Annotated in this window: 48 protein-coding genes and 1 pseudogene (1 of these 49 running past the window's edge); 39 read left to right on the forward strand and 10 right to left on the reverse strand. The window is 72.0% G+C overall.

The window, feature by feature from the left end; translation table 11 throughout:
- The 12 genes and pseudogenes from ACZ51I_RS17435 to ACZ51I_RS17490 form a co-directional block, all read left to right on the forward strand.
- Window positions 1-880 carry the end of a putative bifunctional diguanylate cyclase/phosphodiesterase gene (locus ACZ51I_RS17435; protein ID WP_468876856.1) on the forward strand. Its footprint begins 1,412 nt before the window's first position, so 880 of the gene's 2,292 nt are visible here — the last part of the coding sequence; the start codon falls outside the window, past its left edge; its stop codon occupies window positions 878-880.
- A 93-nt stretch (window positions 881-973) separates the two neighbouring features.
- Window positions 974-1,270, forward strand: coding sequence for an Asp-tRNA(Asn)/Glu-tRNA(Gln) amidotransferase subunit GatC (gene gatC, locus ACZ51I_RS17440; protein WP_015036350.1), 297 nt, complete (start codon window positions 974-976; stop codon window positions 1,268-1,270).
- A 6-nt stretch (window positions 1,271-1,276) separates the two neighbouring features.
- Entirely contained in the window at window positions 1,277-2,776 is a 1,500-nt protein-coding gene (gene gatA / locus ACZ51I_RS17445) for an Asp-tRNA(Asn)/Glu-tRNA(Gln) amidotransferase subunit GatA (protein ID WP_030693797.1), read from the forward strand.
- 5 nt (window positions 2,777-2,781) lie between these two features.
- The gene (locus ACZ51I_RS17450) at window positions 2,782-3,015 is read left to right on the forward strand and encodes a hypothetical protein (RefSeq protein WP_356696183.1); all 234 of its coding nucleotides are present in this window, start codon (window positions 2,782-2,784) and stop codon (window positions 3,013-3,015) included.
- A gap of 16 nt (window positions 3,016-3,031) precedes the next feature.
- The gene (gene gatB, locus ACZ51I_RS17455) at window positions 3,032-4,543 is read left to right on the forward strand and encodes an Asp-tRNA(Asn)/Glu-tRNA(Gln) amidotransferase subunit GatB (protein WP_468876491.1); all 1,512 of its coding nucleotides are present in this window, start codon (window positions 3,032-3,034) and stop codon (window positions 4,541-4,543) included.
- A 368-nt stretch (window positions 4,544-4,911) separates the two neighbouring features.
- Complete coding sequence (locus ACZ51I_RS17460) at window positions 4,912-5,073, forward strand: hypothetical protein (protein ID WP_468876493.1); 162 nt, start codon at window positions 4,912-4,914, stop codon at window positions 5,071-5,073.
- Window positions 5,074-5,094: 21 nt separating this feature from the next.
- Window positions 5,095-5,274, forward strand: a pseudogene (locus tag ACZ51I_RS17465) (phospholipase domain-containing protein); the annotation flags it as partial.
- Between the two features lie 134 nt (window positions 5,275-5,408).
- Complete coding sequence (locus tag ACZ51I_RS17470; protein ID WP_468876494.1) at window positions 5,409-7,646, forward strand: MMPL family transporter; 2,238 nt, start codon at window positions 5,409-5,411, stop codon at window positions 7,644-7,646.
- Window positions 7,624-8,181 (forward strand): GNAT family N-acetyltransferase, encoded by a 558-nt coding sequence (locus ACZ51I_RS17475; RefSeq protein WP_468876496.1) that lies wholly within the window; start codon window positions 7,624-7,626, stop codon window positions 8,179-8,181. Before ACZ51I_RS17470 ends, ACZ51I_RS17475 begins: the two co-directional genes overlap by 23 nt.
- A gap of 35 nt (window positions 8,182-8,216) precedes the next feature.
- On the forward strand, window positions 8,217-8,783 hold the full coding sequence (locus tag ACZ51I_RS17480) for a hypothetical protein (RefSeq protein ID WP_468876498.1): 567 nt from the start codon (window positions 8,217-8,219) through the stop codon (window positions 8,781-8,783).
- 159 nt (window positions 8,784-8,942) lie between these two features.
- Entirely contained in the window at window positions 8,943-9,140 is a 198-nt protein-coding gene (locus ACZ51I_RS17485) for a hypothetical protein (RefSeq protein ID WP_468876500.1), read from the forward strand.
- A 7-nt stretch (window positions 9,141-9,147) separates the two neighbouring features.
- Window positions 9,148-12,204, forward strand: a complete 3,057-nt coding sequence (locus ACZ51I_RS17490; RefSeq protein ID WP_468876502.1) for a helix-turn-helix transcriptional regulator — start codon at window positions 9,148-9,150, stop codon at window positions 12,202-12,204.
- Here the strand turns inward: ACZ51I_RS17490 and ACZ51I_RS17495 are convergent.
- From ACZ51I_RS17495 to ACZ51I_RS17505, 3 genes are all read right to left on the reverse strand, one after another.
- Window positions 12,088-12,465, reverse strand: a complete 378-nt coding sequence (locus tag ACZ51I_RS17495; protein WP_468876503.1) for a DUF6191 domain-containing protein — start codon at window positions 12,463-12,465, stop codon at window positions 12,088-12,090. The two genes, ACZ51I_RS17490 and ACZ51I_RS17495, sit on opposite strands and share 117 nt — an antisense overlap.
- The gene (locus ACZ51I_RS17500) at window positions 12,462-13,583 is read right to left on the reverse strand and encodes a PQQ-dependent sugar dehydrogenase (RefSeq protein WP_468876505.1); all 1,122 of its coding nucleotides are present in this window, start codon (window positions 13,581-13,583) and stop codon (window positions 12,462-12,464) included. Before ACZ51I_RS17500 ends, ACZ51I_RS17495 begins: the two co-directional genes overlap by 4 nt.
- Window positions 13,584-13,680: 97 nt before the next feature.
- Window positions 13,681-14,676, reverse strand: coding sequence for an aldo/keto reductase (locus tag ACZ51I_RS17505; protein ID WP_468876507.1), 996 nt, complete (start codon window positions 14,674-14,676; stop codon window positions 13,681-13,683).
- 74 nt (window positions 14,677-14,750) lie between these two features.
- On the opposite strand from ACZ51I_RS17505, the gene ACZ51I_RS17510 reads away from it, so the two are divergent.
- The 7 genes from ACZ51I_RS17510 (at window position 14,751) to ACZ51I_RS17540 (ending at window position 25,245) form a co-directional block, all read left to right on the forward strand.
- A complete protein-coding gene (locus tag ACZ51I_RS17510; RefSeq protein WP_468876509.1) occupies window positions 14,751-15,716 on the forward strand; it encodes a 2-hydroxyacid dehydrogenase in 966 nt (321 codons plus the stop codon).
- A gap of 466 nt (window positions 15,717-16,182) precedes the next feature.
- Complete coding sequence (locus ACZ51I_RS17515; protein ID WP_468876857.1) at window positions 16,183-19,017, forward strand: putative bifunctional diguanylate cyclase/phosphodiesterase; 2,835 nt, start codon at window positions 16,183-16,185, stop codon at window positions 19,015-19,017.
- A 227-nt stretch (window positions 19,018-19,244) separates the two neighbouring features.
- A complete protein-coding gene (locus tag ACZ51I_RS17520; protein WP_468876511.1) occupies window positions 19,245-21,095 on the forward strand; it encodes an acetolactate synthase large subunit in 1,851 nt (616 codons plus the stop codon).
- Between the two features lie 31 nt (window positions 21,096-21,126).
- Entirely contained in the window at window positions 21,127-21,654 is a 528-nt protein-coding gene (ilvN, locus tag ACZ51I_RS17525) for an acetolactate synthase small subunit (protein WP_030222540.1), read from the forward strand.
- Between the two features lie 119 nt (window positions 21,655-21,773).
- Complete coding sequence (gene ilvC / locus ACZ51I_RS17530) at window positions 21,774-22,775, forward strand: ketol-acid reductoisomerase (protein ID WP_468876513.1); 1,002 nt, start codon at window positions 21,774-21,776, stop codon at window positions 22,773-22,775.
- A gap of 237 nt (window positions 22,776-23,012) precedes the next feature.
- The gene (gene serA / locus ACZ51I_RS17535) at window positions 23,013-24,602 is read left to right on the forward strand and encodes a phosphoglycerate dehydrogenase (RefSeq protein ID WP_468876515.1); all 1,590 of its coding nucleotides are present in this window, start codon (window positions 23,013-23,015) and stop codon (window positions 24,600-24,602) included.
- Window positions 24,603-24,678: 76 nt separating this feature from the next.
- On the forward strand, window positions 24,679-25,245 hold the full coding sequence (locus tag ACZ51I_RS17540) for a TetR/AcrR family transcriptional regulator (RefSeq protein ID WP_468876517.1): 567 nt from the start codon (window positions 24,679-24,681) through the stop codon (window positions 25,243-25,245).
- Between the two features lie 19 nt (window positions 25,246-25,264).
- Here the strand turns inward: ACZ51I_RS17540 and ACZ51I_RS17545 are convergent, their stop codons facing one another.
- The gene (locus ACZ51I_RS17545; RefSeq protein ID WP_468876519.1) at window positions 25,265-26,377 is read right to left on the reverse strand and encodes a PucR family transcriptional regulator; all 1,113 of its coding nucleotides are present in this window, start codon (window positions 26,375-26,377) and stop codon (window positions 25,265-25,267) included.
- Between the two features lie 182 nt (window positions 26,378-26,559).
- Here ACZ51I_RS17545 and ACZ51I_RS17550 point away from each other — a divergent pair, with 182 nt between their 5' ends.
- From ACZ51I_RS17550 to ACZ51I_RS17560, 3 genes are all read left to right on the forward strand, one after another.
- Window positions 26,560-27,486 (forward strand): proline dehydrogenase family protein, encoded by a 927-nt coding sequence (locus tag ACZ51I_RS17550; RefSeq protein WP_468876521.1) that lies wholly within the window; start codon window positions 26,560-26,562, stop codon window positions 27,484-27,486.
- Window positions 27,487-27,516: 30 nt separating this feature from the next.
- Window positions 27,517-29,148: an L-glutamate gamma-semialdehyde dehydrogenase gene (gene pruA / locus ACZ51I_RS17555; RefSeq protein ID WP_468876523.1), complete on the forward strand. Its 1,632-nt coding sequence runs from the start codon at window positions 27,517-27,519 to the stop codon at window positions 29,146-29,148.
- 179 nt (window positions 29,149-29,327) lie between these two features.
- A complete protein-coding gene (locus ACZ51I_RS17560; protein WP_468876525.1) occupies window positions 29,328-29,864 on the forward strand; it encodes a GNAT family N-acetyltransferase in 537 nt (178 codons plus the stop codon).
- Window positions 29,865-29,898: 34 nt separating this feature from the next.
- Here the strand turns inward: ACZ51I_RS17560 and ACZ51I_RS17565 are convergent, their stop codons facing one another.
- Window positions 29,899-30,618, reverse strand: a complete 720-nt coding sequence (locus ACZ51I_RS17565) for a hypothetical protein (RefSeq protein ID WP_468876527.1) — start codon at window positions 30,616-30,618, stop codon at window positions 29,899-29,901.
- Window positions 30,615-30,956, reverse strand: coding sequence for a PadR family transcriptional regulator (locus tag ACZ51I_RS17570; RefSeq protein ID WP_468876529.1), 342 nt, complete (start codon window positions 30,954-30,956; stop codon window positions 30,615-30,617). Before ACZ51I_RS17570 ends, ACZ51I_RS17565 begins: the two co-directional genes overlap by 4 nt.
- Before the next feature lie 300 nt (window positions 30,957-31,256).
- On the opposite strand from ACZ51I_RS17570, the gene ACZ51I_RS17575 reads away from it, so the two are divergent.
- The 3 genes from ACZ51I_RS17575 (at window position 31,257) to ACZ51I_RS17585 (ending at window position 33,859) form a co-directional block, all read left to right on the forward strand.
- The gene (locus ACZ51I_RS17575) at window positions 31,257-31,388 is read left to right on the forward strand and encodes a hypothetical protein (RefSeq protein WP_260461862.1); all 132 of its coding nucleotides are present in this window, start codon (window positions 31,257-31,259) and stop codon (window positions 31,386-31,388) included.
- A gap of 80 nt (window positions 31,389-31,468) precedes the next feature.
- A complete protein-coding gene (locus tag ACZ51I_RS17580; RefSeq protein WP_468876531.1) occupies window positions 31,469-32,509 on the forward strand; it encodes a 3-isopropylmalate dehydrogenase in 1,041 nt (346 codons plus the stop codon).
- A 255-nt stretch (window positions 32,510-32,764) separates the two neighbouring features.
- On the forward strand, window positions 32,765-33,859 hold the full coding sequence (locus tag ACZ51I_RS17585; RefSeq protein ID WP_468876533.1) for a branched-chain amino acid aminotransferase: 1,095 nt from the start codon (window positions 32,765-32,767) through the stop codon (window positions 33,857-33,859).
- Here the strand turns inward: ACZ51I_RS17585 and ACZ51I_RS17590 are convergent, their stop codons facing one another.
- The gene (locus ACZ51I_RS17590; protein WP_468876535.1) at window positions 33,860-35,281 is read right to left on the reverse strand and encodes a cytosine permease; all 1,422 of its coding nucleotides are present in this window, start codon (window positions 35,279-35,281) and stop codon (window positions 33,860-33,862) included.
- A 148-nt stretch (window positions 35,282-35,429) separates the two neighbouring features.
- On the opposite strand from ACZ51I_RS17590, the gene ureA reads away from it, so the two are divergent.
- The 7 genes from ureA to ACZ51I_RS17625 all read left to right on the forward strand — a co-directional run bounded on the left by ureA (window position 35,430) and on the right by ACZ51I_RS17625 (window position 44,263).
- Window positions 35,430-36,113 (forward strand): urease subunit gamma, encoded by a 684-nt coding sequence (gene ureA / locus ACZ51I_RS17595; RefSeq protein ID WP_468876537.1) that lies wholly within the window; start codon window positions 35,430-35,432, stop codon window positions 36,111-36,113.
- A complete protein-coding gene (locus ACZ51I_RS17600) occupies window positions 36,113-37,795 on the forward strand; it encodes an urease subunit alpha (RefSeq protein WP_468876539.1) in 1,683 nt (560 codons plus the stop codon). Before ureA ends, ACZ51I_RS17600 begins: the two co-directional genes overlap by 1 nt.
- 11 nt (window positions 37,796-37,806) lie before the next feature.
- Window positions 37,807-38,823 carry an agmatine deiminase family protein gene (locus tag ACZ51I_RS17605; protein WP_468876541.1) on the forward strand — a complete coding sequence of 339 codons (1,017 nt, stop codon included), beginning with the start codon at window positions 37,807-37,809 and terminating at the stop codon, window positions 38,821-38,823.
- Between the two features lie 198 nt (window positions 38,824-39,021).
- Window positions 39,022-39,567, forward strand: a complete 546-nt coding sequence (locus tag ACZ51I_RS17610) for a TetR/AcrR family transcriptional regulator (RefSeq protein ID WP_468876858.1) — start codon at window positions 39,022-39,024, stop codon at window positions 39,565-39,567.
- A 75-nt stretch (window positions 39,568-39,642) separates the two neighbouring features.
- A complete protein-coding gene (locus ACZ51I_RS17615) occupies window positions 39,643-40,962 on the forward strand; it encodes an MFS transporter (RefSeq protein WP_468876543.1) in 1,320 nt (439 codons plus the stop codon).
- A 282-nt stretch (window positions 40,963-41,244) separates the two neighbouring features.
- On the forward strand, window positions 41,245-42,861 hold the full coding sequence (gene cimA / locus ACZ51I_RS17620) for a citramalate synthase (RefSeq protein ID WP_468876544.1): 1,617 nt from the start codon (window positions 41,245-41,247) through the stop codon (window positions 42,859-42,861).
- 43 nt (window positions 42,862-42,904) lie between these two features.
- Complete coding sequence (locus ACZ51I_RS17625; RefSeq protein WP_468876546.1) at window positions 42,905-44,263, forward strand: hypothetical protein; 1,359 nt, start codon at window positions 42,905-42,907, stop codon at window positions 44,261-44,263.
- Between the two features lie 10 nt (window positions 44,264-44,273).
- Here ACZ51I_RS17625 and dnaN read toward each other — a convergent pair whose 3' ends face one another.
- The gene (gene dnaN, locus ACZ51I_RS17630; RefSeq protein WP_468876548.1) at window positions 44,274-45,374 is read right to left on the reverse strand and encodes a DNA polymerase III subunit beta; all 1,101 of its coding nucleotides are present in this window, start codon (window positions 45,372-45,374) and stop codon (window positions 44,274-44,276) included.
- A gap of 10 nt (window positions 45,375-45,384) precedes the next feature.
- Window positions 45,385-45,966: a TetR/AcrR family transcriptional regulator gene (locus ACZ51I_RS17635; RefSeq protein WP_468876550.1), complete on the reverse strand. Its 582-nt coding sequence runs from the start codon at window positions 45,964-45,966 to the stop codon at window positions 45,385-45,387.
- 93 nt (window positions 45,967-46,059) lie between these two features.
- Between ACZ51I_RS17635 and ACZ51I_RS17640 the strand changes: the two genes are divergently transcribed.
- The gene (locus tag ACZ51I_RS17640; RefSeq protein WP_468876552.1) at window positions 46,060-46,509 is read left to right on the forward strand and encodes a DUF4267 domain-containing protein; all 450 of its coding nucleotides are present in this window, start codon (window positions 46,060-46,062) and stop codon (window positions 46,507-46,509) included.
- Between the two features lie 60 nt (window positions 46,510-46,569).
- Window positions 46,570-47,718 (forward strand): serine hydrolase domain-containing protein, encoded by a 1,149-nt coding sequence (locus ACZ51I_RS17645; RefSeq protein WP_468876554.1) that lies wholly within the window; start codon window positions 46,570-46,572, stop codon window positions 47,716-47,718.
- A gap of 76 nt (window positions 47,719-47,794) precedes the next feature.
- On the opposite strand, the gene ACZ51I_RS17650 is transcribed toward ACZ51I_RS17645, so the two are convergent.
- A complete protein-coding gene (locus ACZ51I_RS17650; RefSeq protein ID WP_468876556.1) occupies window positions 47,795-48,406 on the reverse strand; it encodes a YceI family protein in 612 nt (203 codons plus the stop codon).
- Window positions 48,407-48,696: 290 nt separating this feature from the next.
- Here ACZ51I_RS17650 and ACZ51I_RS17655 point away from each other — a divergent pair, with 290 nt between their 5' ends.
- The 5 genes from ACZ51I_RS17655 to ACZ51I_RS17675 all read left to right on the forward strand — a co-directional run bounded on the left by ACZ51I_RS17655 (window position 48,697) and on the right by ACZ51I_RS17675 (window position 57,569).
- Entirely contained in the window at window positions 48,697-49,206 is a 510-nt protein-coding gene (locus ACZ51I_RS17655) for a hypothetical protein (protein WP_468876558.1), read from the forward strand.
- A gap of 128 nt (window positions 49,207-49,334) precedes the next feature.
- On the forward strand, window positions 49,335-53,195 hold the full coding sequence (locus ACZ51I_RS17660) for an endo-alpha-N-acetylgalactosaminidase family protein (protein WP_468876560.1): 3,861 nt from the start codon (window positions 49,335-49,337) through the stop codon (window positions 53,193-53,195).
- 107 nt (window positions 53,196-53,302) lie between these two features.
- A complete protein-coding gene (locus ACZ51I_RS17665; protein WP_468876860.1) occupies window positions 53,303-55,624 on the forward strand; it encodes a polysaccharide lyase 8 family protein in 2,322 nt (773 codons plus the stop codon).
- Between the two features lie 153 nt (window positions 55,625-55,777).
- Window positions 55,778-57,361 carry an acyl-CoA carboxylase subunit beta gene (locus ACZ51I_RS17670; RefSeq protein WP_468876562.1) on the forward strand — a complete coding sequence of 528 codons (1,584 nt, stop codon included), beginning with the start codon at window positions 55,778-55,780 and terminating at the stop codon, window positions 57,359-57,361.
- Between the two features lie 13 nt (window positions 57,362-57,374).
- Window positions 57,375-57,569, forward strand: a complete 195-nt coding sequence (locus ACZ51I_RS17675; protein ID WP_190154636.1) for an acyl-CoA carboxylase subunit epsilon — start codon at window positions 57,375-57,377, stop codon at window positions 57,567-57,569.
- Window positions 57,570-57,671: the final 102 nt, after the last annotated feature.

The raw sequence follows: 57,671 nt of genomic DNA on the forward strand, positions 1-57,671 counted from the left end.
CGTGGAGGTCTACGAGTCCAAGCGCGACTCCAACACCCCCGACCGGCTCGGCCTCCTCGGCGACCTCCGCCGCGCCCTCGACGCCGGCGAGGTCGAACTCCACTACCAGCCCAAGGTCCGCTTCGACGGCCAGGTCGCCGGCCTGGAGGCGCTCGTCCGCTGGGTCCACCCCGAGCGCGGCAAGGTCCCGCCGGACGAGTTCATCGCCATCGCCGAGTCCTCCGGCCTGATGCCCCACCTCACCGAGTACGTCCTCGAGACCGCGCTCGCCCAGGTCGCCCGCTGGCGTGCCCAGGGCCTCAACGTCCCGGTCGCCGTCAACGTCTCGCCGCGCGACGTCCACACCCCCGGCTTCGCAGGCGCCGTCGCCGCCCGCCTCGCCCGCCACGGCGTCCCGGCCGGCTCCCTCCAGCTGGAGATAACCGAACACGTGCTCCTGGAGGACCCCCAGCGGGCCGCCGACACGCTGAACGGCCTCACCGGACACGGCGTCAAGATGTCCCTCGACGACTTCGGCACCGGCTACTCCTCCCTCGTCCACCTGCGGCGGCTGCCCGTCAGCGAGCTGAAGATCGACCGCTCGTTCGTGGCCCGGCTCGCCGTCGACACCGAGGACGCCGAGATCGTCCGCTGCACCGTCGACCTCGCCCACTCCCTCGGCCTCCTCGTCGTCGCCGAGGGCGTCGAGGACGACGAGACCTGGGAGCGCCTGCGCGACCTGGGCTGCGACGCCGTCCAGGGCTGGCTGGTCGCCGCCGCGATGCCGCCCGCCGAGGCCACCGCCTGGCTCCTGGCCCGCGGCGAGCACGGCTGGCGCCGCCCCGCCGACCTCGCCGCCGAGGTCGAACTGGACCACCCCTCGGGCCAGGTCGTGCAGTGACCCGCCCTCTCCCGGGGCAAACCGTTTAACGGGCAGCGGCACCGGCGCCATAGGATGGTCCGACACCATCAAGCTCACCCCGTGAGGATCCGCATGCCTGGCATCACGCGCGAGGAGGTCGCCCACCTCGCACGGCTGGCGCGTCTGGAGCTGAAGGGCGAAGAACTCGATCACTTCGCCGGCCAGCTCGACGACATCATCGGCGCGGTCGCCCGCGTCTCCGAGGTCGCCGACCAAGACGTCCCGCCGACCTCCCACCCGCTGCCGCTGACCAATGTCATGCGCGCGGACGAGGTCCGTCCGTCGCTCACCCCCGAGCAGGCGCTCTCCGGCGCCCCGGCCCAGGAGCAGCAGCGTTTCAAGGTGCCGCAGATCCTGGGGGAGGACTAACACGTCATGACGGACAACACCATCATCAAGCTCACCGCGGCCGAGATCGCCGGGAAGATCGCCGCCGGCGAGCTCACCGCCGTCGAGGTCACCGAGGCCCACCTCGCCCGCATCGAGGCCGTCGACGAGAAGGTCCACGCCTTCCTGCACGTCGACCGCGAGGGCGCGCTCGCCCAGGCCCGTGCCGTCGACGAGAAGCGCGCCCGGGGCGAGAAGCTCGGCCCGCTCGCCGGTGTGCCGCTCGCGCTCAAGGACATCTTCACCACCGTCGGCATGCCGACCACCGTGGGCTCGAAGATCCTGGAGGGCTGGATCCCCCCGTACGACGCGACCCTGGTCAAGAACCTCAAGGCCGCCGACGTCGTCATCCTCGGCAAGACCAACATGGACGAGTTCGCGATGGGCTCCTCCACGGAGAACAGCGCGTACGGCCCGACCGGCAACCCCTGGGACCTCACCCGGATCCCCGGCGGCTCCGGCGGCGGCTCCTCGGCCGCCCTCGCCGCGTACGAGGCCCCGCTCGCCATCGGCACGGACACCGGCGGCTCCATCCGCCAGCCCGCGGCCGTCACCGGCACCGTCGGCGTCAAGCCGACCTACGGCGGCGTCTCCCGCTTCGGCATGGTCGCCTTCTCCTCCTCGCTCGACCAGGGCGGCCCCTGCGCCCGTACGGTCCTGGACGCGGCCCTCCTCCACGAGGCGATCGCCGGCCACGACCCGCTCGACTCGACCTCCATCGACGCCCCGGTCCCCCCGGTCGTCGAGGCCGCGCGCAACGGCTCGGTCGCCGGCATGCGCGTCGGTGTCGTCAAGCAGTTCCGCGGCGAGGGCTACCAGGCCGGCGTCGTGCAGCGCTTCGACGAGTCCGTCGAGCTGCTCAAGTCGCTGGGCGCCGAGATCGTCGAGCTGGACTGCCCGACCTTCGACCTCGCCCTTTCGGCGTACTACCTGATCGCGCCGTCCGAGTGCTCCTCGAACCTGGCGCGCTTCGACGCCATGCGCTACGGCCTGCGCGTCGGCGACGACGGCACCCGCTCCGCCGAGGACGTCACCGCCCTCACCCGTGAGGCCGGCTTCGGCGACGAGGTCAAGCGCCGCATCATCCTCGGCACGTACGCGCTGAGCTCCGGCTACTACGACGCCTACTACGGCTCGGCGCAGAAGGTCCGCACCCTCATCACCCGCGAGTTCGAGAAGGCCTTCGAGGAGGTGGACGTCATCGTCTCCCCGACGACCCCCACCACCGCCTTCCCGATCGGCGAGCGCGCCGACGACCCGATGGCGATGTACCTCGCGGACCTGTGCACCATCCCGACCAACCTGGCCGGCAACGCCGCCATGTCGCTGCCCTGCGGCCTGGCGCCGGAGGACGGTCTCCCGGTCGGCCTGCAGATCATCGCCCCCGCCATGAAGGACGACCGGCTCTACAAGGTCGGCGCCGCCGTCGAGGCCGCCTTCGTGGAAAAGTGGGGCCACCCGCTGCTTGAGGAGGCTCCGTCGCTGTGAGTGCCATGGCAAAGAAGGCCAAGAACTTCAAGAAGTCCAAGACCGGCGTCTACGTCTCGCTGGCGACGACCGCGTTCGGCGCGGTCAGCGTCGCCAAGCAGGCGAAGCTGGCCCGCAGCGACGGCGACATGCTGCGGCTCGTCGACGCCGCGGTCTCCGCCGCCGCCATCGTTACCGGCCTGGCGATCCTCTACCGGGAGCTGAAGCGCCTGGGCGACGACGACGTCCTGCTGGGCTGAGAGGGAAAGTCTCACCGTGACCGTCACTGAACTGCTGTCGTACGAAGCGGCGCTTGCCGAGTACGACCCCGTCATGGGCCTTGAGGTCCATGTCGAGCTCGGCACCAAGACGAAGATGTTCTGCGGCTGCTCGACCGAGCTGGGCGCGGAGCCGAACTCGCAGACCTGCCCGACCTGCCTCGGCCTCCCCGGCTCCCTGCCGGTGGTCAACGCGATCGGCGTCGAGTCCGCGATCAAGATCGGCCTCGCGCTGAACTGCGAGATCGCCGAATGGTGCCGCTTCGCCCGGAAGAACTACTTCTATCCGGACATGCCGAAGAACTTCCAGACCTCCCAGTACGACGAGCCGATCGCCTTCAACGGCTACCTGGACGTCCAGCTGGAGGACGGCGAGGTCTTCCGCGTGGAGATCGAGCGCGCCCACATGGAGGAGGACACCGGCAAGTCCACCCACATCGGTGGCGCGACCGGCCGCATCCACGGCGCCTCGCACTCGCTGCTCGACTACAACCGGGCCGGCATCCCGCTCATCGAGATCGTCACCAAGCCGATCGAGGGCGCGGGCGAGCGGGCCCCCGAGGTCGCCAAGGCGTACGTCGCAGAGCTGCGCGAGCTGATCCGTGCCCTGGGCGTCTCCGAGGCGCGCATGGACAAGGGCCAGATGCGCTGCGACGTGAACCTGTCGCTGCGCCGGAACGGCACCAAGACCTTCGGCACCCGCTCGGAGACGAAGAACGTCAACTCGCTCCGTTCGGTGGAACGCGCTGCGCGCTTCGAGATCCAGCGGCACGCGGCCGTGCTCACCGCCGGTGGCACGATCGTGCAGGAGACCCGTCACTTCCACGAGGACGACGGCACCACCACCTCCGGCCGCATCAAGGACAACGCCGAGGACTACCGGTACTTCCCGGAGCCCGACCTCGTCCCCGTCGCCCCGGCCCGCGAGTGGGTCGAGGAGCTGCGGAAGGGCCTGCCCGAGCTGCCGCGCGTGCGCCGCAACCGGCTCCGCGAGGAGTGGGGCGTCTCCGAGGTGGAGATGCAGGCCATCCTCAACGCGGGCGCGGTCGACGCGATCGTCGCCACCACCGAGGCGGGCGCGGACGCGGCCTCGGCCCGCAAGTGGTGGATGGGCGAGCTGGCCCGCAACGCCAACGAGAAGGGCGTCTCCCTGGAGGAGCTGCCCATCACCCCGTCCGACGTGGCCCGGGTCTCGGCCCTGGTCGCCGGCGGCGATCTGAACGACAAGCTGGCCCGTCAGGTCATCGAGGGCGTCCTCGCCGGCGAGGGCACCCCGGACGAGGTCGTCGAGAAGCGCGGTCTGAAGGTCGTCTCCGACGACGGCGCGCTCGGCACGGCGGTCGACGAGGCCATCGCGGGCAACGCCGCCATCGCGGACAAGATCCGCGGCGGCAAGGTCGCGGCGGTCGGCGCCCTGGTCGGCGCGGTCATGAAGGCCACCCGTGGCCAGGCCGACGCGGCGAAGGTCAAGGACCTGATCCTGGAGAAGCTGGGCGTCACCGAGGGCTGACCTCCGTGTCGTACGGATGACGACAGCGGCCCCGCACCGGAACTCCGGTGCGGGGCCACTGTCGTGCGTCAGGGCCCCACCGGGCGCCCCAGCATCCGCAGGCAGCCGTCCTGGCTCGCGCCTGAGCGTCGACGGACACCAGCGCGCCCGCGGGGAGGGCGAGCGTCAGCCCGTACGGGGACGGGGGCTCGGGCGCGGCCGCACTCCGTACCGTACGGCGAAGGCGTCACGGGCGGCCCCCTACATCTCGGCACCGTCAGGGAGCTCCCCGAGGGCCATGCCGCTCGTACCGGCCCGGGGGTTGGCGACCGAGCCGCGGACGGCGGCCCACGCGTCGGCGGTATGGGCGAGCGGCGGGGGAGCTGGTGGTGCGGGTCGACTCCACCTTCGTCCATCCGCTGGTGCGGGCAGACCTGCGCCACGAGGTGGTCCCCGGCGCCCCCGAGGAGGCGGCGCAGGTCGACCCGTACGACGAGAAGCGGGTCCTGCGGAGCGGCCCCGGCCACTGTGTCACCCCGACCCGGACCTGACCCACCGCCGCACGAGGCGGCGACGAGCGCGACCTCGCCGGCTGGACCCGCACCGTCATCGTGAAGCCCGGGAAGGCCCGTACCGTCGTCCGCTCGGCCGCCGACGCGCACGGCTGGTACGACCTCGAGGTCGCCCCCGGTGACTTCCGCCGCCGGCTCATGGGCCACACCGAGAATGGTCGCCCGAGCGTCTGCGGCTGAGGCACCAGGGGCCGGGACCCCCCAGGTCTCCGGCCCTTCGCCGCATCCTGTGAGGATCGCCACGAAACGGGCAAACGATCACGTTTGGCTGCGACAGTGGGGCGCGAGTACAGATCCAGTCAGGAGCACGTCCTTTGGCCGCAATCGCACGGTGGTGCATCCGGCACCGTCTCGTCGTCGTTCTCCTCTGGCTCCTCGCCCTCGGCGGGACCGCCGCGGGCGCGACCCTGGCCGGCAGCGCGTACTCCAACGACTACGAGGTCGCCGGCACGGAGTCCGGCCGGGCCACGGCCCTCCTGGAGCGGGGCTTCCACGGCCTCGGCGGCGACAGTGACACCATCGTCTGGCACACCGACCGGGGCAGCGTCCGCGCCGACGCCGTCGAGCGGCGCGTGACCGGGATGCTCGACAAGGTCGCCGCCCTCCCCGGCATCGCCACGGTCACCTCCCCGTACGGCGACACCAAGGGCCAGGTCAGCGAGGACGGGCACACCGCCTACGCCACGGTCACCTTCGACGCGCAGGCCGACGACGTCCCCGAGGCCCAGGCCCGCGCCCTCGTCGACACCGCGAGAGCAGCCGCCACCGACGACCTCCAGGTCGAGCTCGGCGGCAGCGCCGTCGCCCTCACCGAGGCCGGCGGCGGGCACATCGCCGAGGTCGTCGGCGTCGCCGTCGCGGCCGTCGTCCTCTTCCTCGCCTTCGGCTCCCTCGCCGCCTCCGCGCTCCCGATAGCGACCGCGCTCGTCAGTGTCGGCGTCGCGTACTCCGGGATCGTTCTGCTCGGCCATCTGATGACCGTCGCCGACTTCGCCCCCATGCTCGGCATGCTCGTCGGCCTCGGCGTCGGCATCGACTACGCCCTCTTCATCGTCACCCGGCACCGCAGAGGCCTCAAACGCGGCCTCTCCGTCGCGGAGGCCGCCGAAACCGCCGTCGCCACCACCGGCCGCGCCGTCGTCTTCGCCGGCGCCACCGTCTGCATCGCCCTCCTCGGCATGCTGATCCTCCGGCTCAGCTTCCTCAACGGCGTCGCCATCGCCGCCTCCCTCACCGTGATCCTCACGGTCGCCGCCTCCGTCACGCTGCTGCCCGCGCTGCTCTCCCTCATCGGCACGCGGGCGCTGTCCCGGCGCGAACGCCGGGTGCTCGCCGAACGCGGTCCGGCGCCCGAGCTGCCCACCGGCTTCGCCGCCCGCTGGTCCGCCTTCGTGGAGCGCCACCCCAAGCTCCTCGGCACGGTCGCCGTCCTCGTCATGGGCGTCCTGGCGCTGCCGACCTTCTCGCTCCACCTCGGCACCTCCGACCAGGGCAACGGCCCGGCCACCGCGACCACCCGCAAGGCGTACGACCTGCTCTCCGACGGCTTCGGGCCGGGCGTCAACGGGCCCCTGACCCTCGTCGCCGGCCTCGACGGCGCCGACGACCGGGTCGCCCTCGACCAGCTGCCGGCCGCGCTCTCCGCCACCAAGGGCGTCGCGTCCGTCTCCCCGGTCACGTACAACAGCGCGGGCGACACCGCCCTCCTCACGGTCGTGCCCGACTCCTCGCCGCAGTCCAGGACGACCAGCGAGCTCGTCGACCGGCTCCGCTCGGACGTCCTGCCGAAGGCCGGGGCGGGCACCTCCCTCGACGTGCACGTGGGCGGCGTCACCGCCTCGTACGACGACTTCGCCGAGATCATCGTCGGCAAGCTGCCGCTCTTCGTCGGCGTCGTCATCGCGCTCGGCTGTCTGCTGCTCCTGCTCGCCTTCCGCTCCCTCGGCATCCCGCTCAAGGCCGCCGCCATGAACGTCGCCGCCGTCGCCGGCGCCTTCGGCATCGTCGTCGCGATCTTCCAGTGGGGCTGGGGGAGCGAACCGCTCGGTCTCGGCAGCGCCGGACCGATCGAACCCTTCCTCCCCGTGATCATGGTCTCCGTGCTCTTCGGGCTCTCCATGGACTACCAGGTCTTCCTCGTCAGCCGGATGTACGAGGAGTGGCTGGAGACCGGCGACAACCGGCGGGCGGTCCGGGTCGGCCTCGCCGAGACCAGCCGTGTGATCAACTCAGCGGCGGTCATCATGATCTCCGTCTTCCTGGCCTTCGTCCTCAGCGGGGACCGGGTCATCGCGATGTTCGGCATCGCGCTCGCCGCGGCCGTCGCCCTCGACGCCTTCGTCCTGCGCACCCTCCTCGTCCCCGCGCTGATGCACCTGCTCGGCGGCGCCAACTGGTGGCTGCCGAAGTGGCTCGACCGCCTCCTGCCCCGGATCAGCATCGAACCGCCCGAGTGCCGGGAGGCCGCGGACGCCCGTGCGAAGATCCCCACACAGCGTGTGACGGTTCCGACCTCGGAGGAGAACGACGATGTTCGCGATATCGCTGGGTGACGACGGCGCCGAACTCAGGCCCCTGGAGCCCTGGCAGGCCGAGGAGTTCCTCGCCCACATGGACCGGGGCCGCGAGTTCATCGGCCGGCACATCGCCCTTCCGGACTTCGTCGCCGACCTGGACTCCGCCCGCTCCTTCCTCCGCTCGTACGCCGAGAAGGCGGCCGACGACGCCGGCCGCATCTACGGCATCTGGACCGGGGGCACCCTCGTCGGCGGTGTCCTCTTCCGCACCATGGACGTCGCGAACGGGACCGCCGAGGCGGGCTGCTGGCTCGAGCCCTCCGCCGCCGGGAAGGGCCTGATCACCCGGGCCTGCCGGGTCATCGTCGACTGGGCGATCGAGGAACGCGGCATCCACCGCGTCGAGTGGCACGCCTCCACGAAGAACCTGGCCAGCGTCGCCGTCGCCCGCCGCCTCGGGATGACGAAGGAGGGCGTCGTACGGGAGAACTACCTGCACCGCGGCACGCGCGCCGACACCGAGATCTGGGCGGTCCTCGCCCCCGAGTGGCGTGCGGCGAAGGCGTCTTAAGGCCCCTCTCATGTGGGCCACCTAGCGTGCGCCGCATGGACACCAAGACGACCGAGAAGACCGCGCCGGCAGAGCCGGACACGGCCGGGACCGACCAGGCGGAGACCGGCGAGACCGGGACCGGCGAGACCGGCGCTGCCTCCGCGGAGGCCGGGGACGAGGCCGAAGGCCTGCTCGACGAGACGCACGACGAGGAGACGGCCGCCCGGGAGACTCCTCGGGAGGCCACCGGCATCGGCGCCGGCGCCGCCGCCGTCGTCTCCGCCGCTCTCTCCGCCGTCGCCCTCACCGGCACCTGGGCCGGTAAGGTCGTCGCCGAACGCGAGACGCTCATCGGGCAGATCAAGACCTCCGGCAGTGGCACCCCGGTCCAGCAGATCCACGAGATCTACGGCGACGCCTGGCACAGCACCGCCCTGGTGAACGGCGTCTTCGCCCTCCTCGCCCTGATCGTCGCCGTCGTGGTGCTCACCCTGCCCCGCCGCCCCGCCTGGGTCCGGGCGGTCGCCGTCGCCGGTGCCGTCCTCGGCGGTCTGGGGCTGCTCCTGTCGGTCGGTACCTACTTCGACCTGTTCCTGAGCCTCCCGACCACCGGATCCTGAGGCCTCGGAGGGGGCGCCTAAGGCCCCCCTAGGACCCTTCTAAGGCCCCCCCGCCCCCGAACATGCGGCACCCGCCCGATGTGACGGCACCCCCTGGGAAACGAAAGTAGAGGCATCGCAGAGAGCGAGACCGAAACCGAGAAACCCAGGGAGCACCCGATGTTCGAGTACGAACTCCAGCGCATGAACCACGCCGAGCTCATCCGCGAGGCCGCCGCCCAGCGCCTCGGCCACGAGGCCGCCGTGGCCGCCGGCGCCGGCCGGGGCCTGCGGCTCTTCGGCCGCCGGATCGGGGGCCACGACACGGAGGGGCGGGTGAACGACGGCGGTCGTGGCCGCTTCGTCCGGGCCGCGTGACCCCCTTATGAGCGACGGCATGAATGTCTGTGCGATGCTCGGCGCCGTGGAGACCAGGTCAGTCAGCCCCGTCTTCGTCGGCCGCGCCGGCGAACTCACCGCCCTCACCGAGGCGCTCTCCCGCGCGACCGCGGGAGAGCCCCAGGCCCTCCTCATCGGGGGCGAGGCGGGCGTCGGCAAGACCCGGCTCATCGAGGAGTTCCTCGACACGGCCTGCGAGCAGGGCGCCGTCGTGGCGCTCGGCGGCTGCGTCGAACTCGGCGCCGACGGACTGCCCTTCGCGCCCTTCGCCGCCGCTCTGCGCGCGCTCCGCCGCCGCCTCCCCGACGAACTCGACGCCGCCGCCGACGGCTACGAGGGCGAACTCGCCCGCCTGCTGCCCGAACTCGGCGACCCCGGCGGCCACGAGCCCTCCGACGAGGACTCCACCGCCCGCCTCTTCGAGCTGACCGTACGGCTCCTGGAACGGCTCGCCGCCGACCGTACGATCGTGCTCGTCCTGGAGGACCTGCACTGGTCCGACGCCTCCACCCGGCACCTGCTCACCTACCTCCTGCGCACCCTGCGGCGCGGCCGGCTCGTGGTCGTCGCCAGCTACCGCGCCGACGACATCCACCGCCGCCACCCGCTGCGCCCCCTCCTCGCCGAACTCGACCGGCTCCGCACCATCCGCCGCATCGAACTCGTCCGCTTCACCCGCACCGAGGTGCACCGCCAGCTCACCGGCATCCTCGCCGCCGAACCCGACCCCGGACTCGTCGAAGAGGTCTTCGAACGCTCCGACGGCAACGCCTTCTTCGTCGAGGAGCTCGTCGTCTCCCACGAGGCGGGCTGCGCCGCCGGCCAGCTCAGCGACTCCCTGCGCGACCTCCTGCTCGTGCGGGTCGAGACGCTCCCGGAGGCCGCCCAGGGCGTCGCCAGGATCGTCGCCGAGGGCGGCTCCACCGTCGAGTACGGGCTGCTCGCCGCCGTCGCCCGGCTCTCCGAGGACGAACTCATCGAGGCGCTGCGGGCCGCCGTCGGCGCCAACATCCTCCTCGCCGTCCCCGACGGCGACGGCTACCGCTTCCGCCACTCCCTCGTCCGCGAGGCCGTCAGCGACGACCTCCTGCCCGGCGAGCGCTCCCGCCTCAACCGGCGGTACGCCGAGGCCCTGGAAGCCGACCCCGGACTCGTCCGCCCCCACGAGCGGGCCACCCGGCTCGCCACGTACTGGTACCACGCCCACGCCCCAGAGAAGGCCCTCCCCGCCGTCCTCCAGGCCGCCGTCGAGACCCGCAAGCGCCACGCCTACGCCGAGCAGCTCAGCCTCCTCGAACGGGCCATGGAGCTGTGGGACAAGGTCCCCGCCGAGACCCGCGACTCGCTGCGCCCCATGGACGACGCCGACGCCTACCCCGCCTGCGGCTGCGACCCCGAGACCACCTCGCTGCGCTACCTCGACCTGCTCGCCGAGGCCACCGTCGCCGCCCGGCTCAGCGGGGAACGGGAGCGGGCCACGAAGATCTGCCGCACCGCGCTCCGGCTCCTCGACAGCGACGAGAACGACCCGCTGCGCGCCGCCTGGTTCTGGACGGAGATGGCCCGCCTCCAGTCCAACCTCGGCCGGGGCGACGGCTGGCCGGAGATCGCCCGCGCCCAGGAACTGGTCAAGGGCCTCCCGCCGTCCGCCGTCCACGCCACCGTCCTGGTCGGCGCGGCCGGCTGGGGGATGCTCCGCAACCCCGGACCCGAGGCGCTCGCCGCCGCCGAACGCGCCGTCGAGTACGCCCGGTTCGTCAAGGCCGAACCCATCGAGCTGAACGCCCGCATCACCCTCGGCACCATCATGGTGTCGGCCGGAGACACCGAAGCCGGCCTCGCCGTGATGCACGAGGCACGCGAACGGACCATCGCCCTCGGCCAGTTCCACGAAGCCGCGCGCGCCCATGTCAACCTCTCCTCCTCCATGGAGGCGCTCGGCCGCTCCCGCGAGGCCGTGGAGATCGCCACCGCCGGCATCGAACTGGCCCGCTCCCGCGGCCTCGTCGACAGCGCGGGCTGGATCCGCGCCAACCTCGCGGAGTCCCTCGTCTCGCTCGGCGAGTGGGACCGCGGCAAGGAGGAGGCCGAACTGCTGCTCCGCTCCGGCGCGAGCAGCACCAAGCCGGGCGGCACGGCCCTGCTCCAGCTCGCCCACCTCGCCGTCGGCCGCGGCGAGCCGGCCAGGGCCGCCGAGCACCTCGCCGAGGCCCGTACGCGGTACGGCGCCCGCGACCCGATCCCGCAGTACACCCTGCCCATGGCTCAGGTCGAGATCGCCATCGCCGCCGCCGAGGGCCGCCTCGCGGACGTCCGGGAGCAGCTGGCCACCCTCGCGGAGACCGGCTTCCCGCCCGGCACCCACCGCTACGGCTGGCCGCTCGTCCTCACCGCCGTCACCGCCGAGGCGGACAGCCGGGGCCTGCCCGCCGCCGCCGAGGGCCGCGCCGGGGCGCTCGCCCTCATCCGCCGCTGCGTCCGCGAACTGGCCACCCCGGCCCCGGTCTGGGAGGCCTGCTCCCAGCAGGTGTCGGAGGAGCTCGCCCGCGCCGAGGGCCGCGAGACCGCCGCCCGCTGGGCCGAGGTCGTCGCCGCCTACGAGCCGCTCGAACGCCCGTACCTCCTGGCCCGCGCCCGCCACCGCCTCGCCGACGCCCTGCTCGTCGAGGGCGGCCACCGCGAGGAGGCCACGGCCCTGCTCCGCGAGGCCCACGCCACCGCCGTCCGCCTGGGCGCCCGCCCGCTCCGCGAGGACGTGGAACTCCTCGCCGCCCGCGCCCGCCTCTCCCTCACCCCAGAGAAGCAGGCCCCGGCCCCGGCGGAACCCGGCGAGGACGGCTTCGGCCTGACGCCCAGGGAGCAGGACGTGCTGCGCCGGGTCGCGGCCGGCCGCACCAACCGTCAGATCGCCGAGGAGCTGTTCATCTCACCGAAGACGGCCAGCGTCCACGTCTCCAACATCCTCGCCAAGCTCGGCGTCGCCGGCCGGGGCGAGGCCGCCGCCCTGGCCCACCGCCTGCACCTCCTCGACACCCCGCTCTGACCCGGCCCCGGAAGCCGATTCCGAGCCCCCCGCCCCACCGAGGCCCTCCACTGTGGACTCCTCCACGGTGGAGGCCTCCGCCGGGCGGGGGACCCGTATCGTCACCCGGCCCGAGGACAGGTCCACCGGCCCGCGCGCCGGGTCTGCGTCCCCCGGATCCTCCCTGGTCAGCGCCTCCCTGCGCCGCTCCTCCTCGATGTGCCTGCGCCCCGGCGCGAAGAACTCGTCCAGTCCACCGAACACGGTCACCGCCTCTCTCACCTCACCTCCAGACGGAGGATCCGGTCGTCCCGAGGCCCGGGCGTGCCCCGGGTGTCGGTCTCGCTGGTCACCAGCCAGAGCCGGTCGCCGCCCGCCGCGAGAACCGTGCGAAGGCGTCCGTACCCACCTTCCAGGAACGCCTCGGGGTCCCCGGATCGTTCCGGTCCGGAGAGCGGAACGCGCCACAGCCGCTCACCTCTGAGCCCGGCCATCCAGATCGCGCCCCGCGCGTACGCGATGCCGCTCGGGGAGGCCTCCGAGGTCGGCCACTGGGCCACCGGGTCGACGAATCCGGCCCGCCCGGCCCGCCCCTCGGCCACCGGCCAGCCGTAGTTCCGCCCCGGCCGCACCAGGTTCAGCTCGTCCCAGGTGTTCTGCCCGAACTCGGCCGCCCACAGCCGGCCCTGCGGGTCCCAGGCGAGCCCCTGCACATTGCGGTGACCGTACGAATAGACCACCGAGCCCGGGAACGGATTGCCCGGTGCCGGTCCGCCCTCCGGGGTCATCCGCAGGATCTTCCCGCCCAGCGACGCCCGGTCCTGGGCCAGCCCCGTCCGGCCCGTCTCGCCCGTCCCCGCGTACAGCATGCCGTCCGGCCCGAACGCGATCCGTCCGCCGTTGTGCACGAGCCCCTTCGGGATGCCGGTGAGCACCGGGTCCGGCGGGCCGAGCCGGTCGCCCGCCCCGCCGCCGTACCGCATGCGCACGATGCGGTTGTCCGAGGAAGCCGTCAGATAGGCGTACACCCAGCCGTCCCGGACGGCGAGCCCCAGGAGGCCGCCCTCACCGCCCGGCACCACCCCCGGCACCTCGCCGAGCGGGGTCTTCGCCCCCGTCCGCCCGTCGACCCGGGTGATCGTCCGCTCGTCCCGCGAGGAGACGAGCAGATCCCCGCCGGGCAGCGCCGCGAGCCCCCACGGCGACTTCAGGCCCTCTGCGAGCGTGCCCACCACCGACACCCGCACCCCATGGGATGCGGACGGCGGTGCGGACGCGGAGGAGGCGACCGACGCCGGCGGAGCCGTACCCGGGCGCTCCTCGGTACCTCCCGAGGAGCAGCCGGAGACGAGCATCAGCACGGCGGCGCCCCCCAGGGCCTTCATGACAGGACGGCTCATGGTCCGGTCCCCTTCGACGAGTCGAGCGGCCTGCATCCTTGATACACCGCTCGCCCCGATCAGGTTCCCGCCCGCCGCTCCCGCTTTCGCGAGCCCTTCAGTCCCAGGAACCGCGGGGTGCCGGAAGCGCCGCGATCTCCGCCAGGTCCTCCGCCGTGAGCCGCAGCGCGGCCGCCCCGGCGTTCTCGACCACCCACCGCTCCCGCTTCGCCCCCGGCACGGGCACGACGTGCCGCCCGAGCCCGAGCACCCAGGCGAGCGCCACCTGCGCCGGGGTGACGTCCTCCCCGTGCCGCGCGGCGACCCGGCGCAGCCCCGCCACGATCGGCTGGTTCGCCGCCATCATCTCGGCCGTGAACCGGGGGTGCCGGGCGCGCGGGTCGTCCGGTTCGAAGCCGCCGCCGGGGGTGAGCGTCCCCGTCAGGAAGCCGTTCCCCAGGGGCATCGCCGCCAGGACGCCGACCCCTCGCGCCGCGCACCAGGGCAGCAGGCGCACCAGCGCCTCCCGTGACCAGACCGACAGCTCCGCCTCCACCGCCGCCACCGGGAAGACCTGCTGGACCCGCTCCAGTTGGCGGATCGTCCCCTCATGCAGATCGGCTCCGCGCCGGACCGCCCGCGCGCCCACGGCGCAGAGGCCGAGCGCCCGCACCTTGCCCGCCGAGACCAGTTCGGCCATGGCGCCCCAGGTCTCCTCGACCGGCACCTCCGGGTCCGCGCGGTGCAGCTGGTAGAGGTCGATCACGTCGGTCTGGAGCCGCCGCAGCGAGGCGTCGCAGGCCCGGCGCACGTACCCCGGCCGGCCGTTGGCGACCACGTGCTGGTCGCCGACGAGCAGTCCGCATTTCGTCGAGACGAAGGCCTCGGACCGCCGTTCCTTCAACACCCGGCCCACCAGGAGCTCGTTGGTGAACGGTCCGTACATGTCGGCGGTGTCGAGGAGGCTCACCCCGGCGTCGAGCGCCGCGTGCACGGTCCGCAGCGAGCGGTCCCCCCGCTGTTCCGAACGGCTGTACGCCCAGTTCATCGGCATGCACCCCAGGCCGACGGCACCCACGTCGAGCGCCGTCGCCCCGATAGTCCTGCGCTCCACCTGCCGGTACCCCTCCCTGTGCCGCCCCCAAAGTAACCAATGGCGGCCGGGATTCTTCGCATAGCCTCCTGGTCATGAGATTCGACGACACGACCGCTGACGTGTGGCTTCCGATTCCGGCGGAGGAGATCGACGGGCTCCCCGCGCCGGGCGGGTCGGGCCTGAACTACCGCTTGTGGGACGGCGGTCCGGAGTTCCCCGCCGACCCGGCGCGCTGCGCCTTCTACGTCGTCCCGTACATGAAGGGCTCGGAGATCGCGGTACGGCCACTGGCCGGGATGACCTCCCTGCGGGTGGTGCAGACCCTGTCCGCCGGCATCGACCACGTCACGCCGGGCATCGGTTCGCTGCGGCCGGGGGTCGCCCTCTGCAACGCCAAGGGCGTCCACGAGGCCAGCACCGCCGAGCTCGCCCTCGCCCTGATCCTCGCCTCGCTGCGCGGCATCCCCGGATTCGTGCGCGGCCAGGACGCCGAGGAGTGGCGGGCCGGTTTCTACCCGGCCCTCGCCGACAAGTCCGTCCTGTTCGTCGGCTACGGCTCGATCGGCTCCGCCATCGAGGACCGGCTCGCGCCCTTCGAGTGCGCGCGGGTGGCGCGCGTCGCACGCTCCGCGCGCACCACAGAGCGCGGCCCGGTGCACGCCCTGACGGACCTGCCCGCGCTGCTGCCGGAGGCGGACGTGGTCGTGCTCTCCACTCCGCTCACGCCCGCGACCACGCGTCTCGCCGACGCCGGGTTCCTGGCACGGATGAAGGACGGGGCGCTGCTCGTGAACGTCGCCCGCGGCCCGGTCGTCGACACGACCGCGCTGCTCAAGGAGGTCGAGAGCGGCAGGATCACGGCGGCGCTCGACGTCACCGACCCGGAACCGCTTCCGGCCGGGCACCCGTTGTGGCACGCTCCCGGTGTCCTGATCAGTCCCCATGTGGGAGGTTCCACTTCGGCCTTCATGCCGAGGGCGAAGCGGCTGATCGCGGGACAGCTGCGGCGGTTCGCGGCGGGCGAGGAACTGGCCAACGTCCTGCTCACGACCGGCTGACCGGGGGCATGTCGGGCCGGGCGGGCGGCGCGCGCCCCGACACGCGCCGCGTACAAGCCCCCTGTCCGTCACGGAGAGTACTGCGACCCTGTCCCTGTGTGACGGTCCTGGTGTATCGTCCGGTGGCGGGGGCTGCGTCGAGTACGAGCTGACGCCGGGGAGTGAAGTGACGGGTCATCAGGTTCCGAGGGGGGCGACGGGTGAAACACGGCCGGAGGACCGACGATCCGACGCGGCGACGCCGCCGTCGGCAGGCCTTCCATGCCTCACCGCCGGCCTGGCGCGCTCGGTGCCGGATCAGGCGGCGCCCCACCTGGCGCCACGCGCCGCCACGGCGCCGGACACCGGACCCCACGCGCACGAACGCGACGCCCACGACCGCGACGGGCACCCCGGGGGTGCCGACGAGCCGGCGGCGCGGCCGCACGACGCGGCCGGGTGCGGCGGCGCGGCACCGGAGGATCCGGTGAGCGCGCCCGGGGCGGTCATGACGCGCCGCCCCGTCGGCGGCGGCGGCTCCGGCCACCCGGGCCCGCGGCGCACCTGCCTCGGCGGGGCCCGCGCCCAGATCGCCCTCGGGCTCGTCTGCGCGGGGTACACCACCGGCGCCTCCCTCGGCTGGGGCTCCCCCCGACTGGCACTCTTCATGGGCGACTTCGGGCTCAGTGCCGCCGCGTTCACCGCCGCCGTCTCCTGCTTCCTCTACGGCCGCGGCCGCCGTGGCAGCGCCCGCCCGGCCTGGCTGCTCTTCGCCTTCTCCTCCTTCATGGCCGCCGCGGGGAACGCCGTGTGGGGCTGGTACGAGGTCGTGCTCCGCACCGAGGTGCCCGACTCCTCCGTCGCCGATCTCTTCTTCCTGCTCTTCGCGCCGCCCGCCATCGTGGGTCTCCTCGTCCTCGCGAAGAAGCCCGCCAACCGGGCCGGCTGGGTCTGCCTGGGGCTCGACGCCTGGCTCATCGGGGGCTCCCTGCTCACGCTCTCCTGGAGCCTCGCCCTCGCCCGCACCGCGCACTTCGAGGGCGAGTCCGTCGCCCAGGCCGCGCTGGCGCTCGCGTACCCACTGCTCGACATCGTGCTCGTCAGCATGGTCCTCGTCCTGCACTTCCGGCGCTCACAGGCGAACCGCTCGGCGACGAACACCGCGATCGCCGCACTCGCCCTGACCGTGCTGTGTGACGCCCTCTTCACCTCGCCGCTGCTCCGCGAGAACTACGCCTCCGGCCAGCTGCTCGACGCCGGCTGGTTCGCCGGCTCGCTGCTGCTCGCCTACGCGCCCTGGGGCGTGCGCCGGCAACCGGACGGCGCGGCCGCCCCGCGCGGCCCGTGGCTCCACAGCCGCCCGGTCGCCGGCTCGCTCGCCGCCCTCACCCCGTACCTCGCCGCGGCGGTCTGCACCCTCGGCATCCTGTACAACGTCGTCGAGGGGCGCCGGGTCGACCGCGTCGTCGTCCTCACCGGCTGCACGGTGGTGCTCGCCCTCGTCGTACGGCAGGGCATCATGCTCCTCGACAACATGGCCCTCACCCACGAGCTGGCCCAGAAGGAGAACCACTTCCGGTCACTGGTGCAGGGCTCCAGCGACGTCATCATGATCGCCGCGCCCACCGGGATACTCCGCTACGTCAGCCCGGCCGCCTCCGGCGTGTACGGACGGGACGCCGACGACCTCATCGGCTCCGAGCTCGCCTCCCTCATCCACCCCGAGGACCTCGGCGCCGTCGTCCACGAGGTACGTCGCTTCCTGGCCGCCTCGCCCGCCGAGGAGCCCACCACCCGGATCGAGTGCCGCTTCCGCTCCGGCCGCGGCGACTGGCTCAACGTCGAGTCGACCGTCAACCGGCACCAGGGCGGCCTGATCTTCAACAGCCGGGACGTCACCGAGCGCGTCCGCCTCCAGGCCCAGCTGCAGCACAACGCCGAGCACGACCCGCTCACCGACCTGCCCAACCGGTCCCTCTTCACCCGGCGGGTCCGGCAGGCGCTCAGCGGCCGCCGCGCCTCCGACGCCGGCACCGCCGTGCTCTTCATCGACCTCGACGGCTTCAAGGGGGTCAACGACCGCCTCGGCCACCAGGCGGGCGACGACCTCCTCGTCCAGGCCGCCCGCCGCCTCCACGACTCCGTACGGGCCGGGGACACCGCCGCCCGGCTCGGCGGCGACGAGTTCGCCGCCCTCATCCTCGGCGACGGCCTCCGGGACCAGACCGCCCGCCGGAACCAGGTCCAGGAGATCGCCGACCGGCTCCGGCTCACGCTCTCCCAGCCCTACCGCGTGGACGGCGGCAACGAGGTGCGGGTCGCCGCCTCCATCGGCGTCGCCTTCGCCGAGCCCGGCATCGAGGCCGGCGACCTGCTGCGCAACGCCGACCTGGCCATGTACCGGGCCAAGGCCGCCGGCAAGGACCGCGTCGAGCTCTACGCCCCGCAGATGCAGGCCGAGGTGGTCCGCCGGAGCGAGCTGGCCGCCCGGCTGCGCACCGCCCTGCACGACGGCGAGTTCGCCCTGCTCCACCAGCCGGTCGTCGACCTCGCCACCGGCCGGATCTCCGCCGTCAGCGCCCAGGCGCGCTGGCGCTCCAGCCAGGGCATCCTCTTCACCCCCGCCGAGTACCTCCGCGTCACCGACGACGGCGAGCGCACCGCCGAGCTCGGCCGCTGGCTCCTCGAGGAGGCCGTCGAGCAGGCCGCCGAGCGGGCGGGAATCGGCCACCGTACGCCCGTGTCCATCCGGCTCTCCTCCCGGCGCCTCCTGGACCGCTCCCTGCCGCTCGGCTCGGTCGAGTCGCTCCTCACCCGGCACGGGCTGCCGTCCGGCTCGCTGATCGTCGAGCTCGCCGACAGCGACCCCCGGATCTCGCTCGACGAGCTCGAACAGCGCCTGGTCAGCCTGCGGCGGCTCGGGGTGCGGATCGCGCTCGACGGGTTCGGCAGCGGACACGTCGCGCTCAACGCCCTGCGCAGGCTCCCCGTGGACATACTGAAGCTGGACCGGGGGCTGGTCGAAGGTGTGGTCGAGTCCGCGCGGCTCCGCAAGATCACCCGGGGGGTGCTGCGCATCGCCGGCGAGCTCGGCATGGAGACCGTCGCCGAGGGCGTCGACGTCCCGGAGCAGGTCGTCGCCCTGCGCGCGATGGGCTGCACCCACGCCCAGGGCATGGCCTTCTCGGGCCCGCTCGACGAGTACCGCCTGCGCAGGGCGCTCGTACGGGACGAGTACCCGCTGCCCGGGGCGGTCCCCGTCCATGTCGGAAACCGTCCCCCGATTCGCCCAAATGCTGAGACGCCTGTCCCACCCACTTGACAGTGATGAGGCCGGAGAGGGAGGGTCAGTGCCATGCGCACCCGAATTCTCGTACTTGGAAAGCGCGTCGGCTGAAGCAGGACCCGGTAGGTCCCGCTGAGAACGCACCCGACGCGCTCCCCTCGCTTGCCTCACGGCACGAGGGGTTTTTTGTTGCACCGGCTCACCCCGAAAACGCAGCAAACCCCCGCAAAACACCTCGCAAAAACCCTCTGCCTCGAGAAGAGATGCTGATGACCGAGCAGGCCACCGGGCACCATCCGCAGCCGCGGCCCCGTAACGGCGCGCAGCCCGCCACCACCGTCGAGCACGTCACGGGTGCCCAGTCCCTCATCCGTTCTCTCGAGGAAGTGGGCGCCGACACCGTCTTCGGCATCCCCGGCGGCGCGATCCTGCCGGCCTACGACCCGATGATGGACTCGCAGCGGGTGCGTCACATCCTCGTCCGGCACGAGCAGGGGGCGGGCCACGCCGCCACCGGTTACGCCCAGGCCACGGGCAAGGTCGGCGTCTGCATGGCCACCTCGGGCCCGGGCGCGACCAACCTGGTCACCCCGATCGCCGACGCGCACATGGACTCGGTGCCGCTCGTCGCGATCACCGGCCAGGTCGCCTCGAAGGCGATCGGCACGGACGCCTTCCAGGAGGCGGACATCTGCGGCATCACGATGCCGATCACCAAGCACAACTTCCTCGTCACCAAGGCCGAGGACATCCCGCGGACGATCGCCGAGGCCTTCCACATCGCCTCCACCGGCCGCCCGGGCCCGGTCCTTGTCGACATCGCCAAGGACGCCCTCCAGGCGAAGACCACCTTCAGCTGGCCGCCGCAGACCGACCTGCCCGGCTACCGCCCGGTGACCAAGCCGCACGCCAAGCAGATCCGCGAGGCCGCCAAGCTGATCAGCGCCGCCAAGCGGCCCGTGCTCTACGTCGGCGGCGGCGTCATCAAGGCCGGCGCCACCGCCGAGCTGAAGATCCTCGCCGAGCTCACCGGCGCCCCGGTCACCACCACCCTGATGGCGCTCGGCGCCTTCCCCGACAGCCACCCGCTGCACGTCGGCATGCCGGGCATGCACGGCGCGGTCACCGCCGTCACCGCGCTGCAGAAGGCCGACCTGATCGTCGCCCTCGGCGCCCGCTTCGACGACCGCGTCACCGGCAAGCTCGACAGCTTCGCCCCGTACGCCAAGATCGTCCACGCGGACATCGACCCGGCCGAGATCGGCAAGAACCGCGCCGCCGACGTCCCGATCGTCGGTGACGCCCGCGAGGTCATCGCCGACCTGGTCCAGGCCGTCCAGGCCGAGCACAGCGAGGGCAACAAGGGCGACTACACCGCCTGGTGGAGCGACCTGAGCCGCTGGCGCGAGACCTACCCGCTCGGCTACGACCTGCCGGAGGACGGCAGCCTCTCGCCGCAGCAGGTCATCCAGCGCATCGGCCGGCTCGCCCCCGAGGGCACGATCTTCGCCGCGGGCGTCGGCCAGCACCAGATGTGGGCCGCCCACTTCATCGACTACGAGCAGCCGGCCACCTGGCTGAACTCCGGCGGCGCCGGGACGATGGGCTACGCGGTCCCCGCCGCGATGGGCGCCAAGGCCGGCATGCCGGACCGCCCGGTCTGGGCGATCGACGGCGACGGCTGCTTCCAGATGACCAATCAGGAGCTCACCACCTGCGCCCTCAACAACATCCCGATCAAGGTCGCCATCATCAACAACGGCGCCCTCGGCATGGTCCGTCAGTGGCAGACGCTCTTCTACAACCAGCGCTACTCGAACACCGTCCTGCACTCCGGCCCGGACGACGTCCAGGCGAACAAGGGCACCCGCGTCCCCGACTTCGTCAAGCTCTCCGAGGCCATGGGCTGTGTCGCCCTGCGCTGTGAGGACCCGGCCGACCTGGACAAGGTCATCGCCGAGGCCAACGCCATCAACGACCGCCCGGTCGTGATCGACTTCATCGTCCACGAGGACGCCCAGGTCTGGCCGATGGTCGCCGCGGGAACCTCCAACGACGAGGTCATGGCCGCGCGGGGCGTCCGCCCCGACTTCGGCGACGGCGAAGACGACTGAGCGCGCAGAGCGAAAAGGAAGAGACCCAGACATGTCCACCAAGCACACGCTCTCCGTTCTCGTCGAGAACACGCCCGGCATCCTCGCCCGGATCGCCGCGCTCTTCTCGCGCCGCGGCTTCAACATCGACTCGCTCGCCGTGGGCGTCACCGAGCACCCCGACATCTCCCGCATCACCATCGTGGTCAATGTCGAGGACCTGCCCCTGGAGCAGGTGACCAAGCAGCTCAACAAGCTGGTCAACGTCCTGAAGATCGTCGAACTCGAGCCCAGCGCTGCGATCCAGCGCGAGCTCGTCCTGGTGAAGGTCCGCGCCGACAACGAGACCCGCTCCCAGATCGTCGAGATCGTGCAGCTGTTCCGCGCCAAGACCGTGGACGTCTCGCCCGAGGCGGTCACCATCGAGGCCACCGGTTCGAGTGACAAGCTGGACGCCATGCTCAAGATGCTGGAGCAGTTCGGCGTCAAGGAGCTCGTTCAGTCCGGCACGATCGCCATAGGGCGTGGCGCCCGGTCCATCACGGACCGGTCCCTGCGGGCCCTCGACCGCAGCGCCTGAGAGTCATCGGAGGCCGACCGCCGGTCCACCCGGCGGTCCGACTGACGAGACCCGAAAACCTTCCTCCCGCTCCCCGCCGTACGGTGGGACGCAACACCAGCACCTCAAGGAGATACCCAGTGGCCGAGCTGTTCTACGACGACGACGCCGACCTGTCCATCATCCAGGGCCGCAAGGTCGCGGTGATCGGTTACGGCAGCCAGGGCCACGCCCACGCGCTGTCGCTCCGTGACTCCGGTGTCGACGTCCGCGTCGGTCTGCAGGAGGGCTCGAAGTCCAAGGCCAAGGCCGAGGAGCAGGGCCTGCGGGTCGTCTCCGTCGCCCAGGCGGCGGAAGAGGCCGACCTCATCATGATCCTGACGCCGGACCCGATCCAGGCCCAGGTCTACGAGGAGTCCATCAAGGACAACCTGAAGGAGGGCGACGCGCTCTTCTTCGGTCACGGCCTGAACGTCCGTTACGGCTTCATCAAGGTGCCCGAGGGCATCGACGTCGCCCTGGTCGCCCCGAAGGGCCCGGGCCACCTGGTCCGCCGTCAGTACGAGGAGGGCCGCGGCGTTCCGTGCATCGCGGCCGTCGAGCAGGACGCGACGGGCAACGCCTTCGCGCTGGCGCTCTCGTACGCCAAGGGCATCGGCGGCACCCGCGCCGGCGTCATCAAGACGACCTTCACCGAGGAGACCGAGACCGACCTGTTCGGCGAGCAGGCCGTCCTCTGCGGTGGCACCGCGGCTCTGGTCAAGGCGGGCTTCGAGACCCTGACCGAGGCCGGCTACCAGCCGGAGATCGCGTACTTCGAGTGCCTGCACGAGCTGAAGCTCATCGTCGACCTCATGTACGAGGGCGGCCTGGAGAAGATGCGCTGGTCGGTCTCCGAGACCGCCGAGTGGGGCGACTACGTCACCGGCCCGCGGATCATCACCGAGGCCACCAAGGCCGAGATGAAGAAGGTCCTCGCGGAGATCCAGGACGGCACCTTCGCCAAGGAGTGGATGGCCGAGTACCACGGCGGCCTGAAGAAGTACAACGAGTACAAGACCCAGGACGCCAACCACCTCCTGGAGACCACCGGCAAGGAGCTGCGCAAGCTCATGAGCTGGGTGAACGACGAAGAGGCGTAAGCCTCCAGGGCGGGGGCCGGACAGCGCGTCCGGCCCCTCGCCGCATCGTTGGACACGCCGTCCAACCACGGACGGGTGATCCTTCCAACGAGGCGCATGAACGGCGCCGGTGCACCACTACACTTCTCAACAACATACGCGTCAGGCCCACAGCGTCGTGCGCTTTCACGCGGCAAGCCCCCTCCACCGCCTGCGGCCGTCGGGACGGCCGTCCGCACTGGACCTGTGAGGACTCACGTGAGCTCGAAACCTGTCGTACTCATCGCTGAAGAGCTGTCGCCCGCCACCGTCGACGCCCTGGGCCCGGACTTCGAGATCCGGCACTGCAACGGTGCCGACCGGGCCGAGCTGATCCCCGCCATCGCCGATGTGGACGCGATCCTGGTCCGCTCCGCGACCAAGGTCGACGCCGAGGCCATCGCCGCCGCCGGGAAGCTGCGGGTCGTCGCCCGTGCCGGTGTCGGCCTGGACAACGTCGACGTCTCCGCCGCCACCAAGGCCGGCGTGATGGTCGTGAACGCCCCGACGTCGAACATCGTGACGGCGGCCGAGCTCGCGTGCGGTCTGCTCGTCGCCACGGCGCGCAACATCCCCCAGGCCAACACCGCGCTGAAGAACGGCGAGTGGAAGCGCTCGAAGTACACGGGCGTCGAGCTGAGCGAGAAGACCCTCGGCGTCGTCGGCCTCGGCCGCATCGGCGTCCTGGTCGCCCAGCGCATGTCCGCCTTCGGCATGAAGATCGTCGCGTACGACCCCTACGTGCAGCCCGCCCGCGCCGCCCAGATGGGCGTGAAGCTGCTCGCCCTGGACGAGCTGCTCGAGGTCGCCGACTTCATCACCGTCCACCTGCCGAAGACCCCGGAGACCCTCGGTCTCATCGGCGACGAGGCGCTGCACAAGGTCAAGCCCTCCGTCCGCATCGTCAACGCCGCGCGCGGCGGGATCGTGGACGAGGCGGCGCTCTACTCGGCGCTCAAGGAGGGCCGGGTCGCCGGCGCGGGCCTCGACGTGTACGCCAAGGAGCCCTGCACGGACTCCCCGCTCTTCGAGCTCGACCAGGTCGTCTGCACCCCGCACCTCGGCGCCTCCACGGACGAGGCCCAGGAGAAGGCCGGCATCGCCGTCGCCCGCTCGGTGCGCCTGGCGCTCGCCGGTGAGCTCGTGCCGGACGCGGTCAACGTCCAGGGCGGTGTCATCGCCGAGGACGTCAAGCCGGGTCTGCCGCTCGCCGAGAAGCTCGGCCGGATCTTCACCGCCCTCGCGGGCGAGGTCGCGGCCCGTCTCGACGTCGAGGTGTACGGCGAGATCACCCAGCACGACGTGAAGGTGCTCGAACTCTCCGCGCTCAAGGGCGTGTTCGAGGACGTGGTCGACGAGACCGTGTCGTACGTCAACGCGCCGCTGTTCGCGCAGGAGCGCGGTGTCGAGGTGCGCCTGACGACGAGCTCCGAGTCGCCCGACCACCGCAACGTGGTGACCGTGCGCGGCACGCTGGCGAACGGCGAGGAGGTCGCGGTCTCCGGCACGCTGGCCGGCCCCAAGCACCTCCAGAAGATCGTCGCCGTCGGCGACTACGACGTGGACGTGGCCCTCGCCGACCACATGGTCGTGCTGCGCTACGAGGACCGCCCGGGTGTCGTCGGCACGGTGGGCCGGATCCTCGGCGAGGCCGGTCTGAACATCGCGGGCATGCAGGTGGCGCGCGCGGAGGAGGGCGGCGAGGCGCTCGTCGTCCTCACCGTGGACGACACCGTCCCGGCCACGGTGCTCGCGGAGATCTCGGCCGAGATCGGCGCCGCCTCGGCCCGCTCGGTCAACCTGATCTGACGCTCCCGGCGCCTCCGTACCCGGTTGCTAGACGCTCGTCTTACACAAGCGTCTAGCGGCCGGGTACAGTGCTGTCATGGGACACAAGGAAGACCTGCTCGAAGGCGCCAAGCGCTGCCTCCTGGAGAAGGGGTACGGGCGCACCACGGCGCGCGACATCGTCGCCGCCTCGGGCACCAACCTCGCCTCCATCGGCTACCACTACGGCTCCAAGGACGCCCTGCTCCAGCAGGCCTTCCTTGCTCTGACCGAGGAGTGGGGCGAGCAGGCCGGGGCGGCGGGCACGGCGGCGCTGCCGGCCGACCCGTACGAGCGGTTCCACGCCGTCTGGGAACAGGTCATCGCCGCCGCCGGAGCGAGCCGGGCGGTCTGGAAGCTCCAGACCGAGATCGTCACCCGGCTCGACGACGACGAGAAGCTGCGCGACGCCATCAAGGAGCCGCAGCGGGAGGGCCGCCTCGGGATGGCCGAGGGCTTCCTCGGCATCGACCCGGAGGCCGATCCGGAGAAGGCCCGGGTGGCGGGTCTGCTCTGCCAGGCCCTGGCGACCGGCGTCATGATCCAGTGGATGGTCGACCCGGAGACCGCCCCGAGCGCCGACGATCTCACCGCGGGTCTCCGGGTGCTGATGGGGGATCAGTAGCGGTCGGCGGGGCGGTCGTTCAGAGCCGGGCCGACTTGAGGGACATGTGGAGCAGCAGGCGGTCCTCGCCGTCGTCCAGGTCCAGGCCCGTGAGCTGCTCGACCCGCGACAGCCGGTAGTACAGGGTCTGGCGGTGGATGCCCAGGGCCGCCGCCGTGCGGCCCGCCTGGCCCGCGTTGTCGAGGAACGCCTCGGCGGTGCGGGCCAGTTCGGCGTGGGCGGGGGCGAGCAGCGGTGCGACGACGGGGTCGATCTCGGGGTGGTAGAGCGCCGCGAGCAGGCGGTACGGGCCGATCCCGGCCCACTCCGCGACGGGGCCGAGCGCCGGCTGCGCCGTGGCCGCACGGGCCGCCGTGTTGGCCTCGCGCCAGGCCGCCGGGAGCTCCGCGAGGCCCCGGCGGGCGGTCGCGATGCCGGCCGGGGCGGTGGCGCGCAGCCGCTCGGCGGCCGTGTGGGCGGGGGAGAGGTCCTCGGCCGTCCGCAGCCGTACGAGGACGGCGAGGCACTCGCCCTCGGGGAGGGTGGTGACGGCCGCCGCGCCGGGGACCGCCCGGACCGAAGGGGCCTCGCCGTGCCAGGGCGTCACGCAGACGACGGTGTGCAGGCCGTCCGCGCTGGGCCCCAGGGCCGCCCGGAGCGCCGCGACGGCCATGTCGCTCTGCCAGCCGCGCCCGGCCGTGAGGACCGCGGCGAACTCGCGCGAGAGGTCGGCGTCCGCGCGCTCCTCGTCGGCGAGGAGGCCGCCGATCCGGGTGGCGACCTCCATCGCGGCCGTGAGCTGCGCGGGCGCGGGGCCGGGCTCGGCGTCGAGCAGCCAGACGTACCCGAGGACGACGCCCCGATGGCGTACGGGAAGGCAGAGGCGGTCCCGGAACACGCCGGCGTCCGGGGCGGCCGGGATGCGGACCGGGCCCGTCGCCCGGGTGATGCCGAAGCCCTCGAACCAGGCGCGGACCGCCGGGGTCGACTTCCGGGTCAGGATCGACCGCGTCCGGACCGGGTCCATCGCCGTGTCGTCGTCGCTGTCGTGGGCGCCGAAGGCGATCAGGCCGAAATCGCGGTTCTCCAGGGTCGCCGGGGCGCCGAGCAGCGCGGAGATCTCGTCCACCAGTTCTTGGTAATCGCCCTTCACGGGGCCATTCTCGCACCCTCTCAGACATTTGTATGAGCCTGCGCACACGGATGCGTGACAGCTGTAGATGGCGGACGATCGGAGCGATCCTTAGGTTTCACGGTGGTTCTTCGTGCTGTTCCCGGTTTCTTTCGAATGAGCGGGTACGGCATCCTTCGTCACCTGTCCTTCTGGAGGTCCCCGTGCTGGGTCCCGTGATCCTCGCCGCGTCGCGCAGCGACAAGATGCGCCGTCTCGTGTCGGCCGCCCCCGGGACCAAGCAGGTCGTCGCCCGCTTCATCGCCGGTGAGACGGTCGACGACGTCGTCCCGATCGTCTCCGAGCTGAGCGACCGCGGCCTGGAGGTCACCCTCGACGTCGTCGGTGAGGACATCACCACCGTCGAGCAGTCGTACGCCGCCCGGGACGCCTACCTAGAGCTCATCGGCCGCCTCAAGGAGCTGGGCCTCGGCGAGCGCGCCGAGATGTCCGTGAAGCTGTCGATGTTCGGCCAGTCCCTGGAGGACGGGCACGAGCTGGCCCTCGCCAACGTCCGCCCGGTCGTCGCGGCCGCCGCCGAGATCGGCACCACCGTCACCCTGGACGCCGAGGACCACACGACCCTCGACTCGATGTTCGCCATCCACGAGGAGCTGCGGAAGGACTTCCCGCAGACCGGCTGCGTCATCCAGGCCTACCTCTTCCGCACCGAGGGCGACGCCCGACGCCTCGCCGCGAACGGCTCCCGCGTCCGGATCGTGAAGGGCGCCTACAAGGAGCCCGCCTCCGTCGCCCTCCAGGACAAGCCCGAGATCGACAAGGCGTACGTCCGGATCATGAAGATCCTGATGGACGGTGAGGGCTACCCGATGATCGGCTCGCACGACCCGCGCCTGATCTCCATCGGCCAGGAGCTGGCCCGCCGCGCCGGGCGCAAGCTGGACGAGTACGAGTTCCAGATGCTGTACGGCATCCGCAGCGAGGAGCAGAACCGGCTCTCCGCCGAGGGGCACCGGATGCGCGTCTACACCGCGTACGGCACCGACTGGTACGGCTACTTCATGCGCCGCCTCGCGGAGAAGCCGGCCAACCTCCTCTTCTTCGTCCGCTCCATCCTCACCAAGGGCTGAGCCCACCTCTCACAAGGAGTTACGAGACTCATGGACGCTGTCACCCAGGTCCCCGCTCCGGTCAACGAGCCGGTGCACAGCTACGCCCCCGGTTCCCCGGAGCGCCTCCGCCTCGAGACCAAGCTCAAGGAGCTGGCGGAGAACCCGCGCGAGCTGCCGATGACCATCGGCGGCGTGAAGCGCCTCGGCGGCGGCGAGGAGTTCAAGGTCGTCCAGCCGCACAACCACAAGGCCGTCATCGGCACCTTCCGCGGCGCCACCGAGCAGGACGCCCAGGACGCCATCGACGCCGCCCTCGCCGCGGCCCCCGCCTGGCGCGCGATGTCCTTCGACGACCGCGCCGCGATCATCCTGCGCGCCGCCGAGCTGCTCGCCGGCCCGTGGCGCGAGACGCTGGCCGCGTCCACCATGCTCGGCCAGTCGAAGACCGCCCAGCAGGCCGAGATCGACACCCCGTGCGAGCTCGTCGACTTCTGGCGCTTCAACGTGGCGTACGCCCGCCAGATCCTCGCCGAGCAGCCGCCGGCGAACTCCCCGGGTGTGTGGAACCGTCTGGACCACCGCCCGCTGGAGGGCTTCGTCTACGCGATCACCCCGTTCAACTTCACGGCCATCGCGGGCAACCTGCCCACCGCCCCCGCTCTCATGGGCAACGTGGTGGTCTGGAAGCCGTCCCCGACGCAGACCCACTCCGCCGTGCTCCTCATGGAGCTCCTGGAGGAGGCCGGCCTGCCGAAGGGCGTCATCAACCTGGTGACCGGCGACGGCATCGCCGTCTCCGAGGTGGCCCTGAACCACCGCGACCTGGCCGGCATCCACTTCACCGGCTCGACCAAGACCTTCCAGCACCTGTGGAAGACGGTCGGCAACAACATCGAGAAGTACCGCTCGTACCCGCGGATCGTCGGCGAGACCGGCGGCAAGGACTTCGTCGTCGCCCACCCGAGCGCCGACCGCGCGATCCTGAAGACCGCCCTGACCCGCGGCTCCTTCGAGTTCCAGGGCCAGAAGTGCTCCGCGTCCTCCCGCGCCTACATCCCGGCGTCGATCTGGAACGACGGCTTCAAGGAGGAGTTCGCGGCCGAGGTCGACGGCATCACCATGGGTGACGTCACCGACCTGTCGAACTTCATCGGCGCCGTCATCGACGAGCGCTCCTTCGCCAAGAACAAGGCGGCGATCGACCGTGCCGCGGCCGACCCGAGCTGCACGATCATCGCCGGCGGCACGTACGACGACTCGGTGGGCTACTTCGTCCGCCCGACCGTCATCGTCTGCGACGACCCGGAGAACGAGGTCTTCACGACCGAGTACTTCGGCCCGATCCTCGCCGTCCACGTGTACGAGGACGAGAAGTACGACGAGATGCTGACCCAGATGGAGTCGGTCTCGGACTACGCCCTCACCGGCTCGGTCATCTCCGGCGACCGCGCGGCCGCCGCGTACACGATGGAGAAGCTCCGCTTCGCCGCGGGCAACTTCTACATCAACGACAAGTCGACCGGCGCCGTCGTCGGCCAGCAGCCCTTCGGCGGCGGCCGCGCCTCCGGCACCAACGACAAGGCCGGCGCCCCGCAGAACCTGATGCGCTGGACGCTGACCCGCGCCATCAAGGAGACGCTGGTCCCGCCGACCGAGTACGGCTACCCGCACATGGGCTGACCTGCCCGTAGCTCCCCCTGATCACCGCCCCCCTCCTCGGTCCCCCAACCGAGGACGGGGGCGGTTCTCATTCCCCCTTCCCCACACGCCGGGCCAGGAAGGAGCCACGAGCGATTCACGGGGTGCCGTCAACCTGTCAATGCCTGGTGAGGGGTTAGGCGAGTGTGGGAAGGTGGGGCATGACCGTGAGGATCGCGCCCACCCATGAACTCGGTGCCGCCCGGCTCCGCTCCGTACGCGAGATGCTCGACACCGCCTTCGAGGGCGACTTCTCCGACGACGACTGGGACCACACCCTCGGTGGCGTCCACGCCTGGATCGAGGACGAGCGGGGCATCGCCGCCCATGGCGCCGTCGTGCTGCGCCGGGCGCTCCACCGCGGCCGTTCGCACCGCGTCGGGTACGTCGAAGGCGTCGCCGTCCGCGAGGACCTCCGGCGGCAGGGGCTCGGCGGCGCGGTCATGGCCGGTCTGGAGCGGGTGATCGACGGGGCGTACGCCTTCGGGGCGCTCGGCGCCTCGGACGACGGGGCCGCGCTCTACCGGGCGCGCGGCTGGCGGGTCTGGGAGGGGCGCCTCGAAGCGCTCGGGCCCGGGGGGATCGTCCACCTCGCGGAGGAGGAGGGCTTCGTCTTCCTGCGCCCGGCGGACGGACTCGCCCTGCCGGACCCCGCCGTCCCGCTGGTCTTCGACTGGCGGGACGGCGATGTGATGTGACGCCCTTAGGGCGTGTTTCGCCCTAGGGGGCGCCTCAGCCCTTGCGGGCCGCCTCCACGCGGCCGCGTTCCGTCTCCAGCTTCGCCGTCAGCGCGGCCGTGACCGCGCTGCCCAGGGCGACGAAGACCACCGCGTACCCCGGCAGGCCGAGCGCGAAGTAGGCGGCGGCGACCACCACTGCCCAGGCGCCGAGCAGCGCCTTGCCGCGCCGGCTCAGGAACAGCCACTTCGCGGGCGTCGCCGGGACCGAGGGGAGCGCCCCCGCCGGACCCGCGGTCGCCGCCTTCGGGCGCTTGAAGTAGCCGTAGACCAGCCACTCGCCGCACAGCTCCCAGCCCTCCGGCTCCAGCTCCGCCAGGACCTGGCCGCGACGGCGCCCCTTGATCACCTCGCGGCGGTACTCCCAGGCGAGCGGCGCCCCGGGAGCCCGGCGGCAGACGAAGCGGCCGAGGCTGTCCAGGCCCTCCACCTCCCAGCCCTGGTCGCCGTGGACGGCCAGCATCCGGCGGTCGTTGAAGAGGTCCGCGGTCCACGTCCAGCGCTCCGCGGCCTCGTCCGGCTCCCCGGGGGCCGGGGTGAGTCCGCCGAGCCGGGCCGCGAAGCCCTCGGCCGGCCCGAACTCCTCCTCCGGAGCGGTCCCCGTCTCCGCGAGGTGGCCGCGCAGTTCGTCGGCCGTCCGTGCGATCTGCTCCTCGGGCACTCCCGCGGCGCGCAGTGCGGCGGCCAGTTCGGTGAAGTAGGCGTCGGTGGTCATGGTGCGGTTCCCCCTGCGTGCAGTTGCTTCCGTACGGCCCGGTGGAACTCCGCCCAGGCCTCGCTCTCGGCCGAGAGGTGGGCCCGGCCCGGACCGGTGAGCCGGTAGTAGCGGCGCCCGGGCCCGCGCTCGGCGGCCCGGAACTCGGCCTCCACCAGACCGGCCTGCTCCAGGCGGTTCAGCACGGGATAGAGCGTCCCGCCCTTGATCTCCCCCAGGCCGGCCCCGTCGAGCGCCTTCGCGATCTCGTACCCGTAACTCTCGCCGTCGGTCAGGCAGGAGAGGACGAGCAGGTCGAGGACGCCCTTGAGCCAGCTGGATCTGCGGTCTGCGGCCATGGGTGCATCTCATCACTACCTAGGTAGGAACGCAACCTAGATAGGTGAGCCAGGGGCCACGAAGGGTGGGGTGCCGTCTCAGATAGTAGGAAGTCCGAGTAATTGTGGAGACAGATCAGGGGGTCTGCCCTAGCTTTGTAGAAGCCGAACGTCTCGCTTCATCAAGCGAATGGCGGCCGAGAGCGCGACGCCCTGTGCAGGCAACCCCTGCGGCGGCGCTCCCCGCCCCTTCCGGCGCCTTCGATCACCACTGATCTCCGCACATCCGGATCACCACTGATCTCAAGGAGTCGATCCCTCATGGCCACTCAGACCGCCCGCCGCGTCCGCCACTCCGCCAACCGTCCCAGCGACGAGGCCCGCCAGAACGCCGCAGCCGCCCTCCAGCGCGCCCTCGACCGCCGTGACAACGGCGGCTCCACCGGCCACTGACACGCCTTCACCCGTATGGCGCTTCGTCCACATGATGGACGTGACGTGTCAGACGATGGGACGAAGAGTAGGGTGCCGACATGTCTCACAGCATCAATCTCGCAGTCATTCCCGGCGACGGCATCGGCCAGGAGGTCGTGGCCCAGGGCCTCAAGATCCTCTCGGCCGTCCTTCCCCAGGACGTGAAGCTGGAGACCGAGGAGTACGACTTCGGCGCCAAGCGCTACCACGCCACCGGTGAGACCCTCACCGACGCCGACCTCGACTCCCTCAAGAAGCACGACGCCATCCTGCTCGGCGCGATCGGCGACCCGTCGGTGCCGTCCGGTGTCCTGGAGCGCGGCTTCCTGCTGAAGCTCCGCTTCGCCTTCGACCACCACGTGAACCTGCGTCCCTCGAAGCTGCTCCCCGGCGTCGCCACCCCGCTCGCCGGGCAGCCCGAGATCGACTTCGTCGTGGTCCGCGAGGGCACCGAGGGTCCGTACACGGGCAACGGCGGCACCATCCGCAAGGGCACCGAGCACGAGGTCGCCACCGAGGTCTCGGTCAACACCGCCTTCGGCGTCGAGCGCGTGGTCCGCGACGCCTTCGCCCGCGCGCAGGCCCGCCCGCGCAAGAAGCTGACGCTGGTCCACAAGAACAACGTGCTGACCTTCGCCGGCCACCTCTGGACGAACGTCTTCCACAAGGTCGCGGCCGAGTTCCCCGAGGTCACCACCGACTACCTGCACGTCGACGCCGCGACGATCTTCCTCGTCACCGACCCGGCCCGCTTCGACGTGATCGTCACCGACAACCTCTTCGGTGACATCATCACCGACCTCGCCGCGGCCGTCTCCGGCGGCATCGGCGTCGCCGCCTCCGGCAACATCAACCCGAGCGGCGAGTTCCCGTCGATGTTCGAGCCGGTCCACGGCTCCGCGCCGGACATCGCGGGCCAGGGCAAGGCCGACCCCACGGCCACCGTCCTCTCCGTCGCCCTCCTGCTCCGCCACCTCGGCTACGAGACCGAGGCCGCCCGGGTCGAGGAGGCCGTCGCCGCCGACCTCACCGAGCGCGGCGACAGCGTCCGCACCACGGACGAGATCGGCGACGCGCTCGCCGCGCGAGTAGCGAGCTGACCCGCGCCGACTGACATCAGCAGCAGCCGCCGGGTCGCCTCAGCGCCCGGCGGCTGTTTCTTGCGCGGCCGCCGGGCGCACCCCGAACCCCGGACCGCGCTCATCCGTTTCCCGCACCGGTCCCCACGGGCGATAATCGAACGTGGGGCCGCGGCATACGGGCATGCCCGGACGCCGCCTCGTCGGGGACAGCTGTCCCCGACGGCGACGGGCGCGCGCGGTCCTCCCCACACAACCGGTGAAGGACACGCACTCATGACGACGCCCACGATCGAGCTCAAGCCCTCCTCCAGCCCGCTGTCCGCCGCGGAGCGCGAGGCGATCCTGGCCAACCCGGGATTCGGCCGCCACTTCACCGACCACATGGTCACCATCCGGTGGACCGAGGGCCGCGGCTGGCACGACGCGCAGCTCGTCCCGTACGGTCCGCTCTCCCTGGACCCCGCGACGAACGTCCTGCACTACGCGCAGGAGATCTTCGAGGGCCTGAAGGCGTACCGCCGCCCCGACGGCTCGGTCGCCACCTTCCGTCCGGACGCCAACGCCCGCCGCTTCCAGTCCTCCGCCCGCCGGCTCGGCATGCCCGAGCTGCCGGTCGAGACCTTCGTCGAGGCCTGTGACGTCCTCGTCCGGCACGACGAGGCCTGGGTGCCGGCGCACGGCGGCGAGGACTCGCTCTACCTGCGTCCGTTCATGATCGCCACCGAGGTCGGCCTCGGCGTCCGCCCGGCCAACGAGTACCTCTTCGTCGTCATCGCCTCGCCGGCCGGCCCGTACTTCCCGGGCGGCGTGAAGCCCGTCTCCATCTGGGCCTCGGAGGACCGCGTCCGCGCCGTCCCCGGCGGCGTCGGCGACGCCAAGACCGGCGGCAACTACGCGGCCTCCCTGCTCGCGCAGGCCGAGGCGGCGGCCAAGGGCTGCGACCAGGTCTGCTACCTCGACGCGGTCGAGCACAAGTGGGTCGAGGAACTCGGCGGCATGAACCTGTACTTCGTGTACGGAGACAAGATCGTCACGCCGACCCTCACCGGTTCGCTCCTCGCGGGCATCACCCGCGACTCGCTCCTCAAGGTCGCCGAGGACCTCGGTTACAAGTCCGAGGAGGCCCGCGTCTCCATCGACCAGTGGCAGGCCGACACCGAGAACGGCACCCTCACCGAGGTCTTCGCCTGCGGCACCGCCGCCGTCATCACCCCGGTCGGCACGGTCAAGTCCGCCCGGGGCGAGTGGCAGCAGTCGGGCGGCGAGCCCGGCGAGGTCACGATGAAGCTGCGCGAGGCGCTGCTCGCCATCCAGACCGGCAGGTCCGAGGACACGCACGGCTGGATGCACGAGCTCGGCAAGCAGTAACTACTCCGTCGCCGCCAGGGCGTCCGGGACCGTGACGGTCCCGGACGCCCTGTGCGGCGTCAGCGCGGCGTACAGCGCGCCGCCCACGATCCCCGAGAAGACGAAGCTGCAGTCGATCCCGCCCGTCAGGGCGAGCAGCGGCCCCTCGTAGAGCGGCGTCGACACGGCGGCCAGGCCGACCGCCGCGCCGACCGCCCAGGAGAGGGTGGCGCGCGGGTGCCAGCCCGCCGAGAACCAGTAGATCCCGCCGCGCGAGCGGTTGTTGAAGACCTGGAGCGCCTCCGGGTCGTACGACCCGCGGCAGCGGGCGTGCCCGATCAGGGTGATCACCGCCCACGGGGTCCCGATCGCGGTGAGGAGCAGGACGAACGAGGTCATCGCCGTCTGGGCGTCCGAGGCGAAGTGGCCGGCGAAGACGAAGGCCGTCGCCACCGCCGCGACCACGAGGGTGGCACGCGCGCGCGTGGCCTTCGGCAGGATCGCGTCGAGGTCGAGCCCCATCGAGTACAGCATCAGCCCGGCGTTGCCGACGGAGCCGGCGGTGGCGGCGACGAACAGCGGTACGAGGTACCAGACGGGGGACGCGTCGACGAGCGGGCCCGCGTAGTCCAGGCCGCCGCGGGCCGCCAGGGCGGTGAACGTGCCGAAGAGCTGCGGGACGAGCAGGCCGACGGTCAGGCCCAGGCAGGTGGCCCGCCACACGGTCTTCGCGCTGTGCCGCTCGGGGGAGACGTACCGGGTGTAGTCGCCGAGCAGCGTGATGAAGGCGACCGGTCCGCTGAGGCCCGCCGCGACGGCCGAGAGCAGCCAGGTCGGCCAGAAGGAGCCGAGCAGGTACGGCGTGTCCGGGACGGCCGCCGTCGTGAAGTCCCCGGCGTAGGCGGCCAGGCCGACGGCGAGGAGCACCGTCATGCCGATCGCGAGCGCCTTGCTCAGCCGGAGCAGCAGTCGGTAGCCGTACACCGCTCCGACCACCGTGCAGGCGGCGAGGAACGCGTAGACGAGGGCGTGGGCGGCACCGCCGGTCGGCAGACCGACGAGGCGGGCCAGCGTGCCCACCATGACGTCGCCGCCGATCCAGAGGGTGAGCGCGGTGTAGCCGAGCGAGAGCAGCAGCCCGACCACGGAGCCGACGAGCCGGCCGCGGACGCCGAAGAAGGCGCCGGAGGAGGTGGAGAGGTTCGTCGCGGTACGGAGGGACACGAGCGCGAGCGGGGCGGTGACCGCGACGCCGACGAGGGTGCCGGTGACGACGGAGGTCACCGAGGCCCAGAAGCCGAGTCCGAAGGAGACCGGCAGCCAGCCGAAGACGATCACCCCCAGACAGAGGTTGGATCCGAGCAGGATCGAGACGAGGTCGCGAGGGCCGCTGGTGCGTTCGGCCTCGGGGATGGTGTCGACTCCGCGCTGTTCTATCGGCATGGGGACTCCCTGCGGGGGCGGGCGAGGGCTATTTAGAGCGACGCTCAATGTGACCTACGCCTGTCGGTGACGTCAATGCTTGGAAGAGCGCTTCTCAACATTTAGAGTGTCGCTCAAACGTGTCGCAATTGCAGGAGGTGTTTGGGGCGTGAGACTGACCCCCACGGAACGCGACCGGCTGCTGCTCTTCGGAGCCGCCGAGCTGGCCCGCGCCCGCCGGGCCCGGGGCCTGCGGCTCAATGTGCCCGAGGCGACCGCCCTCGTCGCGGACACCGTCTGCGAGGCGGCCCGCGACGGCAAGCGACTCGCCGAGGCGATCGCGGCCGCCCGCTCCGTCCTCGGCCCCGACGACGTCCTTCCCGGCGTCGCCGACATCGTCACCGAGGTCCACGTCGAGGCCGTCTTCGACGACGGCTCGCGGCTCGCGGTCGTCTCCGACCCGATCAGCGGCGGCGGCCTGGGTGCCGAGGCGCCGGGCGCGCTGCTGCCGGGCGCCGGGCACCCCGAGACCGAACCGGCGCTCACCCTCCACGTACGCAACACGGCGACGGTCCCCGTGAGCGTCACCTCCCACTTCCACTTCTTCGAGGTCAACCCGCGCCTCGACTTCGACCGGGCCGCCGCCTACGGCATGCGGCTCGCCATCCCGGCCGGAGCCTCCTTCCGCTTCGACCCGGGCGGCGAGGCCACGGTCGGGCTCGTGCCGATCGGCGGCGCCCGCGTCGCCATCGGCTTCGCGGGTCTGGTCGACGGCCCGCTGGACGCGCCCGGCGCGAAGGAAGAGGCCCTGCGGCGCGCGGCGGCCTGTGGCTACCTGGGAGTCGAGAACTGATGGACCCGTACGAGTACGCATCCGTGCACGGCCCGCGCGCCGGCGACCGTGTCGTCCTGGGCGACTCCGGACTCGTCGTCCGCGTCGAGTCGGACTCCCAGAAGCCCGGCGACGAGTTCCTCGCCGGCTTCGGCAAGACCGCCCGCGACGGCCTCCACCTCAAGGCGGCGGCCGTCCGCGAGACCTGCGACGTCGTCATCAGCAACGTGCTGGTCATCGACGCCGTGCAGGGCATCCGCAAGGTGTCCGTCGGCATCCGCGAGGGCCGGATCCACGCCATCGGGCGGGCCGGCAACCCCGACACCCTCGACGGCGTCGAGGTCGTCGTCGGCACCGGCACCTCGATCGTCTCCGGCGAGGGCCTCATCGCCACCGCCGGAGCCGTCGACACCCATGTCCACCTGCTGTCGCCCCGGATCATGGAGGCCTCGCTCGCGAGCGGCGTCACCACGGTCATCGGCCAGGAGTTCGGCCCCGTCTGGGGCGTCGGCGTCAACTCGCCCTGGGCCCTCAGGCACGCCTTCAACGCCTTCGACGCCTGGCCGGTCAACATCGGCTTCCTGGCGCGCGGCTCGTCCTCCGGCCCGGCGCCGCTGGTGGAGGCCCTCGCCGAGGGCGGGGCCTCGGGCTTCAAGGTCCACGAGGACATGGGCGCCCACACCCGGGCCCTGGACACCGCCCTGCGGGTCGCGGAGGAGCACGACGTCCAGGTCGCCCTGCACTCGGACGGCCTGAACGAGTGCCTGTCGGTCGAGGACACCCTCAGCGTCCTGGAAGGCCGTACGATCCACGCCTTCCACATCGAGGGCTGCGGCGGCGGACACGTCCCCAACGTCCTGAAGATGGCGGGCGTGCCGAACGTCATCGGCTCCTCCACCAACCCGACGCTCCCCTTCGGCCGCGACGCGGTCGCCGAGCACTACGGGATGATCGTCTCCGTCCACGACCTGAAGACCGACCTCCCGGGCGACGCGGCCATGGCGCGCGACCGGATCAGGGCCGGGACGATGGGCGCGGAGGACGTCCTGCACGACCTCGGCGCGATCGGGATCACCTCCTCCGACGCGCAGGGGATGGGAAGGGCCGGCGAGACCGTACGCCGGACCTTCGCCATGGCCGGGAAGATGAAGGCCGAGCTCGGACCCATGGAGGGCGACGGCGCGCACGACGACAACGCGCGCGTCCTGCGCTACATGGCCAAGCTCACCATCAACCCGGCGATCGCCCACGGCCTCGCGCACGAGATCGGCTCGATCGAGGTCGGCAAGCTCGCCGACATCGTGCTGTGGCGGCCCGAGTTCTTCGGCGCCAAGCCCCAACTGGTGCTGAAGTCCGGCTTCCCCGCGTGGGGGGTCGTGGGCGATCCGAACGCCGCCACCGACACCTGTGAACCGCTCGTCCTCGGACCGCTGTTCGGCGGCCACGGAGCGACCCCGGCCGACATCTCGGTGGCCTTCGTCGCCCAGGCCGCCGTCGACCTCGGCTCCGACGCGATGCCGACCCGCCGCCGCCGTGTCGCCGTGCGCGGCACGCGCGGCATCGGCCCCGCCGACCTGCGGCTCAACTCCCGCGTCGGCGACGTGCAGGTCGACGACCGGACGGGACTCGTCTCGCTCGACGGCTCCCCGATCCGCTCCGAGGCGGCCGAGTCCGTCTCCCTCAACCGCCTCTACTTCCTCTAGGACCCTGACTCATGACCTTCCGCATGCCCGCCGAGTGGATGCCGCACGAGCGCACCTGGATGGCCTGGCCCAGCCCCAACCCCACCTTCACCAACGAGGACGAACTCGCCGAGGCCCGCGCCGCCTGGGCCTCGGTGGCCCGCGCCGTCCGCCGCTTCGAGCCGGTGACGATGGTCGTCGGGCCCGGCGACGCGGACTCGGCCGCCGCGCTCCTCGGCCCGGAGATCGACCTGGTCGAGCGCGAGCTGGACGACGCCTGGATGCGCGACATCGGCCCCACCTTCGTCACGAACGGCACCGAGATCGCCGCCGTGGACTGGGTCTTCAACGGCTGGGGCGCCCAGGACTGGGCACGCTGGGAGCACGACTCCAAGATCGCCCGCCATGTCGCGGACGTGGCGGGAGTCCCCGTGCTGTCCTCCCCCCTCGTGAACGAGGGCGGCGCCATCCACGTCGACGGCGAGGGCACCGTCCTCCTCACCGACACCGTCCAGCTCGGCACCGGCCGCAACCCCGAGTGGACCCGCGAGCAGGTCGAGAACGAGATCCACGCCAAGCTCGGCACGACCAAGGCGATCTGGCTCCCCAACGGCCTCACCGGCGACTACGGCCTCTACGGCACCCAGGGCCACGTCGACATCGTCGCCGCCTTCGCCCGCCCCGGCACGGTCCTCGTCCACAGCCAGCAGAACCCGGCGCACCCCGATTACGAGCGGTCCCGGATGTACGTGAACATCCTCCGCGGCCAGACCGACGCCCGGGGCCGCGCCCTGGAGGTCATCGAGGTCCCGGCCCCGACCGTCCTCACCGACGAGGAGGGCGACTGGGTCGACTACTCGTACATCAACCACTACCTGTGCAACGACGGCGTCGTCCTCTGCGCCTTCGACGACCCCCACGACGAACTGGCGGCCGAGATCTTCCGCCGCCTCTTCCCCGAGCGGGAGGTCGTCCTGGTCGACGCCCGCACGATCTTCGCGGGCGGCGGCGGCATCCACTGCATCACCCAGCAGCAGCCGGCGGTCTGAGAAAACCGCTGGTCCCGGCCGCACGCCCGAGGAGAGCGTGCGGCCATGCCCGTGCCGTACCCCGGAGACGGGCGCGGGCCCCACGGCCGGATCCTGTAGAACGTACGAGTGAGTCAGAGCAGCAACCCCGCCCCCTCCTCCCACCCCCGCCGGCGCAACCAGGCCGCCCCGCCCCGGGAGGACGTGCTCGCCGCGGCCATGGACACCATCGCCGAGCGGGGGCTCGACGGGCTCACCATGGCCGGGCTCGGGCGGCAGGTGGGGATGAGCAGCGGGCACCTCCTCTACTACTTCCGCACCAAGGACGAGCTGCTGCTGCGCACCCTGGAGTGGAGCGAGGGACGGCTCGGAGCCGAGCGCAGCGCGCTGCTGTCCCGGCCCGGGACGGCGCGCGACCGGCTGGACGGGTACGTCGACGTGTACGTGCCCGACGGGCCCCGTGACCCGCACTGGACCCTCTGGCTCGAGGTCTGGAACCGGTCCCAGAACGCCGACGACGACGCCCGCGCCCGGCAGGCCGCCATCGAGGGCGCCTGGCACCGGGACCTGGTCGCGATCCTCGCCGAGGGCGTCTCACGGGGCGAGTTCCGCGCGATCGACCCGGACCGCTTCGCGACCCGGATGCGGGCCCTGCTCGACGGCTTCAGCGTCCACGTCGCCGTCGGCCTCCCCGGCACCGGCAGGGCACAAGTCCTCGCGCACGTACGGGAGTTCATCGAGCAGGACCTGCTGTCGCGACCGTAACGCACGTAAGTACACCCGATCGTTGTGCGCTACGGCCTTGATGCCCCCGCGTGATCTCCGGCACGGTTCCTGCCCATGGGACGAGAGCACTGGAAGAAGATCTGGGTCGGCTCCGCGGGCAACATGGTCGAGTGGTTCGACTGGTTCGTGTACGCGAGCTTCGCCACGTACTTCGCGGGGGCCTTCTTTCCCGAGGGCAACGACACCGCCAAGCTCATGAACACCGCCGGCATCTTCGCCGTCGGCTTCTTCATGCGCCCTGTCGGCGGCTGGCTCCTCGGCCGGGTCGGCGACCGGAAGGGACGCAAGGCGGCGCTCACCCTCACCGTGACGCTGATGTCCGCCTCCGCCGTACTGATCGCCGTCGCGCCGACCTACGCCGTCGCCGGATACGGCGGCGCCGCCGTCCTCCTCGTCGCCCGCCTCCTCCAGGGGCTCTCCGTCGGCGGCGAGTACGCGGCCAGCGCCACCTACCTCACCGAGGCCTCCGCGCCGGAGCACCGCGGCTTCGCCTCCAGCTTCCAGTATGTGTCGATGACCGCCGGCCAGATCCTCGGCCTCGGCCTGCTCCTGATCCTCCAGCACACCCTGTCCGCCGATGCCCTGCACGCCTGGGGCTGGCGCATCCCGTTCGTCGTCGGCGCCCTCGGCGCGGCCGTCGTCTTCTACCTGCGCCGCACGATGCTGGAGACGGAGGTGTACGAGGAGACCGCCGACTCCGGGGTCGCGCGGGGCCAGCAGGGCACCCTCAAGGCCCTGTGGGCGCACAAGCGGGAGGCCTTCCTCGTCATCGCGCTCACCATGGGCGGGACCGTGGCCTACTACACGTACACCACCTACCTCACCAAGTACCTGTCCAACTCCGCCGGACTGCCCAAGCAGACCGCCACCCTGGTCTCCTTCTGCGCCCTGATCGTCTTCGCCGGCCTCCAGCCGCTCGCCGGCCGGCTCTCGGACCGGATCGGGCGCCGCCCGCTCCTCATCACCTTCGCGGTCGGCTCCACCCTCCTCACCGTCCCGATCCTGACGATGCTCAAGCACGCCGGCTCCTTCTGGCCGGCCCTCGGCCTCTCCCTCCTCGCGCTCGTCGTCGTCACCGGCTACACCTCCATCAACGCCTGCGTGAAGGCCGAACTCTTCCCGACCGGCATCCGCGCCCTGGGCGTCGCCCTGCCGTACGCGATCGCCAACGCGCTCTTCGGCGGCACCGCCGAGTACGTGGCGCTCTGGTTCAAGGACGCCGGGATCGAGTCCGGCTTCTACTGGTACGTGGCGGGCTGCGCGGCCGTCTCCCTGGTCGTCTACCTCTCGATGCGGGAGACCCGCGACATCGACCTGGGGCGGGTGGGCGCCACGTCCCCGGAGCGGCCGCGAGATCAACTGCCCGTATCGTGAGACCCCCGTCCCGCTGATCCGTCGGCTGTGTCAGACTTCCGGCGTGCTTGCTACCACGATGATTATCGGCAGCGGCGCGCCGGTCCGCAGTGGCCACTGAATCGCGGCTCGACCCCCGCGGCAGTGGACACCGTGCCCCAGACCCGCGCGCAGACCTCTCGCACCCGCGAGGGGTTTTTTCGTTTTCCGGCCCCACCCACGCCGGAAGCGGACGACGCGTGAGAATGGGGGCAAGTGGATCCATACCTTCCGGAGCCACATCCGACAGGAGCCATCACAGCCATGACCACGGAGAACGCCGAGGGCTCGCGCCTCGACGACAGCTTCCATGTCTTCGACACGACGCTGCGCGACGGGGCGCAGCGTGAAGGCATCAACCTCACCGTCGCGGACAAGCTGACCATCGCCCGGCACCTCGACGACTTCGGCGTGGGCTTCATCGAGGGCGGCTGGCCCGGCGCCAACCCGCGCGACACGGAGTTCTTCGCGCGCGCCCGGCAGGAGATCACGTTCAGGAACGCGCAGCTCGTCGCCTTCGGGGCCACCCGCAGGGCCGGCGGCGACGCCTCCGAGGACCCGCAGGTCAAGGCGCTCCTCGACTCCGGCGCTCCGGTGATCACCCTCGTGGCCAAGTCGCACGACCGGCACGTCGAGCTCGCCCTGCGCACCACCCTCGACGAGAACCTGGAGATGGTCCGCGACACCGTCTCCCACCTCACCTCCCAGGGCCGCCGGGTCTTCGTCGACTGCGAGCACTTCTTCGACGGCTACAAGGCGAACCCGGACTACGCCAAGGCCGTCGTCCGCGCCGCGCACGAGGCCGGCGCCGACGTCGTCGTCCTCTGCGACACCAACGGCGGCATGCTCCCCGCCCAGATCCAGGCCGTCGTCGCCACCGTCCTCGCCGACACCGGCGCCCGCCTCGGCATCCACGCCCAGGACGACACCGGCTGCGCCGTCGCCAACACCCTCGCCGCCGTCGACGCGGGCGCCACCCACGTCCAGTGCACCGCCAACGGCTACGGCGAGCGGGTCGGCAACGCCAACCTCTTCCCCGTCGTCGCGGCCCTGGAGCTCAAGTACGGCAAGCGGGTCCTCCCCGAGGGCGCGCTCGCCGATATGACCCGGATCTCCCACGCCATCGCCGAGGTCGTCAACCTCACGCCCTCCACCCACCAGCCCTACGTCGGCGTCTCCGCCTTCGCCCACAAGGCCGGACTGCACGCCTCCGCCATCAAGGTCGACCCCGACCTCTACCAGCACATCGACCCCGAGCTGGTCGGCAACACCATGCGGATGCTCGTCTCCGACATGGCCGGCCGCGCCTCCATCGAGCTCAAGGGCAAGGAGCTCGGCGTCGACCTGGGCGGCGACCGCGAGCTCATCGCCCGGGTCGTCGAGCGGGTCAAGGAGCGCGAGCTGAGGGGCTACACGTACGAGGCCGCCGACGCCTCCTTCGAGCTGCTGCTCCGGGAGGAGGCCGAGGGCCGGGCCCGCCGCTACTTCCGTACGGAGTCCTGGCGCGCGATCGTCGAGGACCGGCCCGACGGCACCCACGCCAACGAGGCGACCGTGAAGCTCTGGGCCAAGGGCGAGCGGATCGTCGCCACCGCCGAGGGCAACGGCCCGGTCAACGCCCTCGACCGGGCGATGCGGGTGGGCCTGGAGCGGATCTACCCGCAGCTCGCCAAGTTCGAGCTGGTCGACTACAAGGTCCGCATCCTGGAGGGCCGCCACGGCACCGAGTCCACGACCCGGGTCCTGGTCACCACCAGCGACGGCAACGGCGAGTGGGCCACGGTCGGCGTCGGCGAGAACGTCATCGCCGCGTCCTGGCAGGCCCTGGAGGACGCCTTCACGTACGGCCTGCTGCGCGCCGGGATCAACCCCGCGGAATAGTCCCTCTATATCCTGTTCGGTCCGGTTCGGGTAGCGTCGAACCATGAGGACCAGGGCGATATCCGTGTGGTCGGCCCTCGGCGGGCTGGTACTGCTCCTGCTTCTGGTCCTGGCGCCCACCGCGGGCGCCAGGGCCACGGGCGTCTCCGACGCGGCCGCCGCCCTGAAACAGGGCCCGGTGTACGTCGACCTCGGGGCCGCCGGGCTGATCTCCGCGGCCGACGCGAACGCCCTCGCGCAGAAGATCAAGGACGCGGACAAGCCGCTGTTCGTGGCGGTGCTCCCCGCGAACGCGCAGTTCCCGCCGGAGAGGCTGCTGCAGAACCTGCGGACCCAGACCGGCATCACCGGCCTCTACGCCGTCCGTCTCGGCGACGGGTTCGACGCGGGCGCCGACCGCTCGGTGATGTCCGGGCAGGCCGTGCGGAACCTCGTCACGTCCGTACGCCAGCCCGGCGTGGACGCGGCCACCGAGCTGAACAACTTCGTCGACCAGGCCCTGCCCACCCTGCGCGGTTCCGCCCCGGCCTCCTGGGGCTCCGTCGGTAGGGACTCCGGCGTCCCGGTCGGCGGGCTCGCCACTCTGGGCGCGGTCGTCGTCGCCGGCGGCGCGGGCGCCTACGCGGTCGTCCGCCGCAACCGGCTCCGCAAGGAGGCGGAGGAGCGCGCCGCCCTCGACCGGCTCCGGGTCGTCGTCGACGAGGACATCACCGCCTTCGGCGAGGAACTCGAACGGCTCGACTTCCACCCTGCTGAGGCCGGCGCCGACGACGCCATGCGCGGCGACTACGAACGCGCCCTCGACTCGTACGACAGGGCGAAGTCCCTGATGGGCTCGGTCAGCAGGCCGCACGAGGTCCGCGGGGTCACCCAGGCGCTGGAGGACGGCCGCTTCTCCCTCGCGGTCCTGGCCGCCCGCCGCGAGTCCCGCCCGCTCCCCGAGCGCAGGCCTCCGTGCTTCTTCGACCCCCGTCACGGGCCCGCCGCCGACGACCGGACCTGGACCCCGGCCGGTGGCGCCGCCCGCCAGGTGCCCGTCTGCGCGGCCGACGCGGCCCGCATCGACGACGGCCTCGACCCCGTGGCACGCACGGTCGACACCGACGCCGGCCGCCGCCCCTACTGGGAGGCGGGCCCCGCCTACGGTCCCTGGGCGGGCGGCTACTTCGGCGGCGGCATGCTCCCCGGCCTCCTCGTGGGCACCATGCTCGGCTCCATGCTCTCCACCCCCGCGTACGCCTCCGAGTACGGCGGGGCCGACTTCCAGGGCGGCGACTTCTCCGGCGCCGACTTCGACTCCTCCGGCTTCGGCGGTGACTTCGGCGGTGGTGACGGGGGCGGCTTCGGCGGCGGTGACTTCGGCGGAGGCGGCGGCTTCGACGGCGGCGGTGGCGGGTTCTGACGGACCCGGGTCAGACCAGCGGCTTCACCGACATCAGCAGATGGCGGTGGGTCGCCTCGGGCCCGTCGGTGAGCAGGGCGCGCTGGCCGGGGCCCAGGAGGTGGAAGCGGACCTCGGGGGAGTCCATCGAGCCGAGCGCGTCCAGGAGGTAGCCCGGGTTGAAGGCGACCGCCAGGGACTCCGACCCGGTGAGCGTGGCGGGGAGGCGCTGGGAGGCCACGTCGTCCTCGTACCCCGCCTGCAGGTGGAGGCCGGTGGGCGAGAAGGTCAGCTGGACCGGGCTGTCGCCCTCCGCGACGACCGCGACCCGCCTGACCGCCTCGGTCAGGGGGGCCCGCTCGGTGACCGCGAGGGCGTGGTCCCCGAGGTCGAAGAGCTTGTCGTGGCGGGGGAGCCGGCCGTCGAGCAGACGGGTGGTGGTGCGGGTGCCGGCGCTCTCGAAGCCGAGGGAGCCGGAGTCGAGCGCGAGGCGGGCCGGGCCCGTGCCGGCGAGGGAGCGGGCGATCTCGGTGAGGCGGCGGGCCGGGACGACCACGTCGGCGCCCTCCGGGGCGTCGGCCTCGGGCTTCCACGGCAGGTTGCGGACCGCGTACCGGTAGCGGTCGGTGGCGGCCAGCGTCAGGGTCTCCCCGTCCAGGGCGAGCCGTATCCCCGTGAGGACGGGCAGCGAGTCGTCCCGGCCCGCGGCCACGGCGACCTGGCCGACCGCCGCCGCGAAGGCGTCCCCGTCCACGAGCCCGCGCACCTCGGGCAGCGCGGGCGCGGCCGGGTAGTCGTCGAGCGGCAGCAGGGAGAGGCCGAAGCGGGCGTCGCCCGAGGTCACGGAGAGGCGGGCGCCCTCCACGGCGAGCTCGACGTGCCCCCGGGGGAGCACCTTGCAGATGTCGAGCAGGCGCCGGCCGAGGACGAGCGCCCGGCCCTCGACGGCGGTGTCGGCCTCGACGTCGACGCGGGCCGAGGCCTCGTGGTCGAGGCCCGAGACGCGCAGTCCGCCGTCCGCCGCCTCCAGGAGCAGACCGCCGAGGACGGGCATGGGGGAGCGGGCCGGCAGGACGCGCGCGGCCCAGGCCACGGCGTCGGTCAACACGGCGCTGTCGATGCGGAATTCCATGCCGACGACGCTAGCGGCCGCCACTGACAACGGCGTCGACCAGCAGTTTCAGGCGTCCTTCGGCGAGGTCGGGACGGAGCCGGCCGCTGCCGTCGAGGGTGGCCAGTCCGTGCAGGGCGCTCCAGAGGAGTTCGGCGAGGGTGTCGGGGTCGCGTCCGCCGGCCAGCGGGTTCACGGCGTGCAGGAATTCGGCGAAGGCGGCTTTCAGGACCTCGGGCGAGTCCTCGGTGGCGAACTCCAGGCCGGTGCGCCGTACGAACATCGCCTCGTAGAGGGCGGGGTGGTCGCGGGCGAAGGCGAGGTAGGCCGCGGCGAGGGCGGTGAGTCCCGCCACCGGGTCGGCGGCGCCGGTGCGGGCGGTGCGCAGGGTGGCGGTGATCTCCTCGATCCCGTCGGCGGCGACCGCCGTGACGATGGCGTCCTTGCCCTTGAAGTGGCTGTAGAGGACGGGCTGGCTGTAGGCGACGCGCTCGGAGAGGCGGCGGGTGGTCACGGCGCCCCAGCCCTCGCTCTCGGCGAGTTCCCGGGCGGCGCCCACGATCAGGCGGTGGCGTTCGGCTCGTTCGCGCTCTCGGCGCTCTTGCACGGACATATCTGAACGCTAGCACCGCTAGACAAGAGGGCGTTGCTAGGTCTAGCGTTGCTATTAGTCCTAGCGCCGCTAGAACAACGCCTTGGGGGAACCATGAAGACGTACCGCCTCGCCACCGTCCTGTCCGTCCTGCTCGGCCTCGCCTGCCTCTGGTTCGGCGTCAACTTCACCTTTGCGCCGGAGACCGCCGCCGCCGGCTTCGGCATCCCCTCCTGGCCCGAGGGTGACGCCGCCGGATACTTCGGGGTCAAGGCGGCCCGCGACCTCGCCAACGGCGCGATCGTGCTCACCCTCCTCGCACTCGGCAAGCGCCGGCCGCTGGCCTGGGTCATGCTGCTCCTCGCGATCGTCCCCTTCGGTGACGCGCTCGCCGTCCTGTCCCACGGCGGAACGTACGCCGCGGCGCTCGGCATCCACGCCGCCACCGGCGCCGTGGTCGTCCTCACCGCCGGGCTCCTCTTCGCGACCTCGGCCGAGGGCGGCGTCAAGCCCAAGTCGGCGGCGCGGGAAGGGAATCGCGCGCTCGACCGTTCCTCCGTCTGACGGCTGTCCGACCGCGACGGCTGCCCGATCGCGACCGCGACACTCAGGGGGAGAGCGACCATGACCGACGTCCACGGCACGGTGGAGCCCGGATTCGAGTCCGTACGGGAGGTGTTCGCGGGGATCGCCGCGAACGAGGCCCGGGACGGCGGCGCCCAGCTCGCCGTCCACCACCACGGCCGGCTCGTCGTCGACCTCTGGGGCGGCGACGGCGTCGACGGCGACTCCCTGCTCGGGCTCTATTCCTCGTCCAAGGGCGCCATGGCCCTGGTAGCCGCCCTCCTCGTCCAGGACGGCGTCCTCGACCTGGACCGCGAAGTCGCCTTTTGGTGGCCCGAGTTCGCCGCCGAGGGCAAGGAGAAGATCACCCTGCGGCAGCTGCTCGCGCACCGCTCCGGGGTGATCGGCGCCGACGGCGGCCTCTCGCCCGAGGAGCTCGCCGACGACCGCCTGATCGCCGCGCGCCTCGCCGGACAGCGCCCCTTCTGGGAGCCGGACACCGGCCACGGCTACCACGCCCTGGTCGTCGGCGCCCTCGTCGGCGAGGTGGTGCTGCGGGCCACCGGCCGGACGGCCCAGGAACTCTTCGAGGAACGGGTCCGCGCCCCGTACGCCCTCGACTACTACCTCGGCCTGCCCGAAGAACTCGAACCCCGCTTCCGTACGGCCCTGCCGGCGCTGCCCACCCGCGCCGAGCAGGCCTTCCTCGACGCGAACCCGGTCGCCCCGGACAGCCTGACGGCGATCGGATTCAACCTCCACGCCGATCCGCCGTTCGACATCGTCGGGTACGCCAACTCCCGCGCGGTCCGGGCCCGGGCGCCGCTCTCCGGCGGCGGTGTCGGCTCCGCCCGCGGCCTCTCCCGGATGTACGCGGCGATCGCCGGCGCCCTCGACGGCCGGCCCCCGCTGCTCGCCCCCGACACCCTGGCCGAGATCGCCCGCATCCACTCCCGGGGCACCGACCTCGTCACGGGATCGGAGAACGCCTTCGGGCTCGGCTTCGTCCCGCTCGCCACCCGCTACCCGTCCCTGAGCCCCGCCGCGATCGGCCACAGCGGCGCCCCCGGCTCCCAGGCCTTCACCGACCCGGCCACCGGCCTCGCCTACAGCTACGCCCGCCGCCGCTTCGGCTTCCTGTCCGGCCCCGGCGCCCCCGAGAACGACCGGCTGGTCCCGGCGGTCGTCGAGGCGGCGGCCCGCCTCTGAGCCCACGACGCCGAGCGCCCGCCTTCCGCTGTCGCGGAGGGCGGGCGCGCTCGTGTGGTCCGGAGAGGGTCCCGGGTCAGGCGGCGTTCTTGATGGCGGAGATGTCGAAGTTCAGCTTGACCTTGTCGCTGACCATGACGCCGCCGGTCTCCAGGGCCGCGTTCCAGGTCAGGCCCCAGGCGGAGCGCAGGATCTCGGCGGAGCCCTCGAAGCCCACGCGCTCGTTGCCGTAGACGTCCGTCGCGCTGCCGTTGAACTCCAGGTCGATGGCGAGCGGCTTGGTGACGTCCTTGATGGTCAGGTCGCCGGTGATCCGGTACGTGTCGCCGCCCAGCTGTTCGGCGCTCGTGGAGCGGAAGCTCATCAGCGGGAACTGCTCGGCGTCGAAGAAGTCACCGCTGCGCAGGTGGCCGTCGCGGTCGGCGATGCCGGTGTCGATGGAGGCGATCTTGACGTCGATCGAGGCGGTGGAGGCGCCCGGGTCGGAGCCGTCGAGCTTCAGCGTGCCCTCGTGTTCGGCGAAGGTCCCACGGACGTTGGTGACCATGGCGTGGCGGACGGTGAAGCCGATGCTGCTGTGCGCCGGGTCGATGGTGTAGTCGCCGGTCAGGGCGGCCAGGGCCGGATCGACCGGCAGGGTGGCGGTGGCGACGGCGGACTCGGTGTTCTTGCGGCCGAAGAGACCCATGACATGCTCCTTGTCGGTGTTTGTTGAACCTTCAACGAGAATGACTGTAGCCCGATTCCGTTCAACATTCAACATTCGAGGAAGCTGTTCCTCCAGATGGCTCCACTTGGACACCGCAGACCTCTGGCGGACGCGCGTAGAACTACGGCACCATCTCCCTGCACCACCGGATTCACCGGCTCCACCTGAGCCGCCCGTTTCCCCTGGGCGCCATCCGCGCCCGTCCGTTCACCCGCACCACCTGCACCGCCGTCCCCACCCGTCACGGTCACCAGCAGGAGGCACTCCCGATGAAGCTCCGCTCCGTCCTGACCGCCCTCGCCCTCGTCCTCGGCGCGCTCTTCGCGCCCGGCGTCGGCGTTCTCACCGCCGCCGGCGAGGCCCACGCGGTCACCAAGATCAGCCACGCCACCGCGACCTCGATGTTCCGGAACTCCGGGATCACCTGGTCGTCCTCGGGCGGCTGCTCGGACCGCTACAACTCCACCTGCACGTCCTTCGAACAGCTCAACCTCGCCACCGCCCAGGGCGCCCAGACCCTCAAGAGCGCCAGCGGCTGCGCCCTGAACATCACCGGCGGCACCGAGACCGGCCACGCGAGCGGCACGTACTCGCACTGGAACGGTTACAAGCTCGACTTCAGCAAGTACACCTGCCTCGGCAGCTACATCAAGAACACGTTCGCCTACATCGGGCTGCGCGGCGACGGAGCCCCGCAGTGGAAGTCCGGCGCGGGCAACGTCTACGCCGACGAGGGCAGCCACTGGGACGTGACCTTCTACAACTGCGGCGGCTGCTGACCCGTACCGCACGCGACGAACCCCCTTCGGCGGCCACTTGGACTAACCGAAGGGGGTTCTTGGACTGGAGGGCCCCGCGCGGCGCCATCTCGTTGACGGTGCTGCCGGGCCGGGGCCAACTAGTGCGCATGCCCCTCCCTCACTCGCGGAACTCGCGAACGATCCGTGCGGTCTGCGCGCTCACCGCCGCGTCGGCCACCGTGTTCGCCCTGTCCGGGCCCGCCCTCGCCGACAACACCACGACCACCGCCGCCACCACCGCGACCGCCGCCGAGATCGGTTCCGCCCAGCTCGCCGTCGCCGTCGCCGAGGACTTCCCCCGCGTCCTGTCGTACACCGACCGCGCGAGCGGCGCCCGCCTCCTCGGGAGTACGGCTCCGGTCACGCAGGTCGTCCTCAACGGCACCGCCCACGCCGTCCAGGCCAAGGGCGCCCCCGTCCTGACCGCCACGTCCGCCGCCTACACCCTCGCCTTCCCCGACCTGCCCGGCGTCGAGATCGACGCCCGCCTGAGCGTCGACGGCCGGACCACCACCTTCGCGGTGACCGCCGTCCGCGACACCGAGGCCTTCCGCGTCGGCACGATCGACGTCCCCGGCCACGACCTGGTCTCCGTCGGCTCCTCGGACACCGGCGCCGCCACCGCCTTCACCCGGCTCGACCCCGACTCCACCCGTACCGCCGACGTCTTCGCTCAGGTCACCGCCGCCACCGCAGCCGAGACGAACCCCGTCGGCGCGAGCTACGCGATCGTCAGCACCGGGCAGCTCGCCGCCGCCGTCGAGTCCAACTCCAGCTACGACAAGCCCGCCGGCGCCTCCGCCCGCGACGGCGCCCGCTTCTGGCACCAGGCCCGCAGGAGCGGCACCGAGACCCGCGTCGGCGTCTGGTCCGGCCAGTGGACCTACCGCGGCGCGGGCGCCCCGCGGCCCGAGAGCGGCGACCACCTCCCCTGGGCGAAGGTCGTCGTCACCCCCGACGCCAACGCCGACGGCACCACCGACTGGCAGGACGGCGCCATCGCCTTCCGCGCGATCGGGATCAAGGCCCCCGGCAGCGACCAGACGCCCCGCCGGGTCGTCGCCCACATCCCCTTCAACTTCGCCTCCCAGGCCACCCATCCCTTCCTGCGCACCCTCGACGACGTCAAGCGGATCTCGCTCTCCACGGACGGACTCGGCCAGTTCGCGCTGCTCAAGGGGTACGGCTCCGAGGGTCACGACTCCGCCCACCCCGACTACGGCGGCAACTACAACAAGCGGGCCGGCGGCCTCGCCGACCTCAACACCCTCCTGCGCGAGGGCAAGAAGTGGGGCGCCGGCTTCGGCGTCCACGTGAACGCCACGGAGTCCTACCCCGAGGCCGAGAACTTCAGCGAGACCCTCGTCGACAAGACCAAGCCCGGCTGGAACTGGCTCAACCAGAGCTACTACATCGACCAGCGCCGCGACATCAACAGCGGTGACCTCGCCCGCCGCTTCCAGCAGCTCCGCGACGAGACCGACCCCAACCTGTCGACGCTCTACATCGACGTCTACTACACCCACGGCTGGATCGCCGACAAGACGGCCCAGGCCGTCCAGGCGCAGGGCTGGAACCTCGCCACCGAGTGGGCCGACAAGTTCGAGCGGGCCTCCCTCTGGTCCCACTGGGCCAACGACCTCGACTACGGCGGCGCCACCAACAAGGGCCTCAACTCCCAGATCATCCGCTTCATACGCAACGGCGAGAAGGACGTCTGGAACAACCACCCGGTCCTCGGCCAGACCGCCCTCGTCGACTTCGAGGGCTGGACCGGCGAGACCGACTGGAACGCCTTCTCCGCCAACATCTGGCAGCGGAACCTGCCCGCCAAGTACCTCCAGCAGCAGAAGATCACCCGCTGGAACGGCGACGACATCACCTTCACCGGCGGCGTCCGCGGCACCGTCGAGAACGGCCGCCGCACCTTCTACGAGAACGGCCGCAAAGTCCTCGACGGTGAGAACTACCTGCTCCCCTGGGACGGCGGCAAGAAGCTCTACCACTACAACAAGTCCGGCGGCACGACCAGTTGGGCCGTCCCCGGCTCCACGCGCGCGTACACCGTGTACAGGCTCACCGACAACGGCCGTGTGAAGACCGCCACCGTGCGCCCCTCCGGCGGCCGGATCACCCTCGACGCCGTCGCCGGGCAGCCCTACGTCCTCTACCCCGACAGCGCCCCCGCCCAGACCGCCCCGCAGTGGGGCCAGGGCACGCCCGTGCAGGACCCCGGCTTCAACGACGCGAAGCTCGGCGCCTGGACCAAGGCCGGCACCGTCGCCCGCGACACCGACGACCAGGGCCGCAACAGCGCGAGGCTCAGCGGCACCGCCACCGCCTCGGTCCGCCGGCAGATCACCGGCCTCACCCCCGGCACGCGGTACACCGCCTCCGCCCTCATCGAGATCGAGCCCGGCAAGACGCGTCCTACCACCCTCTCCGCCGGTGGCGCCTCCGTCACCGTCGAGCGCTCCTCCCTGGAGGACCGGGTCGCCGCCTCCGACTGGAACGGCACCCGCTTCCAGCGCGCCAAGGTCACCTTCACCGCCCCCGCCGACGGCTCCGTCCCGCTGCGGATCCAGGCCGCGAGCGGCAGCCCGGCGGCCGTCCGGATCGACGACGTACGGATCGTCGCCAACGCCCCGGCGACGAAGGCGGGCACGGTCGTGTACGAGGACTTCGAGGCCGTCGACCAGGGCTGGGGACCCTTCCTCAAGGGCGACGCCGGCGGTACGACGGACCCGCGCACCCACATCGCCCAGCTCCACGCCCCGTACACCCAGGCCGGCTGGAACGGAAAGCTGATCGACGACGTCGTCGGCGGCGCCGAGAGCCTCAAGTCGCACGACGAGAACAGCGGACTCGTCTACCGGACCGCGCCCTGGACCGTCCCGATGGAGGACGGCCACAGCTACCGCGTGGAATACGACTACCAGTCCAGCCACGCGGGCGCGTACGAGTGGGTCACCGGCTACGACCGTACGAACGGCAACGGCCCGGCCGTCGAGACCCGGCGCACCCCGATCGGGGAACAGAGGACCACCGGCCACTTCGCCGAGACCGTCACGGCCGGCTGCGGCGACACCTGGACCGGCCTGCGCAAGCGCGGGGACGCCCCGGACGGCGCCGACTTCGTCCTCGACGGCTTCACCGTCACCGACCTCGGCCCGGCCGCCGAGCGCGCCGCCTGCGGCACGCTCACCGTCACCGCGCCCGAGACGCTGGAGCCGGGCCGCCCGAACCGGGTCACGGCCACCTTCGGCAACGACGAGGCCGCCGACGTCACCGGCGCCCAGGCCGTGCTCACCCTCCCCGAGGGCTGGACCGCCGAACCCGCCGCGCCCGTCACCCTCGGCACCGTCGCCCCCGGCGGGAGGGCCACCGCCACCTGGCAGGTGACACCGCCGGTGGACGCGGCCTACCGGCCCTACCCGCTGGGCGCCTCCGTCGCGTACGGGACCGGGGGAGCGGAGCGGAAGCTCACCGCCGCCACCACCGTCCGCACCCTGCCCCCGCCGCCCACCGCCGACAGCTGGGCGAGCGACCTCGACTGGACCTCGGCCGCCAACGGCTGGGGACCCGTCGAGCGCGACCTCTCCAACGGCGAGACCGGCACCGGCGACGGCTCCCCGCTGCGCATCGGCGGAGTCGCCTACGCCAAGGGCCTGGGCAGCCACGCCCCGGCCGAGGTCCGCTACTACCTCGGCGGCCGGTGCGCCTCGCTCACCGCCGAGGTCGGGGTGGACGACGTCCAGACCAGCCGGGGCAGCGTCCAGTTCAGCGTGCTCGCGGACGGCGCGGAGAAGGCGAAGTCCCCGGTCCTCAAGGCCGCCGACCCCGCCTGGTCGCTCACCGCCGACGTCACCGGGGCCTCCTATGTCGACCTGGTGGTCGGCGACGGCGGCGACGGGAACGGCAACGACCACGCGGACTGGGGGAGCGCCCGCTTCCACTGCGGAGGCTGAACCCGAGGCGGCAAGCGCTTGCCGTGCTCATTGATTGCGTCGGAGACAGGGTGTTACACCGGGCGCCGACCGGTCTCCACCACTTCCCCCGGGAGGCTCCCGTGTCCCTGCCCCTCTGGTCCCGCCGCACCTTCCTGAGCACCACGACAGCGGCAGCCCTCACGCTCGCCGTCACCCCGCAGGCCCACGCGGCGGACTCGGCCGACGAGTTCGAGACGCTGCGACTCCGCTGGCTCGACCTCCAGCTCGGCTCCGGCTTCGACGCCGGGGCCGAGCCCTACGCCGGCCGGCTCGCCGAGACGGGCACGCTCGCGCGCGCCTTCCGCGCGAGCATGGCCCCCGCCGTCGCCTCGCTCTGGCCCGACGCCCCCTTCGACCCGCCGGCCGGCATATCCCAGAGCTACAGCCGCCTGTGGACGATGACCCAGGCGTTCGTCCAGCCCGGCACCGGCCTCACCGGCGACGAGAGCCTCCTCGCGGACATCCTGCGCGGCCTCGACCACCTCTCCGCCACCGTCTACCGGGCGGGCGCCCCGCGGTACGGCAACTGGTGGGAGTGGCAGATCGGCAGCCCCCGCCTGCTCATGGACATCGTGGCCGCGCTCCACCCCCGCCTCGGCCCCGAGCGCACGGCCGCCGCCTGCGCCGCCGTCGACCACTTCGTGCCCGACTCCGTCCTCCTGAACTACACCGGCACCTCCACCGGCGCCAACCGCGTCGACCTCTGCCGTTCGGTCGCCCTGCGCGGGATCCTCGGCACGAACCCCGCCAAGATCGCCCTGGCCCGCGACGCCCTCTCGCCCGTCTTCCCGTACGTGACCAAGGGCGACGGCCTCTACGCCGACGGCTCCTTCGTGCAGCACACCTGGGTCGCCTACTCCGGCACCTACGGACAGGTCATGCTGGACGGCCTGGGCCGGCTCTTCTCCCTCCTCGCCGGCTCCAGCTGGGCCGTCACCGACCCGAACCGGCAGATCGTCCTCGACAGTGTCGAGAAGGCCTACGCGCCCTTCATCTACGACGGCCTGATGATGGACAGCGTCAACGGGCGTGCCATCAGCCGCGGTCACCTCAGGAACGACGACCGGCAGATCATGCGCTCCGACCACTTCCACGGCCAGGGCGTCATCGCGGCCATCGCCCTTCTCGCGGGCGGGGCCTCGGCCGCCGAGCGGGACCGGTGGCACGCGCGCGTGAAGGGCTGGATCGACCGCGACACCGTCTCCCCGATCCTGACCGCCCGTCAGCTCGGCGTCGCCGACCTCGCCCGGCTGCACGCCGTGGCAGCGGCCCCCGTCCCCGCCGCCGCCGAACCCACCGGCCACCGGCTCTTCGCCGCCATGGACCGGGCCGTCCACCGCCGTCCCGGCTGGGCCGCGAACATCGCGATGGCCTCGGACCGGATCACGTACTACGAATGCGGCAACGGCGAGAACCCGCGGGGCTGGCACACCGGCGCCGGGATGCTCTCCTGGTGGACCCGCGGCCTCGGCGACCAGTACACCGACTGGTTCTGGCCCACCGTCGACCCGTACCGGCTCCCCGGCACCACCGTCTCCACCAAGCGCCTCGCCGACCGGGCGGGCGGCGAGTGGGGCGCGCCCCGGCCCGCCGTCCGCTGGGTCGGCGGGACCACCGACGGCGAGTACGCGGCCGTCGGCCAGCACCTCAAGGGCCTCGGCTCCACCCTGGAGGCCCGCAAGTCCTGGTTCTGCGCGGCGGACGCGGTCATCTGCCTGGGCGCCGGGATCTCCGCGACCGACGGCGTGCCCGTCGAGACGGTGGTCGACAACCGGCTCCTCAACGGGCACGGCACCGAGGCGTTCACCACCGGCGACGGCTGGGCGCACCTGGACGGCCACGGCGGCTGGGTCTTCCCCCGGGGCGCCGGAAACCTCCGCACCCTGCGCGAGGACCGCACCGGCGCCTGGAGCGACATCAACACCACCAGCTCCACCGAGCGCCGGACCCGCCGCTACCAGACCCTCTGGCTGGACCACGGCACCGACCCGGTCACCGCCTCCTACGTGTACGTCCTGATGCCGGGCGCCTCGCGGCGCACGCTCGCCGCCCGCGCCGCGGACCCCGCCTGGCTGCAGGTTCTCGACAACACCGCCGAGCGGCAGGCGGTCGCCGTCCCGTCCCTCGGACTGACCGCCGCGAACCTCTGGCAGGCAGGTACGGTGGGACCCCTCACGGTCACCGCGCCCGCGAGCGTCCTCGTCCGGCGCCGCCGCTCCGTCCTCGACGTGAGGGTCTCCGAGCCGCTCCGCTCGGGGCAGCCGCTGGAGCTGGTGTGGAACCGTCCGGTCCGCCGTGTGCTCCGCCACGACCCCTCCGTGGAGGTCCTCGCCACCGGGTCCTCACTCAGGCTGCGGATCACGCCGGGTACCGCCGGTGGGACCCACGGTTGCGAGGTCGCCCTCTAGGTCTATGTCGGAACCCAACAAACACGAGGGGTGTCTGGCTGTTGACTCGGGCTGGACGGGCAATGGTTCTGTCCAGCCCCACCAGGATTCGACACGCGAGACTGTACGGAGTCGACGGCGGGGTTTTCTTGTGTGACTTCGTAGGGTCGGTACATGACCGTTGTGGACCAGATCCCGAGCGAGCCCGCCGACGCCCGTGGCCGTGTGGCCGAGCTGCACGTCCTGCGCGAGCAGGCGCTGCGTGGCCCGAGTGACCGTGCGACCGAGGCGCAGCACGCGAAGGGCAAGCTGACGGCGCGTGAGCGGATCGAGCTGCTGCTGGACCCCGGTTCCTTCAGCGAGGTCGAGCAGCTGCGCCGGCACCGTGCGCAGGGCTTCGGCCTGGAGGCGAAGAAGCCGTACACCGACGGTGTGATCACCGGCTGGGGCACGGTGGAGGGCCGGACGGTCTTCGTGTACGCGCACGACTTCCGGATCTTCGGTGGCGCGCTGGGCGAGGCCCACGCCACGAAGATCCACAAGATCATGGACATGGCCATCGCGGCCGGTGCGCCGCTGGTGTCGCTGAACGACGGGGCGGGCGCCCGTATCCAGGAGGGCGTCTCCGCGCTCGCCGGCTACGGCGGGATCTTCCAGCGCAACACCAGGGCCTCGGGTGTCATCCCGCAGATCTCGGTGATGCTCGGCCCGTGCGCCGGCGGCGCCGCCTACAGCCCGGCGCTCACGGACTTCGTGTTCATGGTCCGTGAGACCTCGCAGATGTTCATCACCGGCCCGGACGTCGTCAAGGCGGTCACGGGTGAGGAGATCACCCAGAACGGTCTGGGCGGCGCCGACGTCCACGCCGAGACCTCGGGCGTCGCGCACTTCGCGTACGACGACGAGGAGACCTGCATCGCCGAGGTCCGCTACCTCCTGTCGATGCTCCCGCAGAACAACCGCGAGAACCCGCCGACCGTCCCCTCCGAGGACCCGGCCGACCGCCGCTCCGACGTCCTCCTCGACCTCGTGCCCGCCGACGGCAACCGCCCGTACGACATGCACAAGGTCATCGAGGAGCTCGTCGACGACGGCGACTACCTGGAGATCCACGAGCGCTGGGCCCGCAACATCATCTGCGCCCTGGCCCGGCTCGACGGCCAGGTCGTCGGCATCGTCGCCAACCAGCCCCAGTCGCTCGCCGGCGTCCTCGACATCGAGGCCTCCGAGAAGGCGGCCCGCTTCGTGCAGATGTGCGACGCCTTCAACATCCCGATCATCACTCTTCTGGACGTACCCGGCTTCCTGCCCGGCGTTGACCAGGAGCACGGTGGAATCATCAGGCACGGCGCGAAGCTGCTGTACGCGTACTGCAACGCGACCGTGCCCCGGATCTCCCTGATCCTGCGCAAGGCCTACGGCGGCGCCTACATCGTGATGGACTCCCAGTCCATCGGCGCCGACCTGACGTACGCCTGGCCCACCAACGAAATCGCGGTCATGGGCGCCGAAGGCGCCGCCAACGTCATCTTCCGCAAGCAGATCGCGGAGGCCGAGGACCCCGACGCCATGCGGGCCCGCATGGTCAAGGAGTACAAGGCCGAACTGATGCACCCGTACTACGCGGCGGAGCGCGGCCTGGTCGACGACGTCATCGACCCCGCCGAGACCCGCCAGGTGCTCATCAGGTCCCTCGCGATGCTCCGCACCAAGCACGCCGACCTGCCGTCCCGCAAGCACGGCAACCCGCCTCAGTAAGAGGAGTCATCACGTGACCACCCCCGCCAACCTTCTCCGCGTCGAGAAGGGCACCGCCGACCCCGAGGAGCTCGCCGCCATCACGGCGGTGCTGCTCGCCCGCGCCGCCTCCCAGCCCGCCGAGGAGACCCACCGCGGCCGCACCCAGGCCGGCTGGCGCCGCCTGGAGCGCGAACACGGCTTCCGCGCGCCCCACAGCTGGCGCTGACCTCCGCCGTACGAAGGGCCCCGCACCGATGACGGTGCGGGGCCCTTCGGCTTCCACCGTCGTGGGCACGTGCCCGAGCACGAAGGCCCCGCACCGACTTGG

The sequence above is a fragment of the Streptomyces sp. NPDC034084 genome, from assembly GCF_055575535.1.

Excerpts from the sequence above, each read along its gene's own strand:
- ilvN (WP_030222540.1), top strand. The coding sequence starts at position 21,127 with ATGTCCACCAAGCACACGCTCTCCGTTCTCGTCGAGAACACGCCCGGC.
- ACZ51I_RS17635 (WP_468876550.1), bottom strand. The coding sequence starts at position 45,966 with ATGTCCGTGCAAGAGCGCCGAGAGCGCGAACGAGCCGAACGCCACCGC.
- dnaN (WP_468876548.1), bottom strand. The coding sequence starts at position 45,374 with ATGGAATTCCGCATCGACAGCGCCGTGTTGACCGACGCCGTGGCCTGG.
- ACZ51I_RS17475 (WP_468876496.1), top strand. The coding sequence starts at position 7,624 with ATGTTCGCGATATCGCTGGGTGACGACGGCGCCGAACTCAGGCCCCTG.
- ACZ51I_RS17480 (WP_468876498.1), top strand. The coding sequence starts at position 8,217 with ATGGACACCAAGACGACCGAGAAGACCGCGCCGGCAGAGCCGGACACG.
- ACZ51I_RS17500 (WP_468876505.1), bottom strand. The coding sequence starts at position 13,583 with ATGAGCCGTCCTGTCATGAAGGCCCTGGGGGGCGCCGCCGTGCTGATG.
- ACZ51I_RS17560 (WP_468876525.1), top strand. The coding sequence starts at position 29,328 with ATGACCGTGAGGATCGCGCCCACCCATGAACTCGGTGCCGCCCGGCTC.
- ACZ51I_RS17605 (WP_468876541.1), top strand. The coding sequence starts at position 37,807 with ATGACCTTCCGCATGCCCGCCGAGTGGATGCCGCACGAGCGCACCTGG.
- ACZ51I_RS17585 (WP_468876533.1), top strand. The coding sequence starts at position 32,765 with ATGACGACGCCCACGATCGAGCTCAAGCCCTCCTCCAGCCCGCTGTCC.
- gatA (WP_030693797.1), top strand. The coding sequence starts at position 1,277 with ATGACGGACAACACCATCATCAAGCTCACCGCGGCCGAGATCGCCGGG.
- ACZ51I_RS17610 (WP_468876858.1), top strand. The coding sequence starts at position 39,022 with ATGGACACCATCGCCGAGCGGGGGCTCGACGGGCTCACCATGGCCGGG.
- ACZ51I_RS17490 (WP_468876502.1), top strand. The coding sequence starts at position 9,148 with ATGAGCGACGGCATGAATGTCTGTGCGATGCTCGGCGCCGTGGAGACC.
- ACZ51I_RS17520 (WP_468876511.1), top strand. The coding sequence starts at position 19,245 with ATGCTGATGACCGAGCAGGCCACCGGGCACCATCCGCAGCCGCGGCCC.
- ACZ51I_RS17645 (WP_468876554.1), top strand. The coding sequence starts at position 46,570 with ATGACCGACGTCCACGGCACGGTGGAGCCCGGATTCGAGTCCGTACGG.
- gatC (WP_015036350.1), top strand. The coding sequence starts at position 974 with ATGCCTGGCATCACGCGCGAGGAGGTCGCCCACCTCGCACGGCTGGCG.
- ACZ51I_RS17600 (WP_468876539.1), top strand. The coding sequence starts at position 36,113 with ATGGACCCGTACGAGTACGCATCCGTGCACGGCCCGCGCGCCGGCGAC.
- ACZ51I_RS17485 (WP_468876500.1), top strand. The coding sequence starts at position 8,943 with ATGTTCGAGTACGAACTCCAGCGCATGAACCACGCCGAGCTCATCCGC.
- ACZ51I_RS17580 (WP_468876531.1), top strand. The coding sequence starts at position 31,469 with ATGTCTCACAGCATCAATCTCGCAGTCATTCCCGGCGACGGCATCGGC.
- ACZ51I_RS17615 (WP_468876543.1), top strand. The coding sequence starts at position 39,643 with ATGGGACGAGAGCACTGGAAGAAGATCTGGGTCGGCTCCGCGGGCAAC.
- cimA (WP_468876544.1), top strand. The coding sequence starts at position 41,245 with ATGACCACGGAGAACGCCGAGGGCTCGCGCCTCGACGACAGCTTCCAT.
- pruA (WP_468876523.1), top strand. The coding sequence starts at position 27,517 with ATGGACGCTGTCACCCAGGTCCCCGCTCCGGTCAACGAGCCGGTGCAC.
- ACZ51I_RS17575 (WP_260461862.1), top strand. The coding sequence starts at position 31,257 with ATGGCCACTCAGACCGCCCGCCGCGTCCGCCACTCCGCCAACCGTCCC.
- ACZ51I_RS17670 (WP_468876562.1), top strand. The coding sequence starts at position 55,778 with ATGACCGTTGTGGACCAGATCCCGAGCGAGCCCGCCGACGCCCGTGGC.
- ACZ51I_RS17590 (WP_468876535.1), bottom strand. The coding sequence starts at position 35,281 with ATGCCGATAGAACAGCGCGGAGTCGACACCATCCCCGAGGCCGAACGC.
- ACZ51I_RS17655 (WP_468876558.1), top strand. The coding sequence starts at position 48,697 with ATGAAGCTCCGCTCCGTCCTGACCGCCCTCGCCCTCGTCCTCGGCGCG.
- ACZ51I_RS17450 (WP_356696183.1), top strand. The coding sequence starts at position 2,782 with ATGGCAAAGAAGGCCAAGAACTTCAAGAAGTCCAAGACCGGCGTCTAC.
- ACZ51I_RS17650 (WP_468876556.1), bottom strand. The coding sequence starts at position 48,406 with ATGGGTCTCTTCGGCCGCAAGAACACCGAGTCCGCCGTCGCCACCGCC.
- ACZ51I_RS17660 (WP_468876560.1), top strand. The coding sequence starts at position 49,335 with ATGCCCCTCCCTCACTCGCGGAACTCGCGAACGATCCGTGCGGTCTGC.
- ACZ51I_RS17540 (WP_468876517.1), top strand. The coding sequence starts at position 24,679 with ATGGGACACAAGGAAGACCTGCTCGAAGGCGCCAAGCGCTGCCTCCTG.
- ACZ51I_RS17640 (WP_468876552.1), top strand. The coding sequence starts at position 46,060 with ATGAAGACGTACCGCCTCGCCACCGTCCTGTCCGTCCTGCTCGGCCTC.
- ACZ51I_RS17565 (WP_468876527.1), bottom strand. The coding sequence starts at position 30,618 with ATGACCACCGACGCCTACTTCACCGAACTGGCCGCCGCACTGCGCGCC.
- ACZ51I_RS17570 (WP_468876529.1), bottom strand. The coding sequence starts at position 30,956 with ATGGCCGCAGACCGCAGATCCAGCTGGCTCAAGGGCGTCCTCGACCTG.
- ACZ51I_RS17625 (WP_468876546.1), top strand. The coding sequence starts at position 42,905 with ATGAGGACCAGGGCGATATCCGTGTGGTCGGCCCTCGGCGGGCTGGTA.
- ACZ51I_RS17510 (WP_468876509.1), top strand. The coding sequence starts at position 14,751 with ATGAGATTCGACGACACGACCGCTGACGTGTGGCTTCCGATTCCGGCG.